54 protein-coding genes and 1 pseudogene (1 of these 55 running past the window's edge) are annotated in these 57,671 nt (G+C 53.5%); 7 read left to right on the forward strand and 48 right to left on the reverse strand.

Features of this window, described 5'->3' with window-relative positions:
* Nucleotides 1–87: 87 nt before the first annotated feature.
* From ACFOLF_RS03045 to ACFOLF_RS03125, 17 genes and pseudogenes are all read right to left on the reverse strand, one after another.
* Nucleotides 88–924, reverse strand: a complete 837-nt coding sequence (locus ACFOLF_RS03045; RefSeq protein WP_210039880.1) for a phytanoyl-CoA dioxygenase family protein — start codon at nucleotides 922–924, stop codon at nucleotides 88–90.
* A gap of 106 nt (nucleotides 925–1,030) precedes the next feature.
* A complete protein-coding gene (locus ACFOLF_RS03050) occupies nucleotides 1,031–2,566 on the reverse strand; it encodes an extracellular solute-binding protein (RefSeq protein ID WP_210039879.1) in 1,536 nt (511 codons plus the stop codon).
* Nucleotides 2,567–2,616: 50 nt separating this feature from the next.
* Complete coding sequence (locus tag ACFOLF_RS03055; protein ID WP_210039878.1) at nucleotides 2,617–3,477, reverse strand: carbohydrate ABC transporter permease; 861 nt, start codon at nucleotides 3,475–3,477, stop codon at nucleotides 2,617–2,619.
* A pseudogene (locus tag ACFOLF_RS03060) lies at nucleotides 3,471–4,380 on the reverse strand (ABC transporter permease). The gene ACFOLF_RS03055 and the pseudogene ACFOLF_RS03060 overlap by 7 nt, the downstream one beginning before the upstream one ends.
* A 171-nt stretch (nucleotides 4,381–4,551) precedes the next feature.
* Nucleotides 4,552–6,342: a histidine kinase gene (locus ACFOLF_RS03065; RefSeq protein ID WP_210039876.1), complete on the reverse strand. Its 1,791-nt coding sequence runs from the start codon at nucleotides 6,340–6,342 to the stop codon at nucleotides 4,552–4,554.
* Nucleotides 6,343–6,348: 6 nt separating this feature from the next.
* Nucleotides 6,349–7,668 carry a response regulator transcription factor gene (locus tag ACFOLF_RS03070; RefSeq protein ID WP_210039875.1) on the reverse strand — a complete coding sequence of 440 codons (1,320 nt, stop codon included), beginning with the start codon at nucleotides 7,666–7,668 and terminating at the stop codon, nucleotides 6,349–6,351.
* A 227-nt stretch (nucleotides 7,669–7,895) separates the two neighbouring features.
* Entirely contained in the window at nucleotides 7,896–8,429 is a 534-nt protein-coding gene (locus tag ACFOLF_RS03075) for a YceI family protein (RefSeq protein ID WP_210039874.1), read from the reverse strand.
* A gap of 433 nt (nucleotides 8,430–8,862) precedes the next feature.
* Entirely contained in the window at nucleotides 8,863–9,150 is a 288-nt protein-coding gene (locus tag ACFOLF_RS03080; protein ID WP_210039873.1) for a HesB/YadR/YfhF family protein, read from the reverse strand.
* Between the two features lie 142 nt (nucleotides 9,151–9,292).
* Entirely contained in the window at nucleotides 9,293–9,613 is a 321-nt protein-coding gene (locus ACFOLF_RS03085; RefSeq protein WP_210039872.1) for a winged helix-turn-helix domain-containing protein, read from the reverse strand.
* Nucleotides 9,606–10,184, reverse strand: a complete 579-nt coding sequence (locus tag ACFOLF_RS03090; protein ID WP_210039871.1) for a hypothetical protein — start codon at nucleotides 10,182–10,184, stop codon at nucleotides 9,606–9,608. Before ACFOLF_RS03090 ends, ACFOLF_RS03085 begins: the two co-directional genes overlap by 8 nt.
* Before the next feature lie 50 nt (nucleotides 10,185–10,234).
* Entirely contained in the window at nucleotides 10,235–10,981 is a 747-nt protein-coding gene (locus tag ACFOLF_RS03095; RefSeq protein WP_210039870.1) for an ABC transporter permease, read from the reverse strand.
* Nucleotides 10,978–11,901 carry an ABC transporter ATP-binding protein gene (locus tag ACFOLF_RS03100; protein WP_210039869.1) on the reverse strand — a complete coding sequence of 308 codons (924 nt, stop codon included), beginning with the start codon at nucleotides 11,899–11,901 and terminating at the stop codon, nucleotides 10,978–10,980. Before ACFOLF_RS03100 ends, ACFOLF_RS03095 begins: the two co-directional genes overlap by 4 nt.
* 88 nt (nucleotides 11,902–11,989) lie before the next feature.
* Nucleotides 11,990–12,604 carry an alpha/beta hydrolase gene (locus tag ACFOLF_RS03105; protein WP_210040009.1) on the reverse strand — a complete coding sequence of 205 codons (615 nt, stop codon included), beginning with the start codon at nucleotides 12,602–12,604 and terminating at the stop codon, nucleotides 11,990–11,992.
* A 3-nt stretch (nucleotides 12,605–12,607) separates the two neighbouring features.
* Entirely contained in the window at nucleotides 12,608–13,552 is a 945-nt protein-coding gene (locus ACFOLF_RS03110; RefSeq protein ID WP_210039868.1) for a ring-cleaving dioxygenase, read from the reverse strand.
* Nucleotides 13,553–13,604: 52 nt separating this feature from the next.
* A complete protein-coding gene (locus ACFOLF_RS03115) occupies nucleotides 13,605–14,231 on the reverse strand; it encodes a nitroreductase family protein (protein ID WP_210039867.1) in 627 nt (208 codons plus the stop codon).
* 36 nt (nucleotides 14,232–14,267) lie between these two features.
* Nucleotides 14,268–14,666, reverse strand: a complete 399-nt coding sequence (locus ACFOLF_RS03120) for a DoxX family protein (protein WP_210039866.1) — start codon at nucleotides 14,664–14,666, stop codon at nucleotides 14,268–14,270.
* An 84-nt stretch (nucleotides 14,667–14,750) separates the two neighbouring features.
* Nucleotides 14,751–15,197, reverse strand: coding sequence for a MarR family winged helix-turn-helix transcriptional regulator (locus tag ACFOLF_RS03125; protein ID WP_210039865.1), 447 nt, complete (start codon nucleotides 15,195–15,197; stop codon nucleotides 14,751–14,753).
* Between the two features lie 355 nt (nucleotides 15,198–15,552).
* On the opposite strand from ACFOLF_RS03125, the gene ACFOLF_RS03130 reads away from it, so the two are divergent.
* Genes ACFOLF_RS03130 through ACFOLF_RS03145 form a run of 4 tightly spaced genes read left to right on the forward strand, consistent with a single transcriptional unit; the run spans nucleotide 15,553 to nucleotide 19,119 of the window.
* On the forward strand, nucleotides 15,553–16,515 hold the full coding sequence (locus ACFOLF_RS03130) for a metal ABC transporter solute-binding protein, Zn/Mn family (protein ID WP_210040008.1): 963 nt from the start codon (nucleotides 15,553–15,555) through the stop codon (nucleotides 16,513–16,515).
* Between the two features lie 24 nt (nucleotides 16,516–16,539).
* Entirely contained in the window at nucleotides 16,540–17,298 is a 759-nt protein-coding gene (locus ACFOLF_RS03135) for a metal ABC transporter ATP-binding protein (RefSeq protein ID WP_210039864.1), read from the forward strand.
* Between the two features lie 10 nt (nucleotides 17,299–17,308).
* Entirely contained in the window at nucleotides 17,309–18,238 is a 930-nt protein-coding gene (locus tag ACFOLF_RS03140) for a metal ABC transporter permease (protein ID WP_210039863.1), read from the forward strand.
* Between the two features lie 2 nt (nucleotides 18,239–18,240).
* The gene (locus tag ACFOLF_RS03145; RefSeq protein WP_210039862.1) at nucleotides 18,241–19,119 is read left to right on the forward strand and encodes a metal ABC transporter permease; all 879 of its coding nucleotides are present in this window, start codon (nucleotides 18,241–18,243) and stop codon (nucleotides 19,117–19,119) included.
* A gap of 53 nt (nucleotides 19,120–19,172) precedes the next feature.
* On the opposite strand, the gene ACFOLF_RS03150 is transcribed toward ACFOLF_RS03145, so the two are convergent.
* Genes ACFOLF_RS03150 through ACFOLF_RS03170 form a run of 5 tightly spaced genes read right to left on the reverse strand, consistent with a single transcriptional unit; the run spans nucleotide 19,173 to nucleotide 24,363 of the window.
* The gene (locus ACFOLF_RS03150) at nucleotides 19,173–20,039 is read right to left on the reverse strand and encodes an STM4011 family radical SAM protein (RefSeq protein WP_210039861.1); all 867 of its coding nucleotides are present in this window, start codon (nucleotides 20,037–20,039) and stop codon (nucleotides 19,173–19,175) included.
* Complete coding sequence (locus ACFOLF_RS03155) at nucleotides 20,036–21,412, reverse strand: STM4012 family radical SAM protein (protein WP_210039860.1); 1,377 nt, start codon at nucleotides 21,410–21,412, stop codon at nucleotides 20,036–20,038. Before ACFOLF_RS03155 ends, ACFOLF_RS03150 begins: the two co-directional genes overlap by 4 nt.
* Before the next feature lie 43 nt (nucleotides 21,413–21,455).
* Complete coding sequence (locus ACFOLF_RS03160; protein ID WP_210039859.1) at nucleotides 21,456–22,241, reverse strand: STM4013/SEN3800 family hydrolase; 786 nt, start codon at nucleotides 22,239–22,241, stop codon at nucleotides 21,456–21,458.
* Entirely contained in the window at nucleotides 22,238–23,515 is a 1,278-nt protein-coding gene (locus tag ACFOLF_RS03165) for an STM4014 family protein (RefSeq protein WP_210039858.1), read from the reverse strand. The genes ACFOLF_RS03160 and ACFOLF_RS03165 overlap by 4 nt, the downstream gene beginning before the upstream one ends.
* Nucleotides 23,516–23,517: 2 nt before the next feature.
* Complete coding sequence (locus ACFOLF_RS03170; RefSeq protein ID WP_210039857.1) at nucleotides 23,518–24,363, reverse strand: STM4015 family protein; 846 nt, start codon at nucleotides 24,361–24,363, stop codon at nucleotides 23,518–23,520.
* A gap of 381 nt (nucleotides 24,364–24,744) precedes the next feature.
* Between ACFOLF_RS03170 and ACFOLF_RS03175 the strand changes: the two genes are divergently transcribed.
* The gene (locus ACFOLF_RS03175) at nucleotides 24,745–25,047 is read left to right on the forward strand and encodes a putative quinol monooxygenase (RefSeq protein WP_210039856.1); all 303 of its coding nucleotides are present in this window, start codon (nucleotides 24,745–24,747) and stop codon (nucleotides 25,045–25,047) included.
* A gap of 251 nt (nucleotides 25,048–25,298) precedes the next feature.
* Nucleotides 25,299–26,588, forward strand: a complete 1,290-nt coding sequence (locus ACFOLF_RS03180; RefSeq protein WP_210039855.1) for a beta-propeller fold lactonase family protein — start codon at nucleotides 25,299–25,301, stop codon at nucleotides 26,586–26,588.
* 95 nt (nucleotides 26,589–26,683) lie between these two features.
* On the opposite strand, the gene ACFOLF_RS03185 is transcribed toward ACFOLF_RS03180, so the two are convergent.
* The 24 genes from ACFOLF_RS03185 to ACFOLF_RS03300 form a co-directional block, all read right to left on the reverse strand.
* Nucleotides 26,684–28,096: a sulfatase-like hydrolase/transferase gene (locus ACFOLF_RS03185; protein WP_210039854.1), complete on the reverse strand. Its 1,413-nt coding sequence runs from the start codon at nucleotides 28,094–28,096 to the stop codon at nucleotides 26,684–26,686.
* A 52-nt stretch (nucleotides 28,097–28,148) separates the two neighbouring features.
* On the reverse strand, nucleotides 28,149–29,039 hold the full coding sequence (locus ACFOLF_RS03190; RefSeq protein ID WP_210039853.1) for a helix-turn-helix domain-containing protein: 891 nt from the start codon (nucleotides 29,037–29,039) through the stop codon (nucleotides 28,149–28,151).
* 60 nt (nucleotides 29,040–29,099) lie between these two features.
* Nucleotides 29,100–30,518 (reverse strand): sulfatase family protein, encoded by a 1,419-nt coding sequence (locus ACFOLF_RS03195; RefSeq protein WP_210039852.1) that lies wholly within the window; start codon nucleotides 30,516–30,518, stop codon nucleotides 29,100–29,102.
* A gap of 7 nt (nucleotides 30,519–30,525) precedes the next feature.
* On the reverse strand, nucleotides 30,526–31,083 hold the full coding sequence (cysC, locus tag ACFOLF_RS03200) for an adenylyl-sulfate kinase (protein WP_210039851.1): 558 nt from the start codon (nucleotides 31,081–31,083) through the stop codon (nucleotides 30,526–30,528).
* 26 nt (nucleotides 31,084–31,109) lie between these two features.
* A complete protein-coding gene (locus tag ACFOLF_RS03205; protein WP_210039850.1) occupies nucleotides 31,110–32,114 on the reverse strand; it encodes a Gfo/Idh/MocA family protein in 1,005 nt (334 codons plus the stop codon).
* Nucleotides 32,115–32,207: 93 nt separating this feature from the next.
* On the reverse strand, nucleotides 32,208–33,710 hold the full coding sequence (locus ACFOLF_RS03210) for a sulfatase family protein (RefSeq protein ID WP_210039849.1): 1,503 nt from the start codon (nucleotides 33,708–33,710) through the stop codon (nucleotides 32,208–32,210).
* A 326-nt stretch (nucleotides 33,711–34,036) separates the two neighbouring features.
* Nucleotides 34,037–34,840: a sugar phosphate isomerase/epimerase family protein gene (locus ACFOLF_RS03215; protein ID WP_210039848.1), complete on the reverse strand. Its 804-nt coding sequence runs from the start codon at nucleotides 34,838–34,840 to the stop codon at nucleotides 34,037–34,039.
* Between the two features lie 41 nt (nucleotides 34,841–34,881).
* Nucleotides 34,882–35,988: a Gfo/Idh/MocA family protein gene (locus ACFOLF_RS03220; RefSeq protein WP_210039847.1), complete on the reverse strand. Its 1,107-nt coding sequence runs from the start codon at nucleotides 35,986–35,988 to the stop codon at nucleotides 34,882–34,884.
* Between the two features lie 34 nt (nucleotides 35,989–36,022).
* The gene (locus tag ACFOLF_RS03225) at nucleotides 36,023–37,111 is read right to left on the reverse strand and encodes a Gfo/Idh/MocA family protein (RefSeq protein WP_210039846.1); all 1,089 of its coding nucleotides are present in this window, start codon (nucleotides 37,109–37,111) and stop codon (nucleotides 36,023–36,025) included.
* Between the two features lie 124 nt (nucleotides 37,112–37,235).
* Complete coding sequence (locus ACFOLF_RS03230; protein WP_210039845.1) at nucleotides 37,236–38,069, reverse strand: carbohydrate ABC transporter permease; 834 nt, start codon at nucleotides 38,067–38,069, stop codon at nucleotides 37,236–37,238.
* Nucleotides 38,066–38,935 (reverse strand): carbohydrate ABC transporter permease, encoded by an 870-nt coding sequence (locus ACFOLF_RS03235; RefSeq protein ID WP_210040007.1) that lies wholly within the window; start codon nucleotides 38,933–38,935, stop codon nucleotides 38,066–38,068. The genes ACFOLF_RS03230 and ACFOLF_RS03235 overlap by 4 nt, the downstream gene beginning before the upstream one ends.
* 130 nt (nucleotides 38,936–39,065) lie before the next feature.
* Nucleotides 39,066–40,448 carry an ABC transporter substrate-binding protein gene (locus ACFOLF_RS03240; protein WP_210039844.1) on the reverse strand — a complete coding sequence of 461 codons (1,383 nt, stop codon included), beginning with the start codon at nucleotides 40,446–40,448 and terminating at the stop codon, nucleotides 39,066–39,068.
* Between the two features lie 135 nt (nucleotides 40,449–40,583).
* On the reverse strand, nucleotides 40,584–42,089 hold the full coding sequence (locus ACFOLF_RS03245) for a response regulator transcription factor (RefSeq protein WP_210039843.1): 1,506 nt from the start codon (nucleotides 42,087–42,089) through the stop codon (nucleotides 40,584–40,586).
* Nucleotides 42,064–43,911: a sensor histidine kinase gene (locus ACFOLF_RS03250; protein WP_210039842.1), complete on the reverse strand. Its 1,848-nt coding sequence runs from the start codon at nucleotides 43,909–43,911 to the stop codon at nucleotides 42,064–42,066. Before ACFOLF_RS03250 ends, ACFOLF_RS03245 begins: the two co-directional genes overlap by 26 nt.
* Before the next feature lie 158 nt (nucleotides 43,912–44,069).
* Entirely contained in the window at nucleotides 44,070–44,816 is a 747-nt protein-coding gene (locus ACFOLF_RS03255; RefSeq protein ID WP_210039841.1) for an ABC transporter permease, read from the reverse strand.
* Nucleotide 44,817: 1 nt separating this feature from the next.
* Complete coding sequence (locus ACFOLF_RS03260) at nucleotides 44,818–45,531, reverse strand: ABC transporter permease (protein WP_210039840.1); 714 nt, start codon at nucleotides 45,529–45,531, stop codon at nucleotides 44,818–44,820.
* Nucleotides 45,528–46,442 carry an ABC transporter ATP-binding protein gene (locus ACFOLF_RS03265; protein WP_210039839.1) on the reverse strand — a complete coding sequence of 305 codons (915 nt, stop codon included), beginning with the start codon at nucleotides 46,440–46,442 and terminating at the stop codon, nucleotides 45,528–45,530. The genes ACFOLF_RS03260 and ACFOLF_RS03265 overlap by 4 nt, the downstream gene beginning before the upstream one ends.
* A gap of 70 nt (nucleotides 46,443–46,512) precedes the next feature.
* The gene (locus tag ACFOLF_RS03270; RefSeq protein ID WP_379113318.1) at nucleotides 46,513–47,910 is read right to left on the reverse strand and encodes a sensor histidine kinase; all 1,398 of its coding nucleotides are present in this window, start codon (nucleotides 47,908–47,910) and stop codon (nucleotides 46,513–46,515) included.
* Entirely contained in the window at nucleotides 47,907–48,581 is a 675-nt protein-coding gene (locus tag ACFOLF_RS03275; protein ID WP_210039838.1) for a response regulator transcription factor, read from the reverse strand. Before ACFOLF_RS03275 ends, ACFOLF_RS03270 begins: the two co-directional genes overlap by 4 nt.
* Before the next feature lie 159 nt (nucleotides 48,582–48,740).
* A complete protein-coding gene (locus ACFOLF_RS03280) occupies nucleotides 48,741–49,856 on the reverse strand; it encodes a Gfo/Idh/MocA family protein (RefSeq protein WP_210039837.1) in 1,116 nt (371 codons plus the stop codon).
* A 63-nt stretch (nucleotides 49,857–49,919) separates the two neighbouring features.
* Nucleotides 49,920–50,381 carry a MaoC family dehydratase gene (locus tag ACFOLF_RS03285; protein WP_210039836.1) on the reverse strand — a complete coding sequence of 154 codons (462 nt, stop codon included), beginning with the start codon at nucleotides 50,379–50,381 and terminating at the stop codon, nucleotides 49,920–49,922.
* Nucleotides 50,378–51,535 carry a CaiB/BaiF CoA transferase family protein gene (locus tag ACFOLF_RS03290; RefSeq protein WP_210039835.1) on the reverse strand — a complete coding sequence of 386 codons (1,158 nt, stop codon included), beginning with the start codon at nucleotides 51,533–51,535 and terminating at the stop codon, nucleotides 50,378–50,380. Before ACFOLF_RS03290 ends, ACFOLF_RS03285 begins: the two co-directional genes overlap by 4 nt.
* A gap of 12 nt (nucleotides 51,536–51,547) precedes the next feature.
* On the reverse strand, nucleotides 51,548–52,693 hold the full coding sequence (locus ACFOLF_RS03295; RefSeq protein ID WP_210039834.1) for an extracellular solute-binding protein: 1,146 nt from the start codon (nucleotides 52,691–52,693) through the stop codon (nucleotides 51,548–51,550).
* A 610-nt stretch (nucleotides 52,694–53,303) separates the two neighbouring features.
* The gene (locus tag ACFOLF_RS03300) at nucleotides 53,304–53,885 is read right to left on the reverse strand and encodes a TetR family transcriptional regulator (RefSeq protein WP_210039833.1); all 582 of its coding nucleotides are present in this window, start codon (nucleotides 53,883–53,885) and stop codon (nucleotides 53,304–53,306) included.
* 147 nt (nucleotides 53,886–54,032) lie between these two features.
* Between ACFOLF_RS03300 and ACFOLF_RS03305 the strand changes: the two genes are divergently transcribed.
* A complete protein-coding gene (locus ACFOLF_RS03305) occupies nucleotides 54,033–54,821 on the forward strand; it encodes an SDR family NAD(P)-dependent oxidoreductase (protein WP_210039832.1) in 789 nt (262 codons plus the stop codon).
* A gap of 171 nt (nucleotides 54,822–54,992) precedes the next feature.
* Here the strand turns inward: ACFOLF_RS03305 and ACFOLF_RS03310 are convergent, their stop codons facing one another.
* Nucleotides 54,993–55,871 (reverse strand): CAP domain-containing protein, encoded by an 879-nt coding sequence (locus tag ACFOLF_RS03310; protein WP_379113316.1) that lies wholly within the window; start codon nucleotides 55,869–55,871, stop codon nucleotides 54,993–54,995.
* A 398-nt stretch (nucleotides 55,872–56,269) separates the two neighbouring features.
* Nucleotides 56,270–57,671 carry the 3' portion of an isoleucine--tRNA ligase gene (gene ileS, locus ACFOLF_RS03315; protein WP_210039831.1) on the reverse strand. Its footprint extends 1,361 nt past the window's final position, so 1,402 of the gene's 2,763 nt are visible here — the last part of the coding sequence; its start codon lies off the right edge, out of view; it ends in the stop codon at nucleotides 56,270–56,272.

Below are 57,671 nucleotides of genomic sequence, written 5' to 3' on the forward strand. Positions count from 1 at the left end.
AGCGTGTTCCCTGCAATCTCTGTTCGATGGAATAACGTCAATTCCCCTTAGCATTGTGGGCAGAAGGCCGTTGACCGCCGATACTGCCTACTTCTGCTTATACACGCTGTTTTCCACATCACTGCCAAGCACCAGCTGCTTCAACGGGACCATTGAATCGTCCGGAACATAGTATTTGAAAGGATTGTCGCTAATCTCGCCCAGCAGCTGCCTGCGGATGGGACTCGCGTCCTTCAGCAGCCGTTCCGATGCGGTTTTGTAGTCAATGGGCCTCATCCAGATGGGGCTGTAGCCAAGAAACAGCTGCCGCCTTGTGAATGACGATTGGTTGGGCGCCCCGGCATGCCAGAGATTTTGCGGAAAAATAAATACGTCGCCGGGCTCTCCGCATACCTGCATCTCATCCGGCAGCTCCTCCCGCACATTTTGCGTATCCGGACGGTAGACTACATTATGGGAACGGGGAATGATCTTGGTGTTGCCGCGGTTGGGCTCTGACATGTCGCTCAGCATGTAGCAGGTTTTGATATAGTAGGTCGCCGCAAGGCCGTTGATCTCGGGAAACTGCGGATGCGGCCCGTCCTGATGCCAGTTGATAAAGCTGCTCGTGCTGGTCTTGATGTCGTCCGGATTCGGCTTGCGCACGGTCAAATGCGAGATATGCAGCTGGATATTGTGGCGGAGCAGCCGGACGATAAGCGGCAGCACGGCGGGTTCATCAATCAGCGAAGCAATCTCCTCATGGCGCTCCACACTGTTGTAAATATTATAGGACAGCGACTCCGGTTCTTCTGCCAGAATCCCGTCAACCGCCTGATTCAGCCTCGCCACCTTATCCGCAGACAGCACCCCTTTGAGCAGCAGATAACCTTCCTCGTGAAACTGTCTGGCCAATTCCTCAATATTGAGCTGATGATTACTCATTGTCAGATCCTCCACACTTTAATAATCCAAAATACGTCTTCACTTGCACATCATCCCGTGTACATCCTGCCGGCTACCGAAATAGCCGGCATCCGCACAGCTTCTTTTATTTCAGAAATCCAAGCTTCGCCAGCTGTTCCTGTGCCGAATCGATATACATCTTGTAATTCATGGACGTATCCAAGGTATTCAGAAAAGCATCGTATTCCTCAATCGGCCGTTTGCCATAAACAAACTTGGTCAGCTCTTCCTCGATATAGCGCGTTGCGTCGGCGGCGTTATAATTATCCGGGAAATCGATAAATCCGCCATAGGTTTCAATATGCGGCTGATTGGCGGCAAAATCGACGAATGCCTTTTGCGGCGCGAACTTCACCGACAGATAGTCCTTCTCCGGTCGTCCTGTAAATTGATAGAGCCAGAAATAGGCGCCTTCCTTGCCCAGCAGCTCCGTAGGAACGACGGTATCGCCTTCGATATTGTAATGCTTGCCTTCCACGCCGTATTGAACCAGATTGGAGCCGTCAGTGGACACATAATTGAGCAGCTCAATCACTTTGTCCAGCTTTTCGGGATTTTTCTCCAGCGCCTTCGGAATCGCATACAGCGCCGGTGTCATCCCCACATCCCATGCGCTGGCGAATTTGCCCCCGGGGCCTTCCGGCGCCTCGATCTGAATCCACTCGGCATCCGGATTCACCGCCTTGATCTGTTCGGTGAACTGGTCCTTCGTCATATTCGGCCAGTCGATATAGATGATGCCGGCCTGGCCCTTGATCGCCTTCTCCTGATGCTGCAGCCCGGAATTGGCCATCAGCTCCGGATCGACCGCTCCTGCGTCGACAAGCTTCCTGATAAAGGTCAATGCATCCTTCATGCCGGGATCATGGAGCGAATTCACGAGCTTATTGTCGCGGATATACATGGTGGGGCTGCCATCGAAGCCGATGCCATAGGCACCGAAGACAGAACTGAAAGTGCCTAATTTGGCTCCGGTCATGCCAAATGTGTCCTTCTTGCCATTGCCGTCAGGGTCCTGATCCGTGAAAGCCTTCGCGACAGTATACAGATCATCCAGCGTTTTGGGCGGCTGCAGACCCAGCTTATCCAGCCAGTCCTTCCTTACCCAATAGGTGTTGTAAGGAATTTGAGGCGATTTGGCAATCGCATAGACGCGGTCATTGAACATGCCCTTCTTCAAGCTGTCCTCGCCGATGAAATCAATCGTCGGCTTCAGCTTCTCGAGATAATCCGACAGATCCAGCAGCAGCCCCTGTTCGGAGAACTGCTTCAGCTGCAGGCGGTCGACCGTGAACAAATCGGGAAAATTCGCCGACGCCATACGGACATTCAGCTGATTTTTGTAATCATCTCCGGACGCATAGACCGTCAGATTCAGGTCCGTTCCAAGCTTGCTGTCCAGCTCCTGCTTGATGATATCCTGATCCGGCGAAGGCAGGCCGTTCCCCGGCTCGATAATATCAATCTTCACCGCTTTGCCGGGAGCTTCCGCAGCAGGCGCTGCAGTATTTGGCTGACCTCCCGCTGTCGTCGTTTCATCCTTGCTTCCGCAGCCGGCGAGCAGCGTACCCGACAGTACGGCTGCCATAACCAGGCCGAGAATCCTGCTTCTTTTCACCATGTGATCCAACCCCTCTCGTATTTTTCATCTTCATAACCGGCATCGGCGATTTAGCCCTTCACGGAGCCGAGCAGCATGCCTTTGGTGAAATGCTTCTGGATGAATGGATAAACGATAATAATAGGCAAACTCGCTGTAATAACGGAGGCCATCTGCATGGTCTCGGTCGGCAGGACATTATCGACATTTTCCAGAGGCTGCTGCGTCATCATCAGAATTTCACGAATGATGACCTGCAGCGGGAACAGCGAGCGGTCTGTCACATACATAATCGCTTGAAAAAATTCATTCCAGTGCCCAACCATATAAAACAGGCCAATGGTAAGCATGGAAGGAACGGACAGCGGGATGACGATCTGCAGTAGAATCCGCAGCTCCTTCGCGCCGTCAATCCGCGCTGATTCGAACAGCTCCTCAGGCATGCCTTCGTAGAAGCTTTTCATGATCAGCACATTGAAGCTCCATACCGCGTTCGGAAGAATCATCGACCATACGGAATCCAGCAGCCCCAGCGATTTCACCACGAGATAAGTCGGGATCAGTCCTCCGCTGAACAGCATGGTGAACAGGATCAGCATCAGGAACAGGCTTCGCCCCGGCATCAGCTTGCGGCTGAGCGGATAGGCCATCAAGGCTGTCAGAATCAGGTTGACCAAGGTCCCGACGATTGTAATGAATGCCGTCACCGCAAGCGCCCTCGGAATGCCGGTCTGGGTAAACAGCTGGCCGTACGCCGAGAACGTAATGCGCTTGGGGATAAGAATGAAGCCGCCGTTCTTCAGCACCTCCGAGATCGGCGTGATGGATACGGTTACGACGTACATGAGCGGAAGAATGGCCGAAAGCGCGGCAATTCCGAGAAACACATAGACGATGAAGTTAACGATGCGGTCCTCCAGGCTTTTTACCATATGCCCTCACCCCATTTCTTGGCCAGCTGATTGGAGCCGAGCACAAGCACGAGGCCGATCAACGATTTGAACAATCCTACTGCGGCTCCGAGACTGAAGTTCAGCTGCTGCAGACCGGTCCGGAACACCCAGGTATCAAGAATATCCGCGACCGCATACACCTGGATATTGTATAAAATATAGATCTGATCAAAGCCCGCATCCATGATCTGGCCCAGCTTCAAAATAAACAACAGCACAATCACATTGCGGATACCCGGCAGTGTAATATGCCAGATCATCCGGAATCTGCCTGACCCGTCCACCCTTGCCGCCTCATACAGCGTCGGATCAATTCCCGTCATTGCGGCCAGATAGATGATCGCCCCCCCAGCCGAGGTCCTTCCAGATTTCCGAGCCTACCAGGATTGCCCGAAAATGATCAGGCGAGGTCAGAAACGGGATGGAGCTGAAGCCCAGATCCTCCAGCCAGCGGTTGAACAGGCCTGAGCTTTGCGACAGCAGGGCCAGCAGAATCCCGTAGATAATGACCCATGAGAGAAAATGCGGCATATACGTCAGTGTCTGCACGATCGACTTGAACCACTTATGCCGGCATTCATTCAGCAGCAGCGCCATCAGGATCGGCGGCACAATCCCGAATATCAGCTTGTAGAAGCTGATGAGAAACGTATTGACGAGCAGCTGCGAGAAATAAGGCGAATGAAAAAACTGCTCGAAATATTTGTACCAGGGATCCGCCCATTTGCTGTGAAGCATGCCGTCCAGGATGCTGTAATCCTTGAAGGCAATAATAACCCCGTACATCGGCAGGTAACGGAACAAAATGTAATACAGAATTCCGGGCAGCAGCATCAGATAAAATGCACGGTATGCCCATACCCTTTTTCCCAGCTGTTTCATCTGTGGCCCGGGCTTCTTGGGAGCCGTCACCGCAGCCGTGGCCCACTTATCCATGAAATCACCTCACTGTAAGATGTGTGCGCTTACATTTTGCGTGATTTCAGTATAGCAAGCCCGGATTAGCCGTTCTATGCAGTGATTATGCGAAACTGTTCCAATTCTTGCAACCGCTTACGAATCAGGCGGAAATTCATCGGGTTTGACCGCAGGCAGCTCCACGCGGACCAGCATGCCCTTCATCGGCAGACTGAACACCCTGAGTCCATACGGCTGCCCGTAGTGCAGACGGATTCTTTCATGCACATTCATAATGCCGATACCCGTAAAACGGTCCTTGCTCGGGGGCGTGCGCCTCTCGGAGAAAATCGTTTCAAGCTGATGCTTGTCCATGCCCACGCCATCGTCCCGGATGATGAAAACAAGCTTGTCGCGAACCAGCTTCGTGCGGATGGTTATCCTTCCTTTGCGCCTCTGCGGCGCGATTCCGTGAAAGATCGCATTCTCCACAAGCGGCTGCAGCGTCAGCTTCAGCACCGTGCAGCGGAGCGCGGCCGGATCCGTATCCAGCTCAAGCGAGAATTTATCGCCGTACCTCACCTGCTGGATATGGACATACATCATCAGCCCGTCCAGCTCCTCCTTCAGCGTGACGAACTCGCTTTGCTTATCGAAGCTGAACGACAACAAACCGACCAACGATTTGATCGTCTCGCGGACGGCGTCGGTCTTCTGCTGCTTGGCAAGACTGCTGATGCAGGCCAGCGTATTGTACAGGAAATGAGGCGCGATCTGGCTTTGCAGCATCTTTAGCTCCAGCTGCAGCTTGTGGGATTCCGCTTCCTTGATTTCATGAACCAGATGCTGGATGCGCTCCATCATGGCGTTATAGCTTTTGGCCAGCATGCCGATCTCGTCGCTGCGGTTGACGGTGATCGCCGAGAGAATTTCCACTTCGCGCACACGGTTCATTTTGGCTGCAAGCGTGCGGATCGGATAAGCAAAATAACGGCTCATCAGGTAGGAGCCGAACAGCAGCAGCACAAACCAGATCACGGCGACATTGCCGTAATTGCGGTACAGCATCGTAATATTTTGATAGAAATAGCTGTTCTCATAGAAAGCGATGAAATGCCAGCCCAGCCGGTTCACTCCGGCCTTGACCGCCACTAGCTTGCCGGTTGGCCCGTTAAGCTGCGATACGCCCACCTTGAGGTTGGCCATTTCGCTTAAAAAACCGCTGTCCAGGCTGGGCGGGAATACGTTCGTGTGGTAAGGCAGCAGACGGTAGAAGCTGAGCGGCAGGCTGGCATCAAAGGATTGCACGGCATTGCCCTTGCTGGTAATAATGGCAAAGGTCTGATTCTTCGTATTCATGAAGGTAGCCAGCAGCCCCGTCAGCTTGTTCAAATCGACCTCCACAACCGCCATCCCTTTAAAGCTGCGGTCGCCGCCGGCAATGGGAAGCACGAAAGCGACGGTCCGGCCGGAAAGCGGCGAATCGTAGGGCTCCGTAATGAACACGCCATAGCTGCTTCTGGCCTGCTCCAGCAGACTGCCCAGAATGGGGTTGCCCATGATTTCGAAGTTCACCTGCGTATTGGAGACCACCCTTCCATCCTTGCGCACCAGGTACAGCGTCCGGTACAAGGTGCTGTTCTGGCCGGCATACTGGCGCAGCAGCTCAATCGCTTCCCCTTCTTTATCCTCGTCCAGGAGGTCGGGGCGTTCGCGGAGCATCAGCAGGATGCTCTGCACATTGTCGAGGTAAGCGTTCAAATACAGATTGGTGCGGTCGATAATAATTTCCGAGTCGCTGACCACCTGTTTGCGGAACAGCTGCTCGGCGTCCTTCAGGTTCAGCCAGGCGAGCAGGCCAAAAAGCAGCAGAGTGCCGATGAACAGAAACAGAAAATGCTTCAAGGCGATACTCCAGCTGCTGACATTCAGCGTCCATCTCGGCAATTCGCATCATCCTTTCTTGAATTCGGTGGGAGAGACGCCCGTTATCCCCCGAAAGACGACAGAGAAATAACGGTAGCTGGGGATACCGACACGCTCGGCCACCTCATAGACCTTAAGCGTGGTTGTCTTCAGCAGACGGATCGCCTGATCAATCCGCAGGCGGGTCAAATAATCGTTAAAGGCCTCGCCGGTTTCTTCCTTGAACAAGCGGCTCAGATAAAAGGAGCTAAGGCCCACCTCCGCCGCCACGGAAGTCAAGGTTAGCGGCTCTGCAAGATCCCGGGCCATAAGTTCCATGGCCAGCAGCACCTCTTTGCGGCGTTTCCGCGGCTCGCCTGCCCCATTTTCATCCATTGCCGAAGAGCCGGCAGCTGCTGACTGGTCTGCCACCACTTCGCCTGAATTATGAAAATAAGCAAGCGATGGACCAGGCTCCGTTCGCTTAAGCGCGGCAAGCAGCTCCGTGTTATCGGCAGCAGAGCCTCCAAGCAAGGTGAAGAGCTTGACTTCCCCGCTAAGATAGGGCAGCTTCCGGTCCAGCCCCTGCTGCAGTGCCGTCATCAGCTTCCCGGCTGCCGGCTTGATCTGAGCCTGGGCCGCTTCGCTATTATCGGCAGCTCTGAACCAGAGCATATAATCCGTTTCGCCAAGCGGAGTCCAATCGAATGGCAGCGCCGTTATTAGCCGTTGATCATCCAGCGTCTCATTCAAGGCGACGGCAACCTCGTAACGGTATTCCGGCTTGCATACAGCATGCAGCCTCGCTGCTGAAAGAGAAGAACCATCTGGTCCGGAAGCGCTTTCGGATGCCGCCGTGACAGCTGCAAGCCGCTGAACCAGATTCTCCCCGCTGCCGCCTTCCTTCACCAGCTTGGCCAGCAGCCTGGAGAGCTCGATCCGTTTGCCGTACCGCTCGCTGCGGCGGTTTACCCGTTCGCGGCGGATCGCCTCCCGCGCCTTATCGAGCACCTCACGCATTTCCTCATCCTCCAGAGCCACCTTGATCAGATAATCAAGCGCCCCCAGCTTGAGCGCTTCTCTGGCATACTCAAATTCACTGTGGCAGGTCAGCAGTACAATCTGTGTGAGCGGATATTGGCTGCGTATGCTCCGGCACAGCTCCAGACCGTCCATGACCGGCATCGTGATATCCGTAATCACTACATCCGGCTGCATCCCGCCGCACATCTGCAGCGCTTCTGCGCCATTTTCGGCTTCGCCGATCAGCTCTGCTCCATAATCCTGCCATGGAAATAACCGCAATTCCTCCCGCAGCGGCAGCTCGTCATCGACAATAAGAACAGTCAAGGCAGGCTCTGATGTCACTGGTGTCCAACCCCCCGCAAGATATAGTAAAGTACAAGTTTAGAAATGATATATTATCAGCAAAAATCAAATATGAATAGAGGCTGTTCATGAATTCGAGGCAAAATGATTGTGAGCGGTGAGAGCTGATTGACCCATAACCAAAAAGCCGCGGATAATAGATCCGTGGCTTCGTCTGGAATTATATGACGGCTGCAATGCCCGTTTATGTTATACGATGAAATAAATTACGCCTGCTGTGCCGCCTCAATCTCAATGAAAATCTTCACCTGGTCTCCGACCATGATGCCGCCTGTCTCAAGAATGGCATTATAGGTTAATCCATAATCGCTGCGGTTCAGCACCCCTTTGCCGCTGAAGCCTGATTTGACATTTCCCCACGGATCCTTCTCCATGCCTTCGAAGGTAACCGAGAAGGTTTCGGAGCGGGTAATGCCATGCAGGGTGACATCGCCCGTCACGTCGTACTCATTGCCCTTGACTCTTGTGATGCTTGTTGCCCTGAACAGCATCTGCGGGTATTGCTCAACATCGAAGAAATCGGCGTTGCGCAAATGCTCGTCACGGTCTTTATTGCGGGTATCCACGCTTTCAAGATCAATAACAAATTCGATTTCTGCCGTTGTCAAATCCTCTGGATCAGCGACCACCTTGGCCGAGAAATTATGAAAGGCGCCTTTCACATTGCTCACCATCAAGTGACGAATCGAGAAATCCAGACTGCTGTGCGGCGCGTCGATAACCCAGGTAGACTTTGCCATTATTCCTTCTCCTTTGTTATTGAAATATTGTACATACAAAATAAGATTTACTATCAGTATGACAAGGTTAGCGGAATAGTTGAAGTACGCACTTTAATGTACCTTAGGCACAAAAAAAATACCGTCAAGCGCCAGAGTAAAAAGAACCGGAAAGCACATTCTTGCCCGTGCATTCCGGCTCTCCTCTTCCGTTAGGATTTCCCTGATTTGTCGGCCAGCCCGATCATCATTACGACAAGCACGAGTAGCTGAATGAGCAGTTCCAGACTCATTTCATTCCCTCCATTGCTTACGGTAATGCTCCTTCGATGCCGGCTTCTCCTCTAATGGCTCCAAGCCGTCCTCTGACAGCTCAAGCTGTGCTTCTTCCTTCATTTACGTCTCCCAATACCATCTATATGTTCAACAAATTTTATTTATGACGGGTGGTGAATCACTGGATTTCAATCCGGATATCATCCTGCTGCTCATCATAGCTAATGTGCAGCTCCTTATTGTCGAGATACCAGAGATTGTCTTCTTCCATATAGAAAATGATGCCCTCCACTGAATAATGAAGCCCAAGATTCCTTGGGGTATCCCGGGTTACGCCAAGCGAGAAGCCGGGCTGGACGCTCCCGCTGCCGCCAAGACGAACAAACAATTTCAAGAAGTCACCCTCGGTTAGAGCCATTTCTCTCTTGTACCACTGGGCTGCAGGCTGTTCGACTACAATTCTCATCGATTTCCTCTCCCTATATAAAATTTGTCCATCCCGCTGGCTGGTCTGCCGGCTTGCTCACTCCTGTAATCTCCATTTTATCTTACTATATGAAAAATGAAAACGCTTTATCCCGGATTATTTATTCCTGTTTCCTTCCTAATCACAGCTCCGGCTTGCCGGATTGCGCCATACGGATGATCTTCTCCAGACCCTCCAGATACTGCTGGAACATCCCGGTCCCGAGATCGGTTGATTTGCAGCTGGTCTTGGGACGTTTGCCGACAAAGGTTTTGGTCACTTCAATATAGCCCGCTTCCTCCAGCACCCGGATATGATTGCCCAGATTCCCCTCGGTCAGCTGCAGCTCATTTCGCAGGAATACAAAATCGCACTCCCCATGGACCGTGAGCAGGCTCATAATGCCCAGACGCACCTTGGCATGAATCGTCTCGTCAATCGCTCCCAGTATATTCTCACCCATGCTTCCTCCTCCGCTGCTGCAGGATGAACCCGGTTGCGAGAATACTCCCTCCGCCCAATAATCCGAACACGAGATACTGGTAATCCACCAGAAACAGCCGGGTCAGCATGGACAGCACAACGAACCAGATTCCAAGAATGACAGGGCCTTTTCCCGCCAGCGGCCCCATCGAAACATAGGCGATCCCGACGAGCATGAACCAGAAGAAGGCCGCATACTCCATGCGAATGATATCCGCCGCCATCATAAAAGAACCAGCAGCCAGGATAACGAGAAAAGGCAGCCAGAACATCCAACCGATAGCGCCTCCATCCTTCGCAAACAGTCCTCTCCGGGACTGCCGGATCCCTGTCAACGCGGACAAGAGCCCGCCGAGGACGGCTGCAATCGACCAATACCATATCGGCCAGCACGTCTGATTGAACTGCATGCCGATAAAACCGATCATCAGATAGGTGCCCCATATGAACATATACGGTATGGAGCTGGCGAGCTTGCTCTGGTTTCTCGCAATCAGCCGTTTAATAAAATCGATATCCTGTAATGCCTGCTGCGGCTCGTGTGAGGCCATTGCTACAACTCCCCTGCTTGAAGCTTTTTTCGTGAAAATCATTTCATCCGTTAATTTTCCCATCTAAACAGCAGAAAGGCAAGTATGACCATAACGACGGCAAATCCGCCCATCACGGCAAACTCCATCCCAAAAGCGGACAGACCCTGACCATGCCAGACACCCTGGACCAGCTGGACGAAATAAGTCATGGGGATCCAGTCGCTGATTCGCTGCATGAATGCCGGAAAGATATCCAGAGGCATTGCGATCCCGGACAGGAAGAGCATCGGGAAAAAGAAGACCATCGCGATGCCGCTTGCCGCACCAGGCGTATTGGTAAGCCCCGACAGGGCAAACCCCAGACTGAAGAAGCCGATGCAGCCAAACAGCAGACAAACCAGCAAGAGCAGCAGGGCGGGCCATGATACGGCTATTCCCCATATGAGCTTGGCAATAATAATGATTTCCAGAGCCCCTGCCACTATCAGGAAAACTCCCTGTACGGCATGTGAGGCAAGAACGGCAGGGGCTGCGATGGGACTTACCCGGTACCGCCGGAGAATTCCCTTCTCCCGCTGCATGAGGATGTTGATATTGAGCGTAAAGACGGAGACGGAGAGAACATTCATAGCGCAAAGCGCAGGCACATAAAAATCTATATACCGGCTGCCCTCGGTAAGTCCCGGTTGATTGCCGAACATGGAGCCGAAGATAACCAGCATGAGCACAGGATAGACCAGCACCCAGAAGATCGTCAGCCAATCTCTCAGATACAGCCGAAAATCGAATGAAATCAGTCTCAGCACTGCATTCATACGGACACCTTCTTCCCTTGGTCGGTTAATTGGGTGAAAACCTCATTCATCGAGCCGTCTTCGAGCCTGAGCTCGCTGACGGTCCAGCCCTCATCGGCAGCCAACTGAAACAGTCCTTTAAGCGTTTGATCCATGTCATTCGAATTCAGCCCGGCATAATCGCCACCCCATTCCAGGCTGACAACGCCCGTCAATGCTTCAAGAGCCTCTTTACTCATTTGATTGGCGGCTTTGAAGCTGATCCGCTTCGTTCCGCCAAGCGTGGCAATCAGTTTTCTGGGGGTATCGACGGCAATCAGACGACCCTGATTAATAACCGCGACCCTGTCGCAAAGCGTCTGCGCTTCCTCCATGTAATGGGTCGTTACCACAATCGTGCGACCTTCCTCCTTCATCCGGTGAATCATGGCCCACATTTCTTTTCTGGCATTGGGATCCAGTCCCATGCTTGGCTCATCGAGAAAGACAATGTCCGGATTATTGATCAGGGCCAGCGCCAGCGATACCCGCTGCTTCCATCCGCTAGACAAGGACTTGACCGCCTCATTCATTTTATCCTCCAGGTTCAGAAACCGGCTGAGCTGCCCCCGATCCATGGGGCTCGGATAGAAGGAAGAGAATAGAGCGAGCACTTCACCTACCCTGGCTTTGTCCGGAATGGAGGTAGACTGCAGCAGTACGCCGATCCGCTGTTTGATCGCCTTGGCCTGCTTGCGCACATCCAGGCCCAGCACGATAATATCCCCGCTGTCGGCTGTACGCAGCCCCTCGATCATTTCAATCAAGGTTGTTTTTCCGGCCCCGTTGGGCCCTACAATTCCGAAGACCTCGCCCATGCGGATATGCAATGTCATGTCGTGAACGGCGGGATGAGAGCCATATTGTTTGTAAACCTGACGGAGCTCAACAGCGTTTTGCAAGACACCAGCCTCCTATTAATAAAAAAATCAGATCACTCTGAATTACAGAGTAATCTGATTCGCAATTTAAGTCAAGGGCATTTTACCTTTATTGCTGCCCGAATTTCTCCTTGAACCATGCGGCGGCGGCATCAACCTCGGATGCCGTCAGCTGGTGTCCCGCGCGCTCCCAGTGCAGGGTTACTGAAGCGCCCGCCCCGCTCAGGAGCTGCTCCAGCTCTTCCGTTTCACCCGGAGAACAAAGCGGATCATTGCTGCCCGCTCCTATAAAGACCTGCGTCCCCGCCAAAGCCGGCAGTGTGATATCCCTTAGAGGAACCATAGGATGGTGGAGAATAGCACCTTTGAAAGCATCCGCATAATGAAACAGCAGGCTGCCGGCAATATTCGCCCCGTTGGAATAACCGACGGCCACCAGATTGCTGGAGTCCAGCTCGTATTGACGGGAAGACTGATCGAGGAATGCCTTGACCTCCTGCGTCCGGAAGATCAGATCTTCAATATCAAATACGCCTTCCGCCAGACGTTTGAAAAACCTTGGCATCCCATTCTCCAGCACATTCCCCCGCAGACTGAGCACGGATGATTCGGGAGAAATCCGCCTGGCCAGCGGAATCAGATCACGCTCGGTGCCTCCGGTCCCGTGAAAAAGCACCAATGTTGGCGCATCTCGGCGCGTTCCCTGCTCAAAAATATGATGCATCATTTAGTTCACCTCCAACTCTCTCACCTGTATGGGCAGTAAATTCGCTTCGATCTGCGGGCGTTTGGACTCCAGCCATTCCGGCAGCATCAATTGATGGCCCAGGGCGTCGGCCTCTTCATCATTGGCAAAGCCTGGAGGATCGGTTGCGATCTCGAACAGGATGCCCCCGCTCTCGCGGAAGTAAATCGCATTGAAATACTGCCGGTCAATAATGGCGGTTGGCTGGTAGCCATGTTCTGCGACGGCGCTGCGCCACTGCTCGTGCTGGGCAAAGTCAGCCGCACGCCATGCGATATGATGCACGGTTCCCGCACCGCCCGCTCCCCACTCCAGATCACTGCTGTCAATATCCACCACACTGCCGGTATCGCCCGCGGCCCGGAAACGGACATAGCCGGCATCCTCGGCTTCTCTGGCCAAACCAAGCACATGCTCAAGAACCTCCATTGTTTTTGCCGCATTCGTGCTGAACAGAACAGCGCCGCCGAAGCCTTTGATCGCGTGATCTGAAGGTATGCCTCCGAAGGACCAGGTGCTTGCGGCACCCTCGCTGCGTTCGACGAGCTCCAGTCTCATCCCTTCATGATCGGTGAACTGAAGAAATGATTCGCCGAACCGGGAAGCGTGGGTGACCGGTACTTTGAAGCTGCTCAGACGCGCTTCCCAGAAGCCGAGCGTTCCCTCTGGTACGGCAAATGTCGTAATTCCTACCTGACCGCCGCCTACACGGCCTTTCCGCGATGCGGGCCATGGGAAGAAAGTAATGATCGTGCCTGGACTTCCCGTCTCATTGCCGAAATACAGATGATATACCTCAGGCGCATCAAAGTTTATCGTTTTTTTGACCAGTCTCAAACCCAGCACACCGGCATAGAAATCGACGTTTTCCTGCGGATTGCGGGCAAAAGCGGTAATATGGTGAATTCCGGTTGTTTGCAGTGACATGTGTACCAGCTCCCTGTTTTCGATTTTTTTAAGTAGGTGAGACAATGATTTCTTACAGTCTGTCGTAGCTGACAAATTCTCCAAGTGGCTTCCGGTAGCCGCGCGGCCGCTGTCTTGACGTGTCCTCTTTGCCGATCGTCACCATCATGACGGGCACGTACCGGTCCGGAATTTGCAGAGCCTTCTTCAGCATCCCGGGATCAAAGCCGATCATCGGGCAGGTGTCCCACCCCTTGTCCTTGGCGCTCAGCATGAACAGCATGGCCGACAAACTCGCGCTGCGGATGGCTTCATCCCGCCTGAGGGCTTCTCCGCCCGATTCATAGAAGCTCAATACCGAGTTTACCGTCATGTCATATTCCTGCTTGTTCATTACGCCCAGATTGAGCAGTCCCTCATTAATATTCCCAATTTCCTGATACGCGTCCATATCGCCCAGCACAATGACAACAGCCGACGCCGATTTGACCTTGTACTGCTTGTTGGCTGCTTCATAGATGCCGCCTATCAACTCGGGTTCCCGGACGACAAGGTAACGGGTATGCTGCAAATTGAATGCTGATGGAGCAGATTTGACGACATGAAGAATATCCTCGATTTCCTCATTGCCGATCTTCACTTCCGGAATAAACTTCATAGCGGATCTTCTGGCGTTTGCAAGCTCTGTAAATGAACTCATTACCCGTACACTCCTCTATTATGAATAGTATATGAATTAATTGATCCATGCATCAATGGAATAAGGACCGGCGCCGATCAAGTCTAAGGCTACTACGATAGATATCAGGACCAGCGGATACTCATAACCGTTAGCCGTTATCCACAGCCCGTTCTTGATGTGAACCTTGAAGCTCGCACCCAGCATGACAAGAACGATCAGCAATCCGGCAATCGGTGTAAACAGACCCGAAGCCAGAAGCAGTCCGCCAATCAGCTCCATGAGTCCGGCCAAGACCGCCATCAAGACACCCGGCTTGATACCGATTGACTCCATCCAGCCTCCCGTTCCTTTCGGACCGTATCCGCCAAACCAGCCAAACAATTTTTGGGTTCCGTGGCCAACAAACAATAATCCGACAACCAAACGTACCAATAATAAACCAAGTGCAGTCATTATAAACAGCCTCCAATATAGTTTGAATTTAATTATCTTTATTTAAAGATATAAACCAAAAAAAAATTTGATCCTTGCACCTTTTTATTCCGAAGCGCCCTTGCCCAGCTTCTTGATGATTTCAATTGTTTCCTGCTTCTCTTCAAGGGACAATGCATGCATAACGGAATGAATGGTATCGGCATGCTTGGGAAAAATACGGTCGAACAGCATATTGCCCGCTTCCGTGATTTCGGCAAATATCACTCTTCGGTCCGTCTCGCACGGAACGCGTCTGAGCAGCGCCTTCTTCTCTAGCTTGTCGATGTTGTACGTGATGCTGCCGCTGGTAACAAGAATCTTCTCCCCGATCTGCTGCAGCGGAATTCTCCCCTTGGTATACAGCACTTCGAGAATGGTAAATTCCGAAGGAGAAAGACCCTGCTGCTTCATATCCTTCACCGCCCTGTCCATAACAGCCCTGTAGGCCTTGGACAGAACAACGAACAATTTCAGCGATGCCTGATGCTCCTCATCCAGCTTCCTTGTCATCTCACCTCACCTCCTCGATATCTTTTAATTAATTATCTTGAATTAAAGATATATGATTTTAAGCTATCTGTCAACAGAATTTTTTAACAGAATTTCGCAAACAAAAAGAGTCATAATTTTTGCACACATACAAATTTTTGTTGTACAGGCAATTAATTTGGTATAGGATAATATTATAGAGAAAAGGAAACAAACCGGTCCGACATTTTTTTTGGAATAAAAGTTGCATCAGGTAAAGTTATTTGCCAACAAGAAAGAAGATTGCTTTCCCGCACACCCTTCCCGCTTCCTATCCGTCACCATCGAAGCAGCTCATCACAAAAATACCAAAGGAGTCTGAATGATGAAGAAATGGATGAATCCAAGATTAAAACGGGCGCTGCAGCGGCTCATACTCACAATGCTGGCTTTATTCACAATCATTGTCATTTCCGCTTGCGGCGGCAGCGATCCGGCGGCGACTTCAGCATCCGGAGAGAAAGGGGCTTTGAAAGTGACGACCACCATCGGCATGATTGCCGATATTGTCAGACAGGTAGGCGGTGAGCATGTCCAGGTCACAGGGCTAATGAAATCCGGTGTCGACCCGCATCTGTACAAAGCCTCCCAGGGAGATATCAACAAGCTGGATAAAGCAGATATCGTCTTCTACAACGGCCTGCATCTGGAAGGGAAAATGACCGAGATTCTCGAGAAAATGGCCAAGAAACGAACGATTGTCGCTGTTTCGGACGGTATTGACCGCGCAAGTCTAAGAGGCGGCAATCAGACCGGAACAGAGTTCGATCCCCATATCTGGTTTGATGTCAGACATTGGATGGAGGCCACGGAAACCGTCCGGGATACCTTGATCAAATATGACGGCGGGCACGAAGCGGCATACCGCGCCAATGCCGATGCGTATCTCAGCCAACTGGAACAGCTTCATCAGGAGACGGCCGAGAAGATCAGCTCCATTCCAGAGGAAAGCCGCGTGCTTGTTACGGCTCATGACGCATTCGGCTATTTTGGGGATGCGTACAACATTAAGGTAATGGGGCTGCAGGGCATCAGCACCGCTTCAGAGCCCGGGACGAAGGATGTGACCGATCTGCGCGATTATTTGGTGGCGAACAAAATCAAGGCTGTGTTCATTGAATCCAGCGTCTCCCGCAAAGCAATCGACGCCGTTATTGAAGGAGCCCGTCAAAAAGGACATCTCATTCATAACGGAGGCCAATTGTTCTCTGATGCAATGGGAGAGGAAGGCACTGCGGAAGGCACCTATATCGGCATGGTCCGCCACAATGTGGAAACCATTGTAAATGCGCTCAAATAAATATTGTAGAGGAGAGCTGCCATTATGCATCTCATGCCATTGACTATCCATAACATGTCCGTCGCATATCAGAAAAAGCCTGTCCTCAGAAGCATTTCCTTTGAAGTGACCGAAGGAAGCCTGATTGGCATCGTTGGCCCCAACGGAGCGGGCAAATCCACCCTGATCAAAGCGGCGCTGGGCCTGATCCCCCGTCTCAGCGGCGATGTGGCCATCTATGGAAAACCCTATTCCGAGCAGCGGAGACTGGTGGGCTATGTCCCTCAGAGAGGTTCGGTAGACTGGGATTTCCCAACTAACGCGCTGGATGTGGTCATGATGGGACGTTACGGGCATCTGGGCTGGTTCAGACGTCCCGGAAAAGCCGAGCGGCAGCTGGCTATGGAATGTCTGGCCAAGGTCGATATGACCGATTATGCCGGCAGGCAGATCAGCCAGCTCTCAGGCGGGCAGCAGCAGCGAGTCTTCCTGGCCCGCGCACTGGCGCAGGACGCCAGGCTGTACGTCATGGATGAGCCGTTCGTGGGGGTGGATGCAGCCACCGAGCAAGCCATCATTACGCTGCTGAATGAGCTCAAGAACCAGGGCAAGACCGTCCTTGTCGTCCATCATGATCTGGCAACCGTCAAGGAATATTTTGATTCGGTCATGCTTTTGAATGAACAGATCATCGCTTACGGTCCAGTCGAGGAAACCTTCACAGCCGACAAGCTGCAGGAAACCTACGGCGGAAGGTTAACCATGCTTAAACAGAACGACGAGCCAGCACTTATGCTGAACTGAGGTGAATGACATGCTGGATTGGTTTAATATATTTCTCGATCCCAATACCCAATGGATTCTCTTCGGCTGTATGCTGCTTGGACTGGGAAGCGGCGTCATCGGCAGCTTCGCCTATTTGCGCAAGCAGGCGCTGATGGGAGATGCCTTGTCTCACGCGGCGCTTCCCGGCGTTTGCATCGCTTTCATGCTAAGCGGATCGAAGTCCATCCTGTTCTTCCTGATCGGTGCCGCAGCCGCCGGCGTATTGGCTACCTTCGGCATCAGCTATATTACCCGCCACACCCGGATAAAACAGGATGCGGCTCTGGCCATCGTGCTCTCCGTGTTTTTCGGCTTCGGAATCGTACTGCTTACAAGAATCCAGCACAGCGGGAGCGGCAACCAGAGCGGACTCGATACTTTCCTGTTCGGCCAGGCCGCATCCATGATGCAATCCGATGTCATTACCATGACCGTGATCTCCTTCGCATTGATCGGGATCTGCTCGCTCCTGTTCAAGGAGTTCAAGCTGATGAGCTTCGATCCTGATTTTGCCCGGGGACTGGGCTACCCCGTCGCCTGGCTTGACCAGTTCCTGATGCTGCTTATTGTAGTCGCTGTGGTGGTCGGTATTCAGGCGGTGGGCGTCGTGCTGATGGCAGCCCTGCTCATTACCCCTGCCGTCTCCGCCAGGTATTGGACCGAGCGTCTTGGTGTTATGGTCATCCTCGCCGGTCTGTTCGGCGCATTCAGCGGCCTGGCGGGCACATTCGTCAGCGCCAATGTCAACCAGCTGCCAACCGGTCCTTTAGTTGTTCTTGCAGCCACTTTATTATTCGTCATTTCGTTATTGGCGGCTCCCCGCAGGGGCATTATATCCAAGCTGCTGGTATTTGCTGCTGTCCGGGGTAAAGTAAGACGCGAGGATGCCGCTCTCCGGCTGGAAGGGAGGAACAAATAACGATGAGCACATTTTGGATTCTGCTCACCGGCATGCTCGTAGCCAGTACCTGCGGCATTGTTGGCTGCTTTCTCGTACTCAGGCGGATGGCCATGATTGGAGACGCCATCAGCCACTCCGTTCTTCCGGGAATCGTCATCGCCTTTCTGGTCAGCGGATCGCGGGATTCCTTATTCATGCTGCTTGGAGCTGCGGCGCTAGGCCTGATCACCGTTTTCCTGATTCAATTGTTTCAGCAGAGCGGTGTGCAGTCCGACGCTTCCATCGGGGTCGTGTTCACCGCCCTCTTCGCAGTCGGAGTCGTTCTCGTCAGCATGTATACCAGCAGGATCGATCTTGATCTGGACTGTGTCCTGTACGGCGAAATCGCCTATGTTCCCTGGAACACCATCGAAATAGGGGGCATCGATATCGGTCCCAAAGCGGTGTGGGGCGTTGGATTTGCGCTTCTCCTGACCGTCATTGTCATTGCCGCCTTCTACAAGCAGTTTAAAATCTGTTCCTTCGATCCCACGATGGCAGCGGCTGTAGGCATCCCCGTCGCCTTGTTCCATTATCTGCTGATGGGTCTTGTATCTGTCAGCACGGTCGCTTCCTTCGAAAGCGTAGGTGTCATCCTGGTCGTCGGCATGCTGGTCATTCCTCCCGCGAGCGCCTATCTGCTGACAGATAAACTGGGCAAAATGATCGTGTACAGCGTACTGATCGGCTGCGTCAGCTCCGTTACCGGTTATTATGCGGCGGTGCTTTTGGATGCCTCCATTGCCGGATGCATGATCTGCAGTGCGGGAGTGCTGTTCCTGATCGCCCTGCTGTTCTCTCCCCGACACGGCGTAATCGCCCGAAGAATCAGACAGAAACGCTCCATCGCTTCATTTTAGAATGGAAACAGGAAGCTTTCCTGCCTTGCGGCGGGGAGCTTCCTGTTACCACACTATTTCGCTAAGGACGGCTTACCTATCCTTTCCAGGATGCTCTCGCCGTACAGCCGGTCCAGCTTTAATTCCGGCATATGGATATAGCCGATATAGCAGTCGCAGCATAACATTTTGCAGGTCCTCTGCTCCGACAGTCCTTCCAGTCCGTCGCGGTATAGATGCCCGATGACCTGACGGTCCTTATAGCAGCGTTTCACCAGTCCCGCACCCTGAACATAAAAGACATCATAGCCCGCATTGCAGGCTCTGCCCGCACTCTCATAATCCACGGCGTTCAGCTGAAAATGCGGATCGATTCCGGTAAGAAAAGCGATATCCGTCTCCGAATAATAATCCGGCTTGTCCTTGAACGCATTCACCCACAGGTAGGTGTCGGATGGAATGGCGCGGCGCAGCGACGAAATCTCCGCAAAGGCGCTCTTCACCCCCACCGTGCCGATGCTGTGCGGTATACCGCGCTTGCGAAGCTGCCCGGACTGCTGGACAAACCGGATCTGCGCGGTTTGTCCGGGATGATAAGTGGCCCAGAAGGCCGCCTTCTGCGGATTGAGCGATTCCGTCCAATCCAGCTTCGCGGACAGATTCGTCTGAATGGCTACCTTGTCGACATGCTCCATATACGACAGCTCAATCATCGCCCGATGGTACCAGCTGTGGGTGAGAGCTTCGCCATAAGGATTAAAAAACACTGACAGCCGGTGTCCATTACCCCTCTGATTCCCCGCCCATTCCACAAACTCCTCCACCTGACGGCGGTCCTTGGCAAGGGTAAGCGCATTATCCTTATTTTTGCTGAACGGACAATAAGGGCAGTCATAATTGCAGGAGGTCAGGCTGCCCCGAAAATACAGCGTCGCCTTCATGCCAGAACAAATCCTTCCATCCGCTGGCGCACCTCCGGTGAGATCAGCCAGTCTCCGATGGCGTCGGAGTAGGCCAGGCCCTCATCCGTCAGCTGCAGGATGTCATCCTGCAGAAGACCCAATCCGCTATCCAGCAGCAGCTGCAGCTCGGGATGGTCATCCAGCACTTCACTTCCGAACCGCTGCGCATAATCCGCGACCGGCAAGCCCTCCACATGCAGAATCGCCTTTAACAGGAAACGGCGCTTCTGCTCTGATTCATTGAGCACAAATCCATAATTGGCCGTATCATACCGCTCTGCAGCTACATAATCGGCGATAATACTCGCTGTCGCACTGCGGCTGACGCCGTACTGCGAGGCATAGTGAACGCTCCGTGTGTATGAGCGGGCGCCGCAGCCGAGTCCGACCATACCTTCTTCCTGGCAGCCGTAAGGCAGCAGCGATTTGCCGGCAAACGCGCCGCTGCGGGCAAATCTGCGCATGGAATACTGCGCATAGCCTTCGGCAAGCAGGCGGCTGCGCGCCGCTTCATAGAAGACCAGACGGTTGTCGGCGCCGCTTTGCCTGATCTGCTCCGGCTTCACGATGGTATGCTCCCGCGTGTAGAGCGGGTAAATAAAGATCTCTTCCGGTTTGTAGGAAATCGCGCGCCCCAGTGAATACATCCAGGAATCGAGCGTTTGCCCCGGCAATCCATAAATCAGGTCAAGATTAAGAATCGGAAACGCAAACTGCTTCAGCAGCTCCGCGGCCCGCTCGGCTTCCTCCGGCATCTGCGGCCTGTAGATCGCGGCAGCCTCAGACTCCACGAAGCTTTGAATTCCCATGCTGACCCGGTCAACCCGGTTTTCCTTCAGGATATGCAGCCTCTCCTCCGTCACCGTCTCGGGAGAGGCTTCAACCGAAATCGACGCCTGAGACGAATCAAGTCCCATCGTGTCCCCGGCGATCGCGAACAGGCGCTTTAGCAATGCGGGCGCAAGCAGCGTAGGCGTTCCGCCGCCAATGGCAAATCTTGCGAACGGCTTATGCTTCACAAGCAGTGCCCACTGCCGTGCCTGGCGCTCCAACGCGTCCACATACTGCTCATGCGCCGATTGGCGTTTATCCGGCAGCGTGAACAAATTGCAAAAACCGCAGCGCGCGCCGCAGAACGGGATATGCATATAGAGGAAGAACGTCTCCGCCGGTTCGTCCTTCCACATTCCGGACAGCGGAATCGGCCGTTCCAGCTCGCTGTAAGCTGTCTTATGGGGATAGGAATACAAATAAGAGCGGTACGGCGAAGCGGTCAGCTCCTCCTTCCATTTGCGGACATCACCCGGATCGCCAGCCGCAGCCGCGCCGTTTGCAGAAAGCTCGTATGTCATCCGGTGGTCACAACCTTTCTTTATATACAAGCTCAATCCGCTGCTAGAGCAAAAATTCGCGGTAGGGCACATTCCATACCACCTCATGCGCGAGCCTGTGCCCTTCGTAGCCATCCTCGCCGTAGGCGGTGCCGTGGTCCGAGAAAGCCAGGCAGAACACGGGACGCTGACGTGCGCGCATGGCCTCGAACAATCTTCCAAGCTGTCCATCCACATAACGCAATGCCGCCCGCTGCGTGTCAACGGAGTCCTTCCTCGCCCCAGGCACAAAATAATGATTGGGACCATGAATGGCGGAAACATTCATAAACAGGAACAGCCGCTCCTCCGGCGAAGACCGGTCAAGCAGCTTTAACGCATGATTAACCTGGTGCTCCGTCGATCGGGAATTGGTCACCCCGAACGTCATCCGCCAGTAGCTTTCCTGAAAATACCCGGGCAGAACGCGCGCCAGCGGCACCTTCTTAGAGAAGAAAATAACGCCGCCGATGCATATCGTCCGGTAATCCTCCGCCTGCAGGCCGGAGACAACATCCGGCGCGTCAAACAACCAGGTATGGGGATGCGTCTTGAATCCCGTATGCCTGGAGTGAAACAAGCGGATATGTTCCGATTTGTCGGTTGTAGCCGGGGTAGGCAGAAATCCGCCGAAAAAGGCATGATGCGCCGCGTATGTGAAGCTTCCGGGCGTATGGCGCTTCTCCCATGATCCGCTGCCGCATAGATTCGGACAGCTCGCTTCCTCCAGAACAGCGGCATCATAGCGAAGCGTATCCAATGTGATCATCAGGATGTCATGACTGCCGATAATGCGGTTCATATCGGTCAAATCTGTACCACCCCGCTGCGGGCACGCGCCGCCTTGCCGGAGTTGGCAGCTATTAGCGGAGCAAACGACAGCTCCAGATGCCTCATTTCCCATTCGTAAGGATCGACGCCTTGATAGAGAACATTATAGAGCAGATCCCCGAAAGGATTGACATCCACAACATGCGGCTTCATCGAACCGCTGCCGATTACCACATCAACGCCGGCGACGCTTGACCCTGAGAAAGCGGCGAGCGCGGACTCCGCGCATTCTCTGACCGCCGCGAGCGTCGCTTCGGATAAACCCATATCCTCCGGCGACATGCGCTTGCTGCGCAAATGCAGATTCGTGATCGGCGTGCGGCTCACCCGGGCTACACAGTGACAGGCAGCACCTCCCACAACCAGCTGCCTCAAATCAAAGGTGCTGTCGCCATAAGCGGCTTTGGCTACCCACTGCTCAATATGAGCACCGTGACTGAGCAGCCAGTTCACAATAAGCCGGATCGTCGCCGTGTCCGTGTAGCGCCGCAGCTTGAGCGCATTATAAAATTGCGGCGGACGGGATATAAAGTGATCGACGCCTATAGTCGTAATCGCCAGCTCCTCGCCGGTAGACGGATTGATCTGGTACGCGATAATGCCGCAGGCTCCCGACCCCGAAGCAAGCTTCACAAATACCCGGTGCATCCGCTTGCGGCACATCGTCTCGTGCAGAGCCCCATAATCAGGGATTGCCTCCGGTATTTCCAGCAGACGCGGCACAGATACGCCCGCCGCGGATAATAGGCGATGGGTATGCCGCTTGTCGAACATGCCGGCAATATCTGCCGGTGCGTTGGTCCATTGAACGTCCGGGCAGATTTGCCCGACTTCCGTTTCCAGCTTGGCCAGCAGGCGTGTAAACCCGCGAAACCACTGGGAGGGATGATAGAGCCGTCCTCTTTGCTCCTTCAGCGCCAGGGCGGATTTTTGAGATAAGGGATGCGGATCGCTTCTCCCCTGTACTGGGAGCAGCCGGTCATCCGCATACTCCGGCCCGGTATCGGGCGCGCCCAGGGCAATCAACTGGCGCTCGACCTCGAAGTCCTCGCCCGGCGCGTCAATTCGTACAACTGGGGGCCTTTCCGAATGGGCGCGGGCTTCCTTGAAAGCTTCCTCCAGCCGCATCGTTCCGCGCAGCAGATCCAAATACGGCACTGGCACTGCGGGCGCCAGATGAAGCCTTCTTCTGGCCTCCTGCAGAGAGGACGTCCGGCGGTTGCCAGGGTTCCCGATCAGTATCATCGGCCGCATCGTTATTCCGTCAAGGCCGGATAACGATAATCTTCATCATCATCCAGATCCTGCTGTTCGCTTGTATCGACATTCAACCCCGTCTGTTCCCAGCGCTGCAGCATCCCGTCACTCATATAATGATAGCTCAGATCAAGCTTCTGCAGCTTCTTCACTTTTTCGCTGTTGATGAGCGCCTCCGCGCCTGCGTCCGTGAGCGTCCCCATCGACAGATCAAGGGTATGAAGCTGGTCCAGAATAGGCGCATCGGCAAGCGCAAGGGCGATTTCGTTCTGAATTTCGCTATTTTTCAGGCCCAGATACGTAAGGTTCGGAAACCGCCCTGCCTCAATAAGCGGCAGAACATCCTCCAGCCCCCCGTCAAAGCCGTAATCCTCCACGCCCAAATACAGCTCCAGCTTGTTCAGCAATGGCAAATGGCTGTCCTTGATGCTGTTCAGCACATTTTTGCCCAAGCCGCCGCAAATAATAATCAGCTCTTCAAGCTTCCCATGGCGGGCGGGATCAAGCTCAAGTCCTGAGCTTCCCTTGATGGTGAGGGAGGTCAGCTCCGGATAAGCGTCCAGCACGGGAGCTATATTGGACTGCATAATCCAGGATACTTCGCATTCCTCAAAGCCCATATCGCCGATAAACAGCTGGCGCAAGGCGGGAAAACGGTCCTTGAGACGGACTAGCGTTTCAACGATTCCGCTGGAATCATTCTCGTACGCTCCGCCCCACTCTCCGATAATGAGGCTGGTCAGCCCTTGACTCTCCGGACTGTCTGCGAGCTTTTCAATCCATTCTTCGACTTTTTGGCCAGCCTCATACTGGTCGTAATCAATGCTAAGCTTAACTTCGGACATGTAGGTTCCTCCTGAGAGTTTTTTAGTGAGATCCTCCGGGGCATTTCAAGCGTGCTGCAAACTCGCGCAGAAAACATAAACATGCGCTTTAATGAAGCTTTCTGGCGATACTTTACTGATGCTCGCTTCTAAAGCTGAAAACTCCCTTATTAAGGTAAAAAATATGTACGGTCTTTTTGATTTTAACCCAAAATAATATGTCTTGTCCGTTTTACGGGTCAGATTGCAAAAAACTACTTGTTATTCACCATAATCGCTAACTTTGAAACCGATTGCGAAAGTTAATTTTCAGCAAATATCTGTCAGACTTCACTGACTGAATATGTCAGCCAAGATTGGTTATTATGAATGTGGACACATAATCGAAGGGAATGATCGGAAATGAACCAATACGGGTTATATGGCAAATTTACTGCACAGACGGGCAAACGCGATGAGCTTGCGAAAATACTGCTGGAGGCGGCATCTCAGATGGATGTGATCGAGGATTGCCTGCTGTATGTCATCAATGTTACGGAGAACAAGCCGGAAACGATATGGGTCACGGAGGTTTGGACTGATGCCGCTGCCCATCAGGCCTCGCTGTTAGGCGAAGAGGCTCAGACGCTGATCGCGCTGGCAAGGCCTTTAATTGCAGGAATTGAGCAGATTCAACTGCAGACGCTGGGCGGCAAGGGTGTCTAACTACCTCGCTCGCGAAACCGGGGAATGCAATCCGTTAATCATCGACAGTGTCCTCATTGCATATCAAGGCCGGTTCAGCAGCTAGCTTATACTTGTACATGCTCGTGCTGCTATTTCGGGATAGCCGGCGATGAATGGGCCATGCCAATTGGTCAAAAAAAAACAACAGCAGTTCAGCGCACGTACAATTACCCGCTGTTCATTTCACATATGATGTCTTATATCAAATGTGAAAAGCAGGGTGATACAAAATGAGTGTATATGATACAGGGCCAATCGATAATCGGGCATTCCCTCGAACGAGCCGGCTTGCTGTCTGGCTGTCTAACGGAGGACGGGATCCCGCTATTGCTTCGATCCAGGCTTATACAGTGACTCCAGTCACATCCGGATTTCATTCAACCACATTCTATACCTTATATCTGGTATCGTTATCCCCGTCAGGATCGGATGGCAGCGTGTTTCTGCTTGATCATATATTTGCCGATCTTGACGTTTACGGAGTAAGGGTTATTACAAGCGGCCTGGGCGGCAGCAATATTTCAGTGACAATCTCGGAAATGGACGGCGGCGGACAAGTGGTTGAGAAGCATATTTTAAGAGGTGAAGATTCAATTATCGGCACCCTCCTTTTTGCTTACAATGCCAATATCGATCAAGATACTGTAACGGTCGTTAGTACGGAAAACAATACGATCGCATCCACCATCGCCTTGCCTGCCGGAAGCAGTCCAATTGGAGTTGCGGTTACGCCGGACGGTACTCGCGTGTATATTGCAAATTTCGGCAACTCTACAGTTTCGGTCATCAGCACAGCGACCAACAGTGTAGTTACAACGATTCCCACGCCTCCCGGAAGCCAGCCAACATCAATTGTAATTACTCCCGACAGCTTCCGCGCTTATGTGACCGACTTCCAGGGATCGGTCATTGTACTGGATACGGTTACGAATACCGTACAAACTACGATACCAATTTCTCCGGTCAGCAGTCCACTCGGAATCGCGATCACCCCTGACGGTACACGCGCATATGTCGCCAATGTCGGCAGCAACACGATTTCCGTGATAGATACGTTAACCAATGCCGTCATTGCCACAATTCTTGCCGGAATTCTCCCGGACGCCGTTGCGATTACTCCTGATGGCTCTCGCGCTTACGTCACGAATCAGGGTGACGATACGGTTTCGGTCATTGATACCGGCAGCAATACGATTATAACAACGGTTCCATTGCCGGCGGGATCCATTCCATTTGGCGTTACGATATCTCCTGACGGTTCCAGAGCCTACGTTGCCAGCAATGTCAATAACAGCGTAACCGTTATCAATGTGGCAACGAATACGGTATTGATAGATATACCAACACCCGGCAGGCCGGTATCCGTTGCGATTACTCCTGACGGCGTATTTGCTTATGTCTCCTCCCAGGTTAATAACGGGATCACGGTTATTGAGACGGCAAGCAACACGGTCGTAGCGAGCCTCCCTGCGGGAAGCTCACCAAGATCGATTGCTGTGACGCCGATCCTGCTGATGTAGTAATACAGGGAACAGGGTAAATAGCGTATGCCCGCTAGAAACAAAAAATCCCGCAGCCTATGCGGGATCACGCGTTTATCATTCAGGTACCGGATCTATCTGGACGCAAGCTTCGCCCCATCTAGCAGCTGATGCGACATCCATTCATTGTTAATGACGGGATCGCCGTCCAGAGCCAGCTGCTCATACAGCCTGGTCCGCAATTTTTTGATAATCGGGGCGGATTCCGGCTGCGCGATCAAATTCACCAGTTCCCCGGGATCGGCCGTAAGATCGTAACACTCATCCACATCCGTCAAATTCCAAATGTATTTCCAGGTCCGCGTACGGATCATTCGCTGGGTGTACAATCCGAACTGCTGGCCGTTATAAGAGGCGACAATGGAGTCTCTCCAATCAGCAGCTTCCGGTCCGCCCGTCAGGAACGGCTTCAAGGATCGGCCCTGCAGCTGCGGGGAATTCTTCGTCGCAAGCTCCAGCAAATCAATAAGCGTCGGCGCCATATCCAGCAGGTTGTAGACAAACCGGCTGTCGACGCGGCCAGTCTGATCCTTACCGGGCAGCCGGATGGCGAGGGGGACGCGGACGACATCGTCATAGAGAATATAATGCTTATCCATCATTCCGTGCGAACCGCACATGTCGCCATGGTCAGCGGTAAAAATAACAATCGTATCGGCAGACGCATCAAGCGCGTCCAGCTCAGCCAGTATGCTGCCAATCGCTTCATCGAGCTGGCTGATAATTCCGTAATACCTGGCCACAATTGGCGCCCAATCGGCCCAGGTATAATCCTCGACTCCCCAGTTCAGCAGCTGCTGCCGCTGAATGTAGGGCTTCCCCTGGAAGGTCTCCCGGAATCCCGCCCACTCCGGCATCGCAGCAGGATCGTACATTTCCGCAAACTTTCCCGAAGGACGGCATGGCAGATGCGGCTCGGGAAAGTGCACAGCCAAATGCCAGGGCTTGCCTTCCGATTCCAGCTGCCTGAGCGTGCTGACCGCCCGATCCGCCATCCAGTGAGTTTGCGAATCCCCGAGCGGAACCGGACTTGCTTCGCCAAAATATCCGTTCTTGAATTCAATATCCGGATACCGCTGCTTCCGGAAGGCCTGGTAATCCGCTTCGCTTACATATGAATCATAGCCGAAGGCTGTTGCATCATGCTCCGGATTCACACCCCACTTGCCGATATAAGCGGACCGGTACCCATTATCCGAGAGCAGTCCGGACCAGGTGAAATGCTCCGGCTGAAGAGAGCCCACAGGAAGAAAAGCATTATAGTTCCACAAGCCGCCGAAGGTCTCCGGCCTTCTTCCATGCAGCAGGGACTGCCGGGCCGGGCAGCACAGCGGCACATGCGAATAGGCTTGATCGAATACGGTGCTCTGCGCGGCAAACCGGTCAAGATGGGGAGTTTGTACGGGATATTGGCCGCTATAGCCGACACAATCATGACGAAGCTGATCTGCCGTAATTAACAGCACGTTAGGCGAACGCGTTTGCATAGGAGATGCGTCAGCTCCTCTCTCTCCTGGAATACTCTTATACTGGCTGGGATTACTCGATCTCCACACCTGTCCGGTATTGGCTGGGCGAGCAGCCCACATGCCGGAGAAACAACCGGTTGAAGAACGATTGATCCTCATAGCCCACCGTAGTCGCCACATTGATGACCTTGTCGTCCGTCTCCAGCAGCAGGTGCTTGGCGCGTTCCATGCGGATCTCATGCAGCACATCGAATACGCTGCGGTTGAACTCCTCGCGCATCAGCCGGTTTAACTGCCGCGTGCTTACATTAAATAAGCCGGACAAGGACTGGAGCGTGATTTTCTTCTCGAAGCTCCGCTCCAGATAGCCGTAAATCCGGCGTGCGGTCATCTCCCGCTCCAGCTGACGGGGAGAAGGGTGAACCCGCTGCTGCTGCATCATCGCGTAATAGCGGGAGAGCAGCACAAGCAGCTCGATCATTTGCAGCCGGATCAGCGTCTTATAGCCGGGTACGCGGCTGTCCAGCTCACGGATCATGCTGTCCAGGAGCTGCTGAACGGAGTCCGCATCCTGCCCGTGCAGATTAAGCCGGTGATTGAACCTCACGTCATGCTTCAGAAACGGGTGAACGTAGAAATAGTCCATCGAGCCTGTAATTTCAAGCTCGCTGAGCAGCGCATCGGAGATAAAGGACGGCATAAACAAGCAGTTGATAATATCAATCTGCTCGCTGGACTCGACATAATAGGCGTGGGTTTCACCGGGATTAATAATAAACACATCCCCCGCATGAACCTCATACGGGGAACCCTGGAAGATATGCATGCCCTTGCCCCGAACGACATAGACCAGCTCGACGAACTCATGCCCATGCTCGGAGATCGAGCCCTGTACAGTCCGGGTAATCCAGAACGGAAATTCATCCTTCATATAATTATTTCTGCTCAGAATATCCTGCATGCCTCTATTCACCCTTTGCAAAAGACTCCGATTGTACGGTCGTGCGGGAAATACTAGCCGTCAGCCGCGGTGAAGCACCGCGTTGTCGAAACGCTCCCGCTGCGGGTTCTGGTACCATTCCTCCCAGGTCAACGACGCCGAACCGAGAATCTGCTCGATTCTTCTCCGGAAGGGCAGTCCTGCTTCCTGAAGCTGTCGCTGCATGGGGTCCGCTCTTCCTGCCAGCTTGCGCTCCACCCATTCATTCAGCCGGGTTTCCAAATGCTCCGCAACGTCCGGCAGCCTCTCTGCAAGATTGACCGTTTCCGCAGGATCATCGGTCAAATCGAATAATTCTCTCGGCGGACGTGTGAACGGCCCAGAGTCATAGGTGCGGATGAACTTGTAGCGGTCCGTTCGAATCGCCCTTGCCGCCTGCCAGGCACATTCGCTCAACAGCAGCGCATCGTTCGTGCCTTCCGCTTCGCCGCTGATCGACGGCCATAAGCTGCGCCCGTCGAGAACCGCGGGATACTTAAGCTTCGCCTGGTCAATTCCGGATACAGCCTCCATGCGCGCGGCATCCAGAATAGTCGGCAGCAGATCGACCTGCTGCACAAGCCCCGGAACCCTCCGGCCAGCGGGAATTCTTCCCGGCCAACGGATAATCATCGGGACATGGACGGTCGGCTCATACAAGCCGCAGTGGTCCCAGTAGATGTCATGCTCCGTCAGGCTTTCACCATGATCGCCAAACAGGATGATCATGGTCTCCTCTTGGATCCCGAGCTTTTCAAGATGATCATCCAGCTCCTTCAACCTGTCATCCAGATAGCGGATTTCCGCATCATAAAGCGCATCATAATAATCACTGTCCGTAACCTCGCCGACCAGATCATAATGGTGATGCTTGAAGAAAGGGTAAGCTGGATGATTATACGCGCCTTCCATGCTTTTGTTTCGTGGATCGAACGGGTCCCTTCCAGGCTCGTAGAACTCCGGAATGTAGGAATCCGGCGGCAGATAAGGCGTATGCGCATCCCAATAATGCAGGAACAGGAAGAAGTTCTCTTCCCGGTGCTGCCCGATCCAGGGCATCGCCAATTCGTTGACCGTGCGTCCGTCAATCCAGCGGTTGCCCCCGACGCTGTTCATATAATACCGGTAGCCGCGGGCAAACCATTCCTTCAGCTGGTACAAATTGTCCACTGCCGCTGTGGTGAAGCCGGCGGAGCGCAGCATGGAAGGCAGCCATTCGGTTGACTTGGGCAAATGCGTCAGCTCCGAGCCGTGAGATACAACGCCTGTGGTCAGACCGATTTTGCCGGTAAAAATGCCGGTATGCGCGACCTCGGTCGGAATATCCGCCGCATAAGCCTTTTCGAACAGGACTCCCTCACGGGCTATCCGGTCCAGATGCGGGCTTGTGGCTTTATGGTAGCCATAGCAGCCGAGGCGCGAGGCGCGAAGCGTATCCAGCGAGATCATAATTATTTTCATCGTGCTTCTAATCCCTCCGAGAAGTTGACTTCTCCAGTGGTGCGGCATGGCCGAGCCATGCAAGTATCGTATCTCCATTTTGCTCCAGCGTCGCAGTGGATGTGCATAGTGTGATGTCCGGATTGCTTGGCTCGTCATAGGAATCGGAGATGCCCGTGAATTGGGTAATCGCTCCGCTTCTCGCTTTGGCGTACAAGCCTTTGACATCTCTCATCTCGCATACATGAAGGGGACATTTCACATAAATCTCAACATAACCTGGCAGCTGCGCCCTGGCGTGCTCCCTCATCTCCGTGTAAGGCGTGATGGCGGATACCAGCACATCCACCCCGTTTCGCGAAAGCAGCCTGGCGAGATACGTAACCCTTTTAATGTTCTCGAAGCGCTCTTCGCGGCTGAAGCCGAGTCCTTTGCAGATCGTATCGCGCAGCTCGTCGCCATCGAGCAGTTCAACGCGCCGGCCCTGCTTCCTCAGCTTCTCTTCCAAGAATTTGGCCGTTGTCGTCTTGCCGGCTCCGGATAGACCGGTAAACCATAATACCGAGCCATGCCCGTTATTATTCATATCCATTTCCCTCCACGTCCCCTGTATCATTCGTTAGCCGCAACCTCTACAGGAGCTCCGCCCAGCTGATGTGAACGTATAGCAGCTTCAATGACTTCCTGCGCCGCGAGCGCATCTGCCCCGGATGCGGCAATATCCTCCGGTTTTACCCCTGTCTGAATCTCCTCGATGAACCGGTTGATCCGATGCCCGAACGTGTCGTCAAAGCCCTTCATCCCTCCGAACAACGGATTGCGGACAACCATCAACTCATCGGAATGATGCGGATAGTAAGTCATACTCTCATATACATTGTCAATAACAAGCCGACCCTCGTGACCGGCAACCTCGCAGTATTCAATGGGATGCCTCATGGACATATCGTAGCTTCCCGTCAAATGCCCGACCGCGCCGCTGACAAATTCCATATTGACGGAAACAGTGGACCAGGACGTCCGCCCGGGTGCTTTGGTCATAAAGGACTGCACCCGCTTCACATCCCCGGCAAAAAACCGCATAACATCAATGGAATGCGGATGGAGGGCCCGCATATGAAGCCACTCCGTATCCTCCTGCGGATTGCGGATCGTCAGCCTCATATTCAGGAACAGCAGGGAGCCCAGCTTCCCTTCCGCGACCAGCTCCTTCGCCTTGTACGCCGCAGGGGTGAAGCGGTGATTGAGGTTGCAGGCAAGCCGCACGCCCTTCTCCCGGGCAAAAGCAACCATCTTCCGCGCCTCTTCGATATTATTGGATATCGGCTTCTCCACGAACACCGCCTTGCCTGCTTCAATCGCGATCATGGCCGGCTCAAAGTGGTGGCTGCCCTTCTCTACGCCCGCAGTCGCCACGATAACGGCATCAATCGTTTCCTTGCTCAGCAGCTCCCGCAAATCCGTATAATGGGGAACCGAATGCTCGCGCCCCGCCGCCTCGGCCCGCTCCGGCATCAGATCGCAGACGGCAGCGAGCTCGGTGTCCGGATGGCTTCGATACGCGCGGCAGTGGATTTTACCGATATTGTTGACGCCGACAACAGCTACTCTGATCATTTGCAGTCCCTTCCTTTCGAGCTTGCTACCTGCAAAAAGCATGGGTCCATATAAGAAAACAAGTCTGTTTATGACTGGTTTTTTTTGGACCTATTACTCGTCCTTGGACTCCGCTGCTGCCGCAATTTCTTCTTTGGCCTTATTTTTTTCCTTGTCCTTTTCTTTACCCTTGGCCTTGCCTTTGCCTTTTGTCTTGCCTTTAGCCGCCGAATCGTCCTTCTCCTTCTCCTGAAGCGAGCGGGCGCTGACGATGGATCCGATATGGAGCGAATCATACGCTTCCTGGGAGGAAGTGAAGGTCTTGCCCTGTCCATGCCAGTTCAGATTCGTATAGATCGGATTGGTGCGGCCCACTTCCTGCTCGCGTTTGGCGATGTAGTCGTTCATCCGTTTCTGCAGGAAGGCTACGACCTCCGGCTCGCGCTCTGCGACATTTTCATTCTCCAGCGGATCCTGAATCAGATTATACAGCTCCACTTCCGGCTTGAAGTGGAAATCCGGCTCCAGCGCGCAGATCAGCTTCCACTCCGGCGTACGCCAGCCATGCTTGCGCATCCATGTGCATTCCGTTATATAGAACTCGCTGACCCGCTTCGCATCCTCGCCCTGGATCAGGCTTGTCAAGCTTTGGCCGTCGAATGCCGTATCGGTCTTGATATCCAGCAGCTCCAGCACCGTCGGCATAATATCGGAGATCAGGCTTACGCCGGAAACCCGTTTTCCCGCCGGAACACGTCCGGGGAATTTGATAATGAGGGGAACAACCAGCGTACAATCATACAGCCCATGATGGTCGAAGAAACAATCATGCTCATAAAGCGTTTCCCCATGATCGGATGTAATGACAATCAATGTTTCTTCTTCAATCCCCATCGCTTCCAGCTTGGCGAACAAGGTTTGGATGCAGGCGTCCATATAGGCGATTGCCCCATCGTATTGCGCCTCCACATACTGCTCATCGGTGACGCCCTCGGGTATCCAGGATTTCAGGAAATTCGCGAAGGGCTTGAAGCCGTAAACCGGCTCCATCGACCGGTTGCTCTCATCTTTCTCGTTGTCGCCGTAGAAAATGCGCTCGAACGGAACTGGCGGCAGGTAAGGAGAATGCGGGTCCATATGCCGCAGAAACAGCAGGAACGGTTTGTCTTCCGCTGCAAGGCGTTCCAGCTCCGGCACGGCGACATTGTTCAGATTTTGCGCTTTGGGCGTACGTCCGGTCTCGTCGGGAACCCAGGATTCGTAGTCAATATAGGTCTGGAAGCCGCGTGAGGACGGATTGCCGGTGAAGCCGATGCAAGTCGTGTTATAGCCGTTCTCGCCCAGCGTCTCGGCCAGCGTCTTCACATGTCCGCCAAGCGGACCCTGATGACGAAGAGCGACGACATCGGTTCCGAATACATCCATTCCTGTCAGCATGGAAGCATAAGCCGGAGTTGTCGGAATACTTGGGCTGAAATGCTTCTCGAACAGCACGCCATCCGCTGCAATCCGGTCCATAAAAGGTGTTGTCAGACGCGAATATCCATATGAGCTCATATGGTCGCGCCGTAAACTATCGATACCGAAAATAACCACATTCGGTTTTTTTGCTGTCATTTCATGATTACCTCCTGAAAGTTTTTTACGAGGCTTTACCTGATCTGCCGGTATTCAGCAGCATCAAGCAAGAACTCACTTCGTAAGCAAAAGCCTGGAACAGGTTTGCGACAATAAGTCATCCAAAGGAAAAACGAGAGCGGAAGGCGGCATTTGAATCTGGAGAAGCGAAGCGTTTGCCTTTGTACCCCGAATTTAACAGATAAAGGTATCCAAAATAAAAAAATTCAGGGGTACAACAGCAATCGGAAGATCAAAGGACTCCTGAAGCGGCTCCGCTTTTCTAACCGTTATTTACGCTTTTCGGTACTTGCAGTTGCGGCTCCTTATCTGCCGCCCAGCTTCTTCAGGCAGGCATTCAAATACCCGTACGATTCCGCCGCCACGATCGATACCTGATCGATCGTGTGGTCCGGTCCGGCACCGATGACCTCCAATACAACGGGGCCGTCATAGCCGCCGTCTACCATCGCCTTGCAGTAGCCGAACAGATCGATATCGCCCCGTCCGCAAGCCTGCAGCTCAATCGGGCCGGGTCCTTGCGCGCGGCCTTTGCAGTCGCGTATGTGTACATGCTTCACACGGCTGAGCACAGCCGGCAGTGCTTCCTCGGCGTTTTCGCCGGAACGGTGGATGTGGCTCGGGTCCATATCTATCCCGAAAGCCGGGGAGGATATAGCCTCCATGGCAGCAAGCGTCGTCGGCGTATTGTCAATCGCATTGCCGACATGAGCCTTCACGCACAGCGTGACTCCATAAGAGGCGGCTTTCTCCGCCAGATGGGTCAATTTGGCGATCGAGGCGGCCAGATCCTCGTCATTGCCGGATTTTCCGCCGGGTCCAACGTTGATAATCGGAATTCCGATGGCCGCACCGGCCTCGAATGCCTTGGTCAATCTTTCCTCGTCCAGCGAAGCGACCTCCATGGACAGGAACTTTAGTCCGTTCTCCTTCACGATAGCCTGCAGCTCATCCTTCTGCTCCTGCCAGCGGTCAAGATCAAGATGCTCGCACATGCCTTTGATAGCCGATATTTCCACGCCGTCATAGCCGGAGCGCGCAATTGCAGCTGCCGCCTCGGCGAAGCTGAACGATTTGAAAAGTACAGAGTTTACGCCTAATTTGACCATAAGTATTGAACACTCCTTCAGTAATATATGGATGGTTGATGCTATTTCATGAACATCGGATCTCCGTGCAGCGGCGGCAGCGGATGCGGACGAACAACCTCTCCGCCGCTCTCATAGGATTCAATGACGGCAAAGGTATATTCCAGAACGGCAAGCGCGTCTCTTCCATTGGCGCGAAGCTGGTCGAACGACACACGGTTGGATACATCCTCAAGGAACGCGTGAAGCCGGTTGTTGAAGGTGCGGTTGAAATCATTGGTGCCGTAATCCGTCACGATGGCTTCAGGCTGAACGCTTATCGCCGGAATGCCCTTTTCCGCTTTCCAGTAGGAGATTTTCTCGACGCAATTCTCGATGCAGAAGGTACCCTTCGAGCCGGCAACCTCCAGGCTCCACCAGCCGCCAAGTCCGTATACCGCGTCTCCTCTCTGACTGAGCAGATAGCCTACGCCGCCATTGGCGAATTTCATATGAATGCTGTTGATCGATACCATAACGTCTCCCGCGCTGCGGCGGAAGCCAGGACGGTCGGAGAAGGTTTGAATATGCGTAATATCGCCGCAGAAATGACGCATAACGCTGAGCGGATGAGTGAGAAACGCTTTCATATGAAAATATGGATGGCCCTTGATCTTCGGCGATCCCGCAAGTCCATAATTCAGATCTCCCCCGTTAAAGCCCATCTTGGCCATGCAGTACACCAATTCGCCGATATCGCCGCTCTCCATGTATGCCTTGGCTTTTTCAGCCGGCGGGGTGAAATAGTGATTCAGATTGCAGCCCAGATACACCTTCTGCTTCTCGGCAAAAGCAACCAGTTCCCGCCCTTCGCGGATGTCGTGGCACAGCGGCTTCTCAACCAGAACATGCTTGCCGTAGCCGATGGCTTCCATAGCCGGCTCAAAATGCCAGCTGCCATTGTCGATGCCGCCTGTCGTAATATCGATCACTTCGATATCCGGCTCATTCTCCACCATATCCTTCAGGCTGTAATAAGCCTTTACGCCATGTTTCTCGGCTGCGGCATCGGCGCGCTCCTTCACCACATCACAGACTGCTACCAGATCAGCAAGCTCATCCTCTCTATAACAATTCGCATGGTTGTTGCCAATTCCATTCATCCCTACAATGCCAATTTTAACGGCCATTTTTCAGTTGCCTCCTATTTGGTTTTTTTGAGATCTACGCATTCTGGATGGAGTTATCGCTTAATGCGACACGGCGTCCTTCCCGCGACGATACATAAGTAGCCAGAACCATTCGCAGCGACGTCATTCCATCCTCGGCAGTCGCCAGCGGAGCGCGCTCGCCCCGGAGAAATTCAGCCAGCGGCTTTGCCAGTCCGCGGATGCGGTGACTATGATTGTCTGGAGAAGGTATATCGCTTTCAATCCAGCCGCCGCTCCCGGGGCTGTATCGTTTCAAGCCTGCCGCGCCTGCGGTACGGGCTACGTTGCAGCTGGGCACATCGCCGTAATTTTGGATAATGCTGCCTTTCTCGCAAATGATCTCCGTCGTATTCTCCGCCGCCGTGCAGGTGAAGGAGCAGCTCACCTCGGCTATCGGGCCGCCGGGATAGCGGAAAATAGCAATCCCGTTGTCATTCGGTATACGCGGATTATATAAGGACTCCAGTTCGGCGGTGACGGTCTCCGGCACACCCAGCAGCCAGTGAATAAAATCGATCGGGTGCGAGGAATCATCCGCCCAGATGTCGCGGTTAAGAGCGGGATTGACATGCCAGCTGTCGGCAAAATCCGGACTCAGCCCCATCGGCAGGCCGTGACGGCGGCGGACCATGAACACACGTCCAAGCTCGCCGCTCTGAAGCCACTCTTTCATCTGCATATTCTGAGGATCGACCCGCATCTGCCAGGCCAGTGTGAACGGAACCTTGCATGTCTGAACCGCATCCGCGATACGCTTGGCTTCATCCATCGTCAGCGCCATCGGCTTTTGAAGCACTATTGCTTTGCCGCTCGATGCCGCAAGCTCTGCAAGCCCGGCGTGCTTCGAGGTTTCCGAGCCGATCACCACCGCCTGGATATCGTCACGCTTCAATAATTCATCCGCATTCGCATAGACTTCTATCCCGAATGCGCTTCTTGCCGTTTCCAGTCTCGCAGGATCGTGATCCCAGCCCGCCAATACGCTTATCCCGAATTCCGGCTTCTTCCATTCCTCGCAGTACGCATGGACATGCCCATGGGCAAATCCGAGAATCCCTACACCAATCGGCTTGATTCTGCATCGCCTCCTTAGGTTCAACATGGATATGAGAACGGTTTCTTGTACTCATCATAATCAACCGCACTCCAAAAATCTTGGCGTATCGGGACAATAACTAATGCGATCGAGACCATTTGCAGCGTACAAGGGTAAGCGCTTGCAGGTTTTACCCTTTTACAGCGCCGGCCGTCATGCCCGCGACTATTTTCTTATTGAAGAAAATAAACAGAATGAGCGGCGGAATGGAGATCAGCACGATATCGGCAAACAGCAAATTCCAGGAGGACGTGAACCGGCTGGTAAAGTTATAAAGCGTCAGCTGCACCGTCGCATTGTCCGCCCCCGGGAAGAAATACAGGGGATTGACGAAATCATTGAACACGTTAATGGAGGTCAGGACTACAACCGTTGAGGTAACCGGCTTCAATAGCGGGAAAATAATATGGAAAAACAGGCGTATGCCGCCGCATCCGTCGATAAAGGCGCTCTCGTCGATTTCTTTGGGCAGCGTGGCCACGAAGGCCTTGTAGAGAATCGCCGAGAACGGAAAATGCAGCGCGACCTCGACCAGCGTGATGCCGGCCAATGTTTTGAACAGACCGATCGAATCCAGCACCCAGATCGTCGGAACGATAGCAGGCGGAATCATCAGCCCGGCCAGCACGATGAAATTCAGCAGGGACGATCCCCTGCCCCCTTCCCTGCGCTGAAGCACAAAGCCGGCCATGGCGCTGACGAAGACGAGAATAACGATCGACAGTACCGTGAGCAGCGTACTGTTATAGAAGGCGCGCAGCAGCATATTGTCGGCAGCCGTGAGAACGGCTTTGTAATTGCTGAAAATTTCAAAGGATTTCGGCCAGGTCATCGACATCAGCGCCGCATCCTGCTGGTTTTTGAAGGAATTGATAATAACGAAGTAAAAGGGCACCCAGAATATAATCGTGGTCACGACAACTGCAATAAATCCGACGGATATCCGTTTGACACGTTCGCTCATAGGTCTACCTCGCTTTTGGTCAGAAACTTGTATAACGGGAAAGCAAGCACCGATACCCCGATGAACAAGATGACATTCCCCGCCGTAGCAAGGCCGTAGAAGCCGGCCTGATACTGCTTGTAGATAATGGAGGCGATCAGGTCGGTGGTGAAGCCCGGCCCGCCCTTGGTCATCGCCCAGATCAGATCGAAGGTCCGCAGACCCCCGATAAAAGCCAGAATAATGACGGAGTTCATCGCCGGACGGGACAGGGGCAGCGTAATATGGCGGAAGGCCGCAAGATTGCTGCCGCCGTCGATTTTGAGCGCTTCATAGTAGACCTGGGGAATGGCCGTTATCCCGGCGATGAAGATGACGGTGGCGATTCCCACTCCCTTCCATACATCAACCAGGGCAACCGACAATAGAGCGATATGCGTGTTGCCGAGCCAGTCGGGACCTGTGATGCCAAGCGCGCCCAGCGCCACATTAATAATCCCCTGTGACGGATGCATCATCGTGGAGAAGGTAATCCCGACGGCGATGGTGCTGAGCAGCGTGGGGAAGAAAACTACGGAGCGCAAATAATTTTTGGCGATAATTCTTGAAGTCAGGAAAGCGCCGAGCAGCAAACCCAGCAGCACCTTCAATCCACAGGTGACCACCGCAAAGATCAGCGTGTTGCGAAACCCGATGCTGAGCGCCGTTTCGGAGAAGAAGGTGACATAGTTGTCCATGCCGATAAATTCCCATTTCGTGAGCGTCCATCTCGTCGTGCTGAAGAAGAAGGACAGGAGCGTCGGCAGCAAATAGAAGGTAAAATAGATCACACCTGCAGGCAGCAGAAAAAAAAGATACGAATACATCCGCTTGGAGGCGGTATTCATCATGCGCTCATCCTTTCTCTTGGACAGTAGAAGCCGCCGGGAGGCCTTCCCTCGCGGCGCGCTCCGATTGAACAGACATACCCTGCAGCAGAAGTTGCAGGGTATGAATACGTTTTAGCCTATGGCTTCATCACCAGCCGGGGAGCGCCAGCTGCTGCGCCTGCTTCTCGACGTCCTTGTCGTAATCCTTGGCCCCCTGCGCCGCGGTGTTGATCCCGCTGCCTACAGCGACCGTAATATTCTCCAGGTTGGGGCCTTTGACCGGGGACAGAAATTCCAGAGCCGGCGCTGTTTTGCCTTCGTCAAAGTAAGACTGCATTTCTTTAACCCCTGCATAGGTGTCTTCGGGAAGATCAATACCGGTAATCAGGTAGGGTCCGGATGCTTTGAGCTTGGATGACAGGACGGACTGGCCTTCAGGCGACAGGAAATATTCCGTCCACTTTTTGGCGGCTTCCAGATTCTTGCTGTCCTTGTTGAGATAGAGCGCGCTTGGCATCCACACCGTTAGTCCATTGATGTCCGCGCTGTCGCTTGGCTCCGGGAACACGCCGATATCGTTGATTTTGTCGGGGAAGTTCTGGAATATCGAGTCAAGCGCCGAGGTGAGCATCGGATAATGCACACCGTCGCCCTCCGCGAGCATTTTGAGCCCTGCATCATAGGTGGTAGCCAGGAAATCCTTGTTCATATATCCGCGCTTGTATACGTCCTCGATTTTCTCGAAGCCTCTGAGCGCTGCCGGCGTGGTCGCATATTTGGCCTTGTTGGCCGTATAATCGTCCGCAAAGGATGCATTTTGCGACTGGACGTTGTAATAATCTCCGAGTATGAGCAGTTGGGAGGTCCAGGTGTCCTTGTAAGTGCCGATCACCGCCGTCTTGCCCGCCGCCTTGATCTTCTCATTGTTGGCCATAAATTCATCCCATGTGCGCGGAATCTCAAGTCCCAGGTCGGCATACACCTTCTTGTTGTACAGAACGGCGCCGACAACCGTCGTGCCGACCGGAACGCCAAACACCTTGCCGCTTGCCGTAACCGTCGTTTTGAAGGAATCCAGCACATCCGCCATGAAGGGTTCGCCGCTCAGATCGGCAAAGTTCTCCTCAGGGCTCAGCGCCTGCAGCAGCGATCCGGAATTGTACACCAGCAAATCGTCCATATCGCCTGTAGCCAGACGGGTTTTAACCAGATTGTCGCCCTCCGTGCCGTCCGGCTTGATATCGAATTCAATGGCAATGTTCAGTTTCTTCTCAGCCTCTGCCGCTACGACCTTGAGCGCATCAAGCGTCGTTCCGGTATTGCCGACCATCAGCGTTAACGTTACCTTCTTGGCGGCAGGCGCTTCCGCGCTGCTTCCGCCGCCTTCATCAGCTGCATTCGTACCGGCAGGCTTGCTGTTGCCAGGATTCTCATTGTTTGTCGTGCCGCTTGTTCCACAGCCGGTTGTCAGGATGATCATAAGCGAGATGCAGGCCGCAAAAATGGTCATGACGCTTCTTCTTTTTCGCATGCTTTTTTGGTCCTCCCTTTTTGTATGCGCATTCATGTATGAATGGCAGTCCGTATGAATTAAGTTTAGAGGGATTGCCATGCTCCGCCTACCTGTAGATTGGCTATTTTGGGAGGGTGATTTTGCTTTTCAGCCTTATTTCGTTCGTTTGGCGTAAGCCTGCGGCGATTCGCCCACGATTTTTTTGAACACATGACTGAAATGCTTCGCATCTTCATAACCGACCAGACCGCTCACATCCGAGAGCCGTTCCATCCCTTCGGTGAGCAGGATCTTCGCCTTGCCGATGCGGTAATGAATCAGATAGTCGGAGAAGGTGCAGCCAGTCTGATTCTTGAAGAGCTTGGACAAATAGCCAAGGCTGACATGATGATCCGCTGCAAACTGCTGCAGGCAGATATTATGCTGATAATGGCTGTGGATCCACTGCATGAGCAGAGGGATCATACTTTTCGGCTTCATAGCCTTGCTTTCCCGGCCCGGATGGAGATTCATAATTTTCGCGCTCAGCCATCCATTCAGCTCCTCGTAGCTTGATAGTTCATTCAGACTCGACAGCAGCTCATCCTGCATCTTGGGCTGATCGACGCGGCCCTGCTGCGATAGGCGCCATTTGAACTGCAGGGAGTATAGTAAATCACGGATAAAACCTTGCAGCTGCCGCATGGTGATTTTTTTCCGCTTCAGCTCCGCAGTAATTTTGTGGATCATTTCCGTTCCCCTGCGGAGGTCTCCCTGGCTGAACAGCGTTTCCATCATCCGCACCTTATCCCAGATGCCGCTGATATCCGCATCCATCGTCCGGGCATCGGGGGAAATGCAGGTCGGCATGCCGAGCCGCATGTTTTCTTCCAGCCTCCGGTTAAGGAGGGCAAAGCATTTGCTGAGCCGCTCATTCGCGTTCTTGAAAACATAGCTGAGCTGAACACTCTCATCCATCCGCTGAAAAAGCGCGATCAGTCTGGATTCCATGCCGCATTTGCCGGAATCGGCGGCAACCGGAACGAGGATGATTTTCCGCCGGGAATCCAGATCCAGACAATGAATATCCTCCTCCCGGACAGTGCCGTAAACGATCTGGCTCCTCAGCTCGCTATTGTGGATACCGGTATCCTGCCAGCCTCTGTGCGCTCCCCAGTTTCCCAGCAGAAGCAGCGCCATCAAATATCCATGCCCATAGAACGGCGCAGCCATCTCTTCCTCCGCCGGACACGATGCGAACAGCATCCGGCTGATGGACCAGTTCATCCGCTCTTCCCGCTGTCTTTGCTCGTTCCGGATGCCGTTTATCGCTTTATCGATGCTCAAGTACAAGGCATCCTTCTTGACGGGCTTGAGCAAATAGTCCACAACGCCGATCTTCACCCCCTGCCGGGCATACTCGAATTCATCATGAACGCTCAGGATAATCCCTTTGACCGCGGGATCGGCTTTGCTCAGCTCGCTGATCAGTTCCAGGCCGTCCATCCCGGGCATATTGATATCGGTCAGCACCAGATGCGGCTGCGCCCTGGCTGCTGCAGCCAAAGCGTCCTCCCCGTTCCCGAAGGCAAAAATACGGTGCTCCTCCTCATAGCTCTGAAATAAGGTCTTCAATTCCTCCAGCGCCCAGCGCTCATCCTCGACGAGAAATATATTCATGCGCGTCCCTTCCCTTTCCATCTGCAGGTATAAGGTATGGAATTTCCAGCTTGACGGTTGTCCCTTCGCCTGGAAGGCTCATGATGTGTAATCCGTAATTCCCGCCATAAAATAATTGAATCCGCTGCTGAATGTTCAGTAAGCCGATTCCGCGTGTGTCGTGATCAAGCTCTCCCGACAGAATGGGGGTGCGCAGCATGCTGCGCAGCTCCTGCTGCTTCTCCCCGTCCATCCCCCTGCCGTTGTCCGTCACTTCGATCTGAAGCATTCCGCTGCTTCGGTGCGCCCGGAGTCTGATGACGCCTCCTGACTTCGTTTTGCCAAGACCGTGAATGATCGCATTCTCTATAAGCGGCTGAATTGTAAGCTTCAAGATGGATGACTGCAGCAGTTCGTCGGGAATATCGCAGTGGAGCTCGAACCGGTCGAAGAAACGATGCTGCTGGATGTTCATATAACAGCGGATATGCTCCAGCTCATCCTTGAGCGCAACAGGATGCTGCAGATTCTTCATGCTGTACTGGAACAATTCCGCCAGCGATTCCGACATTTCCGCCACTTCCTCAATTCCTTTGATGCGACTGATGGATTTCATAATGTTCAAGGTGTTGTACAGAAAATGCGGATTAATCTGGGCCTGCAGGGCCGATAATTGAGCATCCTTCTCCGCCAGCCTGGACTGGTACGCTTCGTTGATCAAACGGGATATGCTGCCCAGCATGTCGTTATAAATCCGGCTCAGGCGGCCGATTTCGTTATTGCTTCTGACCTCCATCCGCTGCGAGAAGTCGCCCTGCTCGACCCGGATCATCTTCTTCATCAGATTATGGAGCGGTATTGTAATGTGATAAGACAGAATATAGGAAACAAGCGCGATAATCATAACCGCCGCGAGTCCGACCAGGATCAAAATCAGCTGTGTGCGCTTGATCTGGGCAAGCAGATACTCATTGGGGATCAATACAGCGGTTCTCCAGCCCGTATAGGCGGACCTGTCGATGGTATACAGATATTTTCTGCCGTTCCACGTCAGCTCCGAAGAAGAAGCCTTTCCCCCCGGCAGCATCGCAGCGCTCAGATTCTGCAGCGTGCCGCTTGTCAGCTCATTCTTGTTGTCATATACGACCGTTCCTTCATCGTTTAAAATAAACACGCGCATATTCTTCTCCATCTCATTGCTGTCCGACTGGACCAGCATATCCCGGAATACATCGACGTTGATGTTGATTTTCATAAAGGCGATGGTGCTGCGCGAAGGAATGCGGTTGATGCTGCGGACAAAAGAAATGACCTTCGGCGACTCGATATCGTGGATGTCCTCCACTACGGTGGGCAGAAGCAGAAATTTCTTCTTGTAGTCGTAGTCATGCCCGGTATACCAGTCTTCTTTCTCCAGGCTGTCCGTCAGCTTCGGCCCGCTGGAGCGCGATACATAATAGGCATACCGGTCCAAAGTGAACAAGTATATGCTCTGCACCTTCGGCTGCGGATGCATCAGGGTGTAAAGCCTGCTTGACAGCGAAAGCTCGATGCGGTTTTGCTCCACCGGATTATCCGTCTCATAGTGATCGAGCAGATTGCGCTGCACGAGAGGATCCCCGAAAATCGAGACGGACATCGCCTCCATCTCGTGGATGTACAGCTCTACCGTGCGGCTGAACTGCTTCGTAATCGTGCTGGATAAGGCATAGGTTTGATTTTTGGTATCGCTTACATTTTTGAAATACAAAATGGTGCATGCCAGAAGCACCGTGAGCAGGAAAACAACAGAAAAGGTGATGAACATCTTGGTCTTCAACATCATATCGTTCCAACGCCGCATCCATGATCAACCCTCCCGCCGATTGTTGATCGTTATTATACAACAAGCTGCAGCTTGTTGCAGTAAGAAGTACGGGGTGATATTTATTGGCAGGAAATATCAAACAGACCCAAAAAAGCCGCCCTAAAGCGGCTCAATTGGGTCTGTTTGAAGACCGGTCAGATTTCCTTGCGGTTCAAATAAATCAAGCCTGCCATGAAGAAGACCACAAAGCTGCCCAGAACCGTGATCATCAGACTTTCATAAGGGATCATGAATCCGCCAACGCCGCCTGAGCCGGAGCCGGAAGGCATCATCGCCAGCAGCGGCTGCGCCCATGGGTAGAAAGGGGCAAATCTAGCGGAATTGACGATCAGGATATTGGGCAGAGTGAGCATCACATTAATGACAAGAGGGGCAGCGAAGCTGGTCCAGGCAATCGATACCCCCAGCTGGACGGCGGCAAGAGGCAGACAGGCCACCCATCCTCCGATCACGCACCGCAGCAGCATGGACCAGGGAACCTCGGCTTCTATTCCATGATACAAGGCGGCAGCCAGTATGGCAGCCAGGAAGAGCAGCTGCACCACAGCCAGCATCAGTGCCACAACAACAAATTTTGCAAAGAACAGACCCGATCGCGATAATGGCAGCGACAGCATCAGCTTCCAGCCCCCTCCATGCTCATACCGGCAGACGAATGCGGCGAATATGCCGGTAAGGATAGGCAGCAGCAGCATGGCGTGGGGGACAGGTGTCATCCCCATTATTAGTGCCTGATAAGGAGCTCCGGCATCTTCGGCCCTGAAGGTGATCATGATTCCAATCAACGCGGAGATCAGCGGACTGAGCGGCAGCAGCAGCCAGATACGGGATTTGACCAGCTTCAGACGTTCTGCAGCCAGCGCTCTAAGGAAGGATGACATCTTACTCCACATCCTTTCTCTCGAAATGGAGACTGCCCGCAAACAAAAGAACAAATCCAAGCGCCAGTCCCGCACCGACAAACAGCAGCCGGTGAGGTCCCGTATACCCCAGAAGCGGCCAGCTGATGGGCGCCCATTCCGTAAAATACATGGAGAATAATGAAGCCACCGCCATCAATAACCCGATGGAAACCGGCAAAGCCTGATTCCGGAAGGTTAAGGTCATCCACAGAAAAAGCGCCAGTGCCGGGAATGAGGCGATAAACGGGAAGAAACACAGCTTTAACAGAGCGCCAACCGGAAAATCGTAACCGAACCCCAGCAGAACGCCAAGAATGAGCGTTCCAATTGCCAACAGCGCGCAGGACAAGCTGAGTACAAGGAGCACGACGGCGAATTTGGCGGCGAATACCGCCGTTCTTGATATCGGCAGGGCCAGCAGCTGCTTCCACGAGCTCATGCCATGCTCGATATTCGCGGTAAGCGAGCAGATGAGCGTAATACCCATGAACAGAGAAACCGGCACAAAGGCCAGAATATTATTCAGCAGTCCGCCCCAGAGATCATCCGCATGCTGCTTGGTAAGGTAATCATAACGAAGGCCAAAATTAACCGCCTGCATGGCGATCAGCCCTGCCGGTCCTACAATAGCGAGCAGCCAGATCCCTTTGCCGCGTATTTTCAACAGGTCGGCCGAGAACGCTTTGGCTATCATAATGTTCGAACCTCCCCCACAATTTGCAGGAAGAGATCTTCAAGCGATTTCTTTCTTTCCTCCACACGATATACGTCATGCTCCCGCTCCACCAGGCATCTGACCATCACTGCAACCGTATCGTCGCTTGCCTGCTCCATGACGATTCCGCTATCCGTGAGTCTGGCGCGCACGCCCTGCTCATGCATGGCCACCAGCGCCTTGTCCGGCTCCGACACCACCAGCGTAATCGCGCCCTTCGCCTGCTGCCGCAAATTCCCGATCGTGTCCTGGAAAACCAGTTCACCCTGCCGGATTATTCCGACAGTATTGACCATCTGCTCCACCTCGCTCAGCATATGGCTGGAGACCAGGACGGTAATCCCATGCTGCTTCGGCATGCTTTTGATCAATTCGCGGATTTCCAGTATCCCGGAAGGGTCCAGTCCATTCGTAGGCTCGTCCAGAATGAGCAGCTCCGGGCTGCCAAGCAGTGCGCTTGCGATTCCCAGGCGCTGCTTCATCCCGAGCGAAAATCCCTTGACCGGACGGGCCGACTCCTTCGTCAAACCGACAGTTTCCAGCACCTCGGCTATTTTGGGTCCCGGAATATCCAATATGCGCCGCACCGCCTCCAAATTCTGAACAGCGCTCAGATGCCCGTAATAGGAGGGATATTCAACAAGCGATCCCACCTTCCGCAGAATGCGGAGCCGCTCTTTCCGCAGCTCCAGACCGAACAAATTGACCGAGCCTTTCGAGGGTTTGATTAGTCCCAGCATCATTTTGATCGCGGTCGTTTTGCCTGCCCCGTTGGGCCCGAGAAAGCCGTAGATTTCCCCTCGGCCAATCTTCAAATTCAGGTTCGACACCGCGTAGCGTCCGCGGTATTTCTTGCATAGTCCATTTGTTTGGATCACCCATTGATTCATGTCTTTCACCTCTTAAACGATGATAGCGCATGAAGTTTAAAACAAAGGATCCCCTTAGATTAAATTTGGTTTAAAAATTAGAATCCATTGCGCGGGGATAAATATATACACGCGTGCCTTCCATAGAACCGGCCGTCTGGCGGCAAAGCCCCATCTCCCGGAGCAGATAATCGACAATGGCAAGGCCGATACCCGCCCCTTTGCCGGGGGAATCCGTATCCATTCCCTCACCCCGGTCGGCAATGACAAGGGCGAGCGTCCCTTCATGCTCCTCCGTATAAATCCCGATATAGGCTCCACCGCCCGCATGTCTGGCGACATTTTGGAACAGATTGTCCAATACCCGTCTGAAAGCTTCCTTGTCCACATTCCAGATCAGGGGCTGCTCCGGCAGCTGAACATCAGCATCAATTCCCTCTTTCTCCCAGTGGGGATACCAGGCAGCCGCGCTTTCCCGAACAAGCCGCAGCACATCCTGCCGCTCAGTTTGCAGCGTATACCGGCCGCTCGCCATTAGCGTGTAGGACAGCAGATTCTCGATCTGACTGCCCATATCGCCTATTTTGCCTTCAATTTGGCTCAATGCCTTCTGAGCGGACTGACCGGGCACATCTCTGCGGAGCGAATAGATTTGGCTGCTTATAATCGTGAGCGGCGTTCTCAGGTCATGGGACAGATTGGAGATCAGCCGCTTGCGCAGCTCCTCTTCTTCCCTCTCCCGTTGGCGGCTGGCCCTCAGCTGGACCACCATTTCGTTAAAAGCGCCCTCAAGCTGGCCGATCTCATCCTCCTTATGCTGCACAATGGGAAGCGGAAGACTATTGTCCGCCGGCAGCGCCATAGCGGATTGCATGCCGAGCAGACGCACGCGGATCTGTCTGAAGAACAGCCAGGACAGCAGGATAAACAGGACGAACATCAGCACCATAAATCCGATCAAATAGGTTGTGCTATACCCTAAAGGAGCCGTATGCCGCAGCAGGGATCTTTGTATTTGCAGCACCATGAACGCTTTTGCGCTGTCATCCTTGCCGAGAAGAGCTATTACGGTAAACGGATCCCGGTTAACGCTTTCCTTCATGAACCGGATAGCGGAAGACGCTGTCCAATGCAGGGGAAGCCCCGCCTGCTGCGGCAGCTGAAGCCGGGTGCCGCCGTCGACGTCCACCCAGAACAAGGATGCATCCGGATACTTCCCCTTTAACTCCTTCAGGCGCCGATTGATTTGATCGGCGCTCTGATTGGCCAGCATGGCTGCCTCTTGATGCCAGGCTGATTCCAGATCGGCTGCGCTTCCGTATTGAGACGTATTCGTATCGAGGCTGCGGGTTACCGGAGCCGAGATCACCAGGGCAAGGGAAGCCAGCGCGAACATCACTGGAATAAACAATAAGGCGAGCAGAACAATCAACAAATAACGGGACATTAGAGACCGGCGAAACCCGGCGCCGCTGCGCTTGTTCCTCACAGCCTCACCCGGTAGCCGATACCGCGCAGCGTTTCGATCACTTCGGGAGCGGCCGGATCGCGTTCAATGCGCTCGCGCAAATAACGAATGTGAACCATGAGCGTTTTGTCCCCATCGAAATACGGTTCCCCCCACACGGCTTCATAGATTTGTTCCTTGGTCATAATTTGCCCGAGATGGCGCAGCAGGTAGGAGAAGATCTGAAACTGCTTGCCAGTCAGCAAAATCTCCTCTCCGGTCTCGGTGTTCTCGATCCTTTTCTCCTTCTCGTAGACTAGCAGATGCTTGATCGCCACAGGTTCCACAGGATGAGCGCCGGAGCGCCGGAGCAGCACTTCAATCCGCGCCAGCAATTCATCGGGATGAAACGGCTTGGTCAAATAATCATCGGCGAACTGCAGGCCAGCAAGCTTGTCGTCTATCGCGGTCCGGGCCGACAGCATGAGGATGGGAATGCCCGGCTCCGCTTTCTTAAGCCGCTGTCCGACGGTGAAGCCGTCCAGTCCGGGCAGCATGACATCGAGAATGACAAGCCCGCAGCCCGGCGCCTCCTCCAGCGCTTTATCTCCGCTCTGCAGCCACTTCACGGCATAGCCGCATTCCTGCAAATGCCGGCTCGTCCAGCTGCCAATCTCCCGATCATCTTCGATATATAGAATTACTGCTTTCATATTTATTCTATCCTTTCGTCTGAACCTGCCAGAAACCATTTCCATTATAATATAACATGTGAGACCAACCGGCCATCATGCCGGATGGATTCTATGATTTCAGGCAAAAGAAATAGCAGCCCGGCATGAATTCATGCGCTGGACTGCCATTGTTATTCGTTATGAGACGGAAGCGGCTATTTCCTGCAGATAGACCGGACGATTCTCCGCCATGGAGCGGTACGCCGCAAACATCATTTGCATCGTGACCAGATTATCCCTGACGCTGTTCTCCGGCTCGCGTTCTTCCTCGATGGCGCAGAGCAATTCCCCCATCGTTCCAATGAAAGCATGCGGGAACCATAGACCTTCAAGCTTCGGCGCATACAAACGGCCTGGTTCAAGAAGCTTGCTGTAATAGCCTATCGTATCGCCCTGGCCGTTGGGATAATTATAAAGCGCCCCGTTCGTCCCCTTGACGATTCCCTCCGTCCCTTCGAACCGGAACGTCGCATACCAGTCGTCCTGAGGCATGCCATTATTATGATTATCGTGGATAAGCCCGCGGGCGTCGCCGGGGAATTTGATATGAATCATCGTCCGTGTCTCACCTGTGACCCCTTGTCCGGGGTATCTGGCTCCATCGGCATAAATATATTCCGGAATCATGCCCATTACGCTGCGGATCGAATCCAGATAATGAATGCTGTGATACATAATCTCCAGCGTTTCAATCCCGGCTATCCATGGCCAAATCTCCCATGGCGTATGGACATTCACCTGTATTGTCGCCTGCAGCGGAGCTCCGATCAATCCGCGACCGGTCAAATCCCTGCAAGCGCGGATACCCGGCGCCCAGCGCATTTGCTGGTTGGAGGCGGCTTTAACCCCTGACCTGCCGCACAGCTCCACAATTTGCGAAGCGATTTGGTAGGATTCCGCCAGCGGCTTCTGACAGAGCAGATGCTTGCCGCTGGCAGCGGCGGCCAGGACCACATCCCATTGATATTTGGCGGGAACGGCGATGTCCACCACATCGATATCCGGGTCCTTGAGAAGCTGCTCCAGACTGTCGTAGACTTTGCCGATGCCATACCGCTGCGCAGCTTCTACGGCCCTGCTGCGATTAATATCATAGATTCCCGCCACACGGAAGCCAGCCAGCCGATATGCCGGAAGATGGGCATTCAATACGATGTCCCCGGCACCGACGATACCGATTCCGTAGTCCTTATTGCGCGGCAGCTTCGGCTTGTAATTCAGCTCTATTCCATCCGGCGATGGATGCTTGCTCATGAATGCGCGCTCCTTCCTCTGCTGGATCTGCTGTTATGGATAGGGAATAATTCTCTGGATCTTTTAAACAGGCTGCACCGCTTCCCCGTTCTTCCTGACAAGAAGCAGATGCTCGCAGACCAGCACAACCTCATCCCGCTGGTTCAGGACCTCGCACAGCTCGCTGACAATCCCTTCGGCGGTCCGTTTGGGGTGATCCCGCTTCTCCTTGATGGTTACCTTCACCCGGATGGTATCTCCGATAAACACCGGCTTGATAAAGCGCATCCGCTCATAGCCGTACGAGAAAGCCTCGGGATTGATGACCCCTGCGGTCATCCCGACTGCTACGCTGAATATCAGAGTGCCATGGGCCATGCGCTGCCCGAAGGGCTGGGTCTTGCACCACTCCGCATCCATATGATGCGGATAGAAATCCCCGGTTTGGCCTGCATGCATAATAATATCCGTCTCCGTAATCGTCCGTCCGCCGGTATGCCGCTCGGCGCCCAGCTCATACTGCTCATAATACACAGAGTTTATCATTGTATGCCCACGCCTCCAAATTCCCGTTTGATTTTATCATTATGCTGGCCGATTCTGGGAGAACCTACATCAGATTGGTAGATTTGGCCGTCGATGCGGATGGGACAGCGTGTCGTGACCAGCTCTGCCCCGTTGTCCCTGCGGACTTGCTGCGTCATCTGAAGCTCCTTGAAGGCTTCATGCTCAAGCAGCCGTTCCCAGGTCAGCACATCGGAGCACCAATAATCGGCCGGCTCCAGCCTGCCCAGCCAATATGGGGTGCTTTCCTTCAGCAGATGCTCCCTCAGATGCGCCTTGATTTCATCTCTTGATGTAAACCAGGTCGCAGGATCGGAGTATTCCGCCAGCGGCTGGCAATCCAGCAGACTGCCAAGTGTGATGATAGAGCCCATGGCAAGCGAAATATAGCCGTCTTTTGTCTTGTAGATGCCATAAGGCGCGCCCAGATACGCATGGGCATTGTTCACCGCGCTGCGCTGCGGGGCTTTGCCCCCATCGTTCAAATGCGTCGTCAGCACCTCGAATTGAAAATCAAGCGTCGATTCCAGCAGGCTGACCTCCACCAGTCCGCCATGGCCCGTTATGCCCCGCCGTACCAGACAGGCCAATATCCCTTGGACAAGATGTCCGCCAGCCATCATATCGGCAACCGCCAGACCGAACGGGACAGGAGGCTGATCGGCATCGCCGTTGAGCCAAGCCAGTCCCGACAGCGATTGAACGAGCAGATCCTGACCCGGCTTGTTCACCCAGGGGCCGCTCCGGCCATAACCCGTAACCACGCCATAGACCAAACGCGGGTTCCACTCCCTGACCGTCTCATAGGAGAGGCCAATCTTCTCCATCACGCCCGGACGGAAATTCTGAATCATCACATCCGCCTTCTCAATCAAGGAACGGACGAATTTTAGATCTTCCGGATCCTTCAAATTCGCGGACACGCTCTCTTTATTGCGGTTAATGGAATGAAACAGCGTGCTGTCCCCGTCCAGCTCCAGATTGGAGATATACAGCCGTCTGCACAAATCCCCGCCATCGGGGCGTTCCACCTTGATCACCCTCGCGCCCAGATCGGCAAAACGCAGCGCGGCCGACGGACCGGATAAAAATTGGCTGAAATCGAGCACCAGCAAGCCTTCAAGCGGTTTAAACATAATGAGTGCCCCCTATCCTTTTTGCGAATCCCGGTACAGCCCGTTCATCTTCTCCAATATCGCAGCCGCATTGCCGCCATTCATCATATAATCCCGGACATCGTCGCCGGCATGATCCTGAAACGCCAGATAGCCGTTATAACGCGGACGCACGAATGCCCGGTCAAGAGCCGGAAGCGTCTGTCCAAAATAATTCAGGCAACGCTTGTTGTTGTCCTCATCCAGCCATGCTGAGCGGTGCCCGGGCTGCCCGCCGCTCTCGGTAAACAGCGTACGCTGCGTCAGCGGATCTGCCGCAAAAGCCGCGTAAGCCAGCGCATGCTCCTTATGTCTGGTGCTGCTGGACACGGCAAGTCCGGTCCCGCCGAGCGTCGACTGCAGCCGCTTCCCCTCGTATTCGGCCAGATCCCCGAACTCCAGCAGATTGGCCGCATAGCCTCGGCGCGAATAATTGGAATACCCATAGGCAAACGGGCAATAGGCCAATTCGGTCCCGTCCGCTGCCATGGCTTCGTAAGTTGCAATCGGATTTCGCCCAAAGATTTCCCCGCTGCAAAGCGCTGCAAGCTCCCGCAGCTTATCCAGCGCCAAAATTCCGGTCTCCCGGCTCACAATGTATTCCTTATTCAGAAAAGGAGTCTCCCCCAGTGCCAGGCAGAACATATAAAAATTCATCAGGCTGTCAATGGCGATAGCGGGAAAAGCAACCTTCCCGGTCCCGGCAAGCGCAAGCACATCCTCCCAGGTTTCAGGTACGCCGATATCCGATGCCGCGAGCAGATCCGGCCGCCAGGACGCTACCGGGGTTGCCGCATCAATGGCCAAAGCAGTCTGCCGGTCATGGAACTGATAGCTGGCATGCGAAGCGCCGACCGTGCCTTCCGCCTGATCCTGCATATAAGCAGCCGACAGGGTCAGATTGAGCGGAAGAAGCACCCCCTGCTCCGCTGCATAGCCGGCCCAGGGATGATCGATGACCAAGAGATCATAAGCGTCCACCAGCTGCTGCAGGGGCATATCGGCAAACTGCTGCAGGGATCTCTTTTCCCATTGGATCTGAACCTCCGGGTGGAGCTCCGAATAGCGCTGGCTGGTTGCAACCATAGGCAGGTAACCGCGGGTATGGTTCCATGTCATTCCTTTTAGCAGAATACTCAATTGTTTGCTCTCCCTTTTTGGTATTATGGTAGTACCAATAATATGAATAACTTCTTAAATAAAATGAGACATAACCGATTTTCATAAATGAAGTTCAATAGCTGACAATAATAAACTTGCGGTAGTACCACAATACCAGATTAACAAAAGCGGCGGGAAATGACAATTGATTTTTATGCGGATGCGTGAAAATTTCAGGGGCCCCGGCGGGGACAGATTCACTTTATCTCTTGGAGCGCGCTGTTCGCACTTGCATTCATGCAAACTAAAAAAACCTCTTTCCCTGTTTAAACGCGGAATTGGAAGTTCTTTTTTGTGGAAATCGGGGCTTTCCAACTTGTGAGAGCACTTAAGGCAGCTCCTTGCTTCGCCGCTTGAGCTTTGGGTGCGCCTGCAAAACGTTTGAAGCAATCGCCGACGACTAGTTTAAACGGTTTCGAGAAATAATAGGGTTTAGGATGAAATACGCACTGCGGCCTATATAAGTTATCAGGACGATGCAGCGCTATCCACCGCTTTCACTGAAGATTCCGACTGTGGAATGCTTGACCGGGCGAACATCTCGATGGCAAGCTTGCTTGTCAAGAATAGCCTCGGATCGCCTTGGTTGTCAGCTGCGTGTTTCCTCATTACCTTGAGCGATTAGCCTGACCGCCTCGGCGATCGCATTTCGCAGCGTAGCCGGGTCCTTCGCGGCATCCGGATCAAGCGATGGGCCAAAGGGGTTCGCCGGCGTCCAGGCTGTGGCGAGCGTCATGATGGCGGTCAGCAGGAAGCCCGGGGGAAAAGTCGTTCCTACCTGACCGGCGCTTTGCGCCTTCAGCAATGCCGCAACTTTGGCGTCGTGAACGGCCACGCGTACGGCAGGGCTATCCGCCTTCTGTTCCAGGCTGAACCATGCCATCAGCCGCATCAAATCGGGCTGCTTCATCGTGAAATCGAACACGCGCGCCGCGTAACCGGCGAGATCGTCAGGCGTGAAGGTTAGCTCCTCGTAGACACGCGCGAGGTGCTTCTGAAGGATTGTGGTGAAGAGCGTTTCCTTATTTTCAAAGTAGATATAGATCATATTCTTGTTGCACCCGGCGTTCTTGGCGATGCGGTCGACCCGCGCCCCTGCAATGCCATAGGCGGAGAACTCCGCCATAGCAGCCTCCAGTATCCGTTCTCTGGTCGCTTCGGCGTTTCGCATGACTGTTCCTCCTTGTTTCTTGCATTTTGGCTACAAATATATCATGACCATAATGATTTGACAAACCGGTCAGTTAGGTTTATATTATATCTAACCAGTTAGTCAATTATCAATGAACTGGCATCTTACAGAAAGAAGGAATGCGTAATGACACAGCAAACTTCCGGGAAAGCAACCCATTCAAGCGCCAAGATAGCCATCGTCACAGGCGGAAGCCGCGGCCTGGGCCGCAGCACCGTGCTGAGCCTCGCCAAGTGTGGCGTCGATTCGATCTTCACCTACCATTCCAATCAGGCTGAAGCCGGGAAGGTCGTCGGCCTGGTTCGCGAGACGGGGCAAAAGGCCATCGCCCTGCAGCTCGACACCGGCAATGTCAGCTCCTTCGATCCATTTGCAGAGAGTGTGCGCGAGGCGCTCACAGAGCTGGGTGCAGAGCGCTTCGACTACCTCGTCAACAACGCCGGTACCTCTCACCACAACACATTCGACCAAACGACCGAGGAAGAGCTGGACAGTCTATATGACATCCACTTCAAGGGCGTATTCTTCCTGACGCAAAAGCTCCTTCCGCTTATCAACGATGGCGGGCGTATCGTGAACATCTCGACAGGCCTGACCCGCATCGTCACGCCGGGGAGCGGCGCCTACGCATCCATGAAGGGCGCAATCGAGATTCTGACCAAGTATCAGGCAAAAGAGCTTGGCGCACGCGGGATCGCGGTCAATACGGTCGCCCCCGGAGCCATCGCGACCGATTTCAGCGGCGGCATGGTCCGCGATAATCCCGACCTGAACAAACGCGTCGCGGAGATGACAGCGCTCGGCCGGGTTGGACAACCCGATGACATCGGGCCGATGATCGCCTCGCTTCTTTCCGATGAGAACAGCTGGATCAACGCACAGCGCATCGAGGTCTCGGGCGGCATGTCGATCTAAGCCCAAGAACACAGGAACGGCTCTCCTTCTATACTTTCAGTGGAAGAATACCTCAGTGGAAATTCCGCCAGGGCAACTCATTGTGGCTTCATGACCTATTCTCTCCTTAACATCAAACAGCACTCCACATCCATGCGTGGAGTGCTGTTTGATGTTGGAGGCAGCGACTGATTATCCGGTAAACTCCTGGACCCATTCATTGTTATAAAAGGCGATGCCGATTTGGGTATAGCTCTTATTCAGTATGTTGGCTTTATGCCCCGGACTGTTCATCCAATCCTTCATAACCTGGGTCGGGGTGGTCTGACCATTTGCGATATTTTCGCCTGCTGAATTATACGTGATCCCGAACTCCTTCATCATATCGAATGGGGATCCATGCGTAGGTGAATTATGATCAAAGTAATGGTTATTGTACATATCCTGTGCTTTGACCATGGCCATATTCGACAATTCGCTGCTCATACTCAGTGAACCCAATCCTGCTTTGGATCTTTCCTGATTGACCAGCTCCAGAACCTGCTGTGCGAATTGCGATGAATCCGTTTTGCTTTCGGGCGCCTGTCCTGCCGGTCCGGTCGGCACTTGATTTCCCGGGCTTTCTGTGCCCGTCTGATCTGCCGGGTTCCCCGTTGGTGTTTGCTCACCTGTATTTCCGGTCGGAGTCTGGGTTCCAGTATTGCCTGTCGGCATCTGGTTGGCCGGATTCCCTGCCGGTACGCCGTTTGGATTCCCTGTAGGCATCTGTTCCCTTGCGTTTCCTGCAGGTGCCTGATTAGCCGGGTTTCCAGCCGGAGTCCCAATCAGATCCAATAAATCGGAAGCAATTCCATTTGGCGCTTCCTTGGCGGTGACAGACGGTTGATTTGCACTGGACCCCACTGATGTAGCTGTTGATGATGCCTTTGTTACGGTAGTTGCCGGAGCAGCAGTATGCGTATGAGTTAGAATTCGTGTCTGCTTGGGAACCGATTGCTTATGGGCCACATTGTTGTTGGCTGTACAGCCCGTTACCAGCAATAACACGGCAAATACGATAAACTTGATCACTTTCCAACCTCCCTGGTTCGTTTAATGAGATGTTAACAAGTTTAAGGTTCACTGCGGATGTGCTAATTATTCCTCGTCGTCCCTCCCTCAATAATCCTTTTCCAATGCCTCAAAAGACCCATCATCATCGCCAAGCTTGACAGAATGCTGTCTATAGGACGATGTCGATTTCTCAATGAGCAGCAGGGGAATGCAAGCAATTCAGAAGTAGCTGGCGTAGGCGGAAAAGGGCTTTTGGCTTCTAAGAAATTCTATGCTTATCGAGGAATACGCGAAGAAAATGTTGGCAAGCGCCAATTAATCATGAATATTAAAAAAACCGTCCTCCAATGGGGACGGTTTTTTGCTTATTATTTATCTGTGAAGCCAACCTCTCAAGACTGGGACGAATATGTTTTTTACGACAGCTTCTTCATGACAGCCGCACAGCGCGGACATAAGGTGGGATGATCGGCATCCAGGCCAACCAGAGGCGTGACATTCCAGCAGCGCTCGCATTTTTCCCCTTCGGCCACAATCACCTTCACCGGAAGCTGTTGGCTTGCCTGCGCCTCATCCGGAACCGGAGTGCCGGGCGGATGCACCTGTACCGCTGATACGATGAAAAGCTGCTCCAGCTGCTGGAATTCCTGAAGCCGCGCATAATCTTCTTCACCCGGATAGAGATGTACGGCGGCGCTCAATGAATTGCCGATGACTTTGGCTTTGCGCGCATCCTCCAATGCTTTGAGTACATCATCACGCAGCCCGATGAACCGCTCCCACTTCGCCTCCAGCGCCTGATCGAACAAGCCTGCATCCACAGCGGGCAGGTCGGCCAGCTGTACGCTCGGCAGCTCCGTACCCGGGATGTAGGTCCATGCCTCATCGGCCGTATGGGGCAGGATTGGCGCAATCAGCTTCGTGATGGCGGTAAGAGCCTCATACAGCACAGTTTGCGCTGCCCGCCTGGAGACGTCATCCGGCGCATCGGCATAAAGACGGTCTTTCAGGATATCCAGATAGAATGCACTCAGATCGACCGCACAGAAATGATGGACCGATTGGTAAACCAGGTGAAACTCATAGGCGTCATATGCCTTCGTCACCCGCTCAATCGTCCGGTGCAGCCGCAGCAGCGCGAAACGGTCCAGCTCGCTCAGCCTCTCTACAGGAACCCGGTGCCTGGACGGATCATAATCGAACAGATTGCCGAGCAGGAACCGCAGAGTATTGCGGATTTTCCGGTAGACCTCCGTCGTTTGGCCCAGAATGTTATCCGAAATTCTGACATCGGACTGATAGTCCGCAGAAGAAACCCACAGACGGAGAATATCCGCACCCAGCTTGTCGCACACTTGATTGGGATCAACGGTATTGCCAAGCGATTTGGACATTTTACGTCCCTCGCCGTCCAGCGTGAAGCCATGGCTGAGCACGGCCTTGTATGGAGCCTGCCCTTTCACTGCGGTTCCCGTGATCAAAGAGGAGTTAAACCAGCCGCGGTATTGATCGGAGCCCTCCAGATAAAGATCCGCCGGCCACTGCAGATCCTCCCGTGAATCCAGCACAGCGACATGGCTGGAGCCGGAATCAAACCATACATCCATAATGTCCGTTTCCTTGCGGAATTGATCATGTCCGCATTTGGCGCAAGCGGTACCTGCCGGAAGCAGCTCCGTCTCATTGCGCTGAAACCAGCTGTTGGAGCCTTCCTGCTCGAATATTCCCGCCACATGCTCGATGGTCTCTCCATTCACAAGCGGCTCATTGCAGCTGCGGCAGTAAAAAATCGGAATGGGAACGCCCCATGCCCGCTGC

The sequence above is a fragment of the Paenibacillus sepulcri genome (assembly GCF_042647105.1).
In the GTDB taxonomy this organism is placed as follows: domain Bacteria; phylum Bacillota; class Bacilli; order Paenibacillales; family Paenibacillaceae; genus Paenibacillus_Z; species Paenibacillus_Z sepulcri.

Coding starts and splice junctions, on each gene's coding strand:
- ACFOLF_RS03045 (WP_210039880.1), bottom strand. CDS start 924: ATGAGTAATCATCAGCTCAATATTGAGGAATTGGCCAGACAGTTTCAC.
- ACFOLF_RS03050 (WP_210039879.1), bottom strand. CDS start 2,566: ATGGTGAAAAGAAGCAGGATTCTCGGCCTGGTTATGGCAGCCGTACTG.
- ACFOLF_RS03055 (WP_210039878.1), bottom strand. CDS start 3,477: ATGGTAAAAAGCCTGGAGGACCGCATCGTTAACTTCATCGTCTATGTG.
- ACFOLF_RS03075 (WP_210039874.1), bottom strand. CDS start 8,429: ATGGCAAAGTCTACCTGGGTTATCGACGCGCCGCACAGCAGTCTGGAT.
- ACFOLF_RS03080 (WP_210039873.1), bottom strand. CDS start 9,150: ATGAGAATTGTAGTCGAACAGCCTGCAGCCCAGTGGTACAAGAGAGAA.
- ACFOLF_RS03085 (WP_210039872.1), bottom strand. CDS start 9,613: ATGGGTGAGAATATACTGGGAGCGATTGACGAGACGATTCATGCCAAG.
- ACFOLF_RS03090 (WP_210039871.1), bottom strand. CDS start 10,184: ATGGCCTCACACGAGCCGCAGCAGGCATTACAGGATATCGATTTTATT.
- ACFOLF_RS03095 (WP_210039870.1), bottom strand. CDS start 10,981: ATGAATGCAGTGCTGAGACTGATTTCATTCGATTTTCGGCTGTATCTG.
- ACFOLF_RS03105 (WP_210040009.1), bottom strand. CDS start 12,604: ATGCATCATATTTTTGAGCAGGGAACGCGCCGAGATGCGCCAACATTG.
- ACFOLF_RS03110 (WP_210039868.1), bottom strand. CDS start 13,552: ATGTCACTGCAAACAACCGGAATTCACCATATTACCGCTTTTGCCCGC.
- ACFOLF_RS03115 (WP_210039867.1), bottom strand. CDS start 14,231: ATGAGTTCATTTACAGAGCTTGCAAACGCCAGAAGATCCGCTATGAAG.
- ACFOLF_RS03120 (WP_210039866.1), bottom strand. CDS start 14,666: ATGACTGCACTTGGTTTATTATTGGTACGTTTGGTTGTCGGATTATTG.
- ACFOLF_RS03125 (WP_210039865.1), bottom strand. CDS start 15,197: ATGACAAGGAAGCTGGATGAGGAGCATCAGGCATCGCTGAAATTGTTC.
- ACFOLF_RS03130 (WP_210040008.1), top strand. CDS start 15,553: ATGAATCCAAGATTAAAACGGGCGCTGCAGCGGCTCATACTCACAATG.
- ACFOLF_RS03135 (WP_210039864.1), top strand. CDS start 16,540: ATGCATCTCATGCCATTGACTATCCATAACATGTCCGTCGCATATCAG.
- ACFOLF_RS03140 (WP_210039863.1), top strand. CDS start 17,309: ATGCTGGATTGGTTTAATATATTTCTCGATCCCAATACCCAATGGATT.
- ACFOLF_RS03145 (WP_210039862.1), top strand. CDS start 18,241: ATGAGCACATTTTGGATTCTGCTCACCGGCATGCTCGTAGCCAGTACC.
- ACFOLF_RS03150 (WP_210039861.1), bottom strand. CDS start 20,039: ATGAAGGCGACGCTGTATTTTCGGGGCAGCCTGACCTCCTGCAATTAT.
- ACFOLF_RS03155 (WP_210039860.1), bottom strand. CDS start 21,412: ATGACATACGAGCTTTCTGCAAACGGCGCGGCTGCGGCTGGCGATCCG.
- ACFOLF_RS03165 (WP_210039858.1), bottom strand. CDS start 23,515: ATGCGGCCGATGATACTGATCGGGAACCCTGGCAACCGCCGGACGTCC.
- ACFOLF_RS03170 (WP_210039857.1), bottom strand. CDS start 24,363: ATGTCCGAAGTTAAGCTTAGCATTGATTACGACCAGTATGAGGCTGGC.
- ACFOLF_RS03175 (WP_210039856.1), top strand. CDS start 24,745: ATGAACCAATACGGGTTATATGGCAAATTTACTGCACAGACGGGCAAA.
- ACFOLF_RS03180 (WP_210039855.1), top strand. CDS start 25,299: ATGAGTGTATATGATACAGGGCCAATCGATAATCGGGCATTCCCTCGA.
- ACFOLF_RS03185 (WP_210039854.1), bottom strand. CDS start 28,096: ATGCAAACGCGTTCGCCTAACGTGCTGTTAATTACGGCAGATCAGCTT.
- ACFOLF_RS03190 (WP_210039853.1), bottom strand. CDS start 29,039: ATGCAGGATATTCTGAGCAGAAATAATTATATGAAGGATGAATTTCCG.
- ACFOLF_RS03195 (WP_210039852.1), bottom strand. CDS start 30,518: ATGAAAATAATTATGATCTCGCTGGATACGCTTCGCGCCTCGCGCCTC.
- cysC (WP_210039851.1), bottom strand. CDS start 31,083: ATGAATAATAACGGGCATGGCTCGGTATTATGGTTTACCGGTCTATCC.
- ACFOLF_RS03205 (WP_210039850.1), bottom strand. CDS start 32,114: ATGATCAGAGTAGCTGTTGTCGGCGTCAACAATATCGGTAAAATCCAC.
- ACFOLF_RS03210 (WP_210039849.1), bottom strand. CDS start 33,710: ATGACAGCAAAAAAACCGAATGTGGTTATTTTCGGTATCGATAGTTTA.
- ACFOLF_RS03215 (WP_210039848.1), bottom strand. CDS start 34,840: ATGGTCAAATTAGGCGTAAACTCTGTACTTTTCAAATCGTTCAGCTTC.
- ACFOLF_RS03220 (WP_210039847.1), bottom strand. CDS start 35,988: ATGGCCGTTAAAATTGGCATTGTAGGGATGAATGGAATTGGCAACAAC.
- ACFOLF_RS03225 (WP_210039846.1), bottom strand. CDS start 37,111: ATGTTGAACCTAAGGAGGCGATGCAGAATCAAGCCGATTGGTGTAGGG.
- ACFOLF_RS03230 (WP_210039845.1), bottom strand. CDS start 38,069: ATGAGCGAACGTGTCAAACGGATATCCGTCGGATTTATTGCAGTTGTC.
- ACFOLF_RS03235 (WP_210040007.1), bottom strand. CDS start 38,935: ATGAATACCGCCTCCAAGCGGATGTATTCGTATCTTTTTTTTCTGCTG.
- ACFOLF_RS03240 (WP_210039844.1), bottom strand. CDS start 40,448: ATGCGAAAAAGAAGAAGCGTCATGACCATTTTTGCGGCCTGCATCTCG.
- ACFOLF_RS03245 (WP_210039843.1), bottom strand. CDS start 42,089: ATGAATATATTTCTCGTCGAGGATGAGCGCTGGGCGCTGGAGGAATTG.
- ACFOLF_RS03250 (WP_210039842.1), bottom strand. CDS start 43,911: ATGCGGCGTTGGAACGATATGATGTTGAAGACCAAGATGTTCATCACC.
- ACFOLF_RS03255 (WP_210039841.1), bottom strand. CDS start 44,816: ATGTCATCCTTCCTTAGAGCGCTGGCTGCAGAACGTCTGAAGCTGGTC.
- ACFOLF_RS03260 (WP_210039840.1), bottom strand. CDS start 45,531: ATGATAGCCAAAGCGTTCTCGGCCGACCTGTTGAAAATACGCGGCAAA.
- ACFOLF_RS03265 (WP_210039839.1), bottom strand. CDS start 46,442: ATGAATCAATGGGTGATCCAAACAAATGGACTATGCAAGAAATACCGC.
- ACFOLF_RS03275 (WP_210039838.1), bottom strand. CDS start 48,581: ATGAAAGCAGTAATTCTATATATCGAAGATGATCGGGAGATTGGCAGC.
- ACFOLF_RS03280 (WP_210039837.1), bottom strand. CDS start 49,856: ATGAGCAAGCATCCATCGCCGGATGGAATAGAGCTGAATTACAAGCCG.
- ACFOLF_RS03285 (WP_210039836.1), bottom strand. CDS start 50,381: ATGATAAACTCTGTGTATTATGAGCAGTATGAGCTGGGCGCCGAGCGG.
- ACFOLF_RS03290 (WP_210039835.1), bottom strand. CDS start 51,535: ATGTTTAAACCGCTTGAAGGCTTGCTGGTGCTCGATTTCAGCCAATTT.
- ACFOLF_RS03300 (WP_210039833.1), bottom strand. CDS start 53,885: ATGCGAAACGCCGAAGCGACCAGAGAACGGATACTGGAGGCTGCTATG.
- ACFOLF_RS03305 (WP_210039832.1), top strand. CDS start 54,033: ATGACACAGCAAACTTCCGGGAAAGCAACCCATTCAAGCGCCAAGATA.